General features: G+C 69.8%; 46 protein-coding genes, 8 tRNA genes, 1 other RNA gene and 1 pseudogene (1 of these 56 cut by a window edge). 28 read left to right on the forward strand and 28 right to left on the reverse strand.

All coding sequences use genetic code 11. The features are described 5' to 3' along the window. Positions 1 to 486 precede the first annotated feature (486 nt). Positions 487 to 2,631: an AIPR family protein gene (locus ACZ60Q_RS33675; protein ID WP_469641374.1), complete on the reverse strand. Its 2,145-nt coding sequence runs from the start codon at positions 2,629 to 2,631 to the stop codon at positions 487 to 489. A 299-nt stretch (positions 2,632 to 2,930) separates the two neighbouring features. On the opposite strand from ACZ60Q_RS33675, the gene ACZ60Q_RS33680 reads away from it, so the two are divergent. Continuing rightward, positions 2,931 to 3,482 (forward strand): HD domain-containing protein, encoded by a 552-nt coding sequence (locus tag ACZ60Q_RS33680; protein WP_469641432.1) that lies wholly within the window; start codon positions 2,931 to 2,933, stop codon positions 3,480 to 3,482. On the opposite strand, the gene ACZ60Q_RS33685 is transcribed toward ACZ60Q_RS33680, so the two are convergent. Both ACZ60Q_RS33685 and ACZ60Q_RS33690 read right to left on the reverse strand, forming a co-directional pair. Next, on the reverse strand, positions 3,470 to 3,937 hold the full coding sequence (locus tag ACZ60Q_RS33685; RefSeq protein ID WP_469641375.1) for an NUDIX hydrolase: 468 nt from the start codon (positions 3,935 to 3,937) through the stop codon (positions 3,470 to 3,472). The two genes, ACZ60Q_RS33680 and ACZ60Q_RS33685, sit on opposite strands and share 13 nt — an antisense overlap. Beyond that, positions 3,924 to 4,697, reverse strand: a complete 774-nt coding sequence (locus ACZ60Q_RS33690) for an XRE family transcriptional regulator (protein ID WP_469641376.1) — start codon at positions 4,695 to 4,697, stop codon at positions 3,924 to 3,926. The genes ACZ60Q_RS33685 and ACZ60Q_RS33690 overlap by 14 nt, the downstream gene beginning before the upstream one ends. A 98-nt stretch (positions 4,698 to 4,795) precedes the next feature. Between ACZ60Q_RS33690 and ACZ60Q_RS33695 the strand changes: the two genes are divergently transcribed. The 6 genes and pseudogenes from ACZ60Q_RS33695 to ACZ60Q_RS33720 all read left to right on the forward strand — a co-directional run. Then, positions 4,796 to 5,488, forward strand: coding sequence for an HAD family hydrolase (locus ACZ60Q_RS33695; RefSeq protein WP_469641377.1), 693 nt, complete (start codon positions 4,796 to 4,798; stop codon positions 5,486 to 5,488). Positions 5,489 to 5,596: 108 nt separating this feature from the next. Next, entirely contained in the window at positions 5,597 to 6,499 is a 903-nt protein-coding gene (locus ACZ60Q_RS33700; protein WP_469641378.1) for a radical SAM protein, read from the forward strand. After that, entirely contained in the window at positions 6,492 to 7,133 is a 642-nt protein-coding gene (locus tag ACZ60Q_RS33705) for a P-loop nucleotide/nucleoside kinase family protein (RefSeq protein WP_469641379.1), read from the forward strand. Before ACZ60Q_RS33700 ends, ACZ60Q_RS33705 begins: the two co-directional genes overlap by 8 nt. After that, the gene (locus tag ACZ60Q_RS33710) at positions 7,051 to 7,704 is read left to right on the forward strand and encodes an SAM-dependent methyltransferase (protein WP_469641380.1); all 654 of its coding nucleotides are present in this window, start codon (positions 7,051 to 7,053) and stop codon (positions 7,702 to 7,704) included. Before ACZ60Q_RS33705 ends, ACZ60Q_RS33710 begins: the two co-directional genes overlap by 83 nt. A gap of 20 nt (positions 7,705 to 7,724) precedes the next feature. Beyond that, positions 7,725 to 8,312 (forward strand): class IV adenylate cyclase, encoded by a 588-nt coding sequence (locus ACZ60Q_RS33715; protein WP_469641381.1) that lies wholly within the window; start codon positions 7,725 to 7,727, stop codon positions 8,310 to 8,312. A 30-nt stretch (positions 8,313 to 8,342) separates the two neighbouring features. Continuing rightward, positions 8,343 to 8,589, forward strand: a pseudogene (locus ACZ60Q_RS33720) (site-specific integrase); the annotation flags it as partial. A 70-nt stretch (positions 8,590 to 8,659) separates the two neighbouring features. Here the strand turns inward: ACZ60Q_RS33720 and ACZ60Q_RS33725 are convergent. Then, positions 8,660 to 8,747 (reverse strand) — tRNA-Ser (locus ACZ60Q_RS33725). Between the two features lie 145 nt (positions 8,748 to 8,892). Between ACZ60Q_RS33725 and ffs the strand changes: the two genes are divergently transcribed. The 6 genes from ffs (at position 8,893) to ACZ60Q_RS33755 (ending at position 17,744) form a co-directional block, all read left to right on the forward strand. Next, positions 8,893 to 8,989, forward strand: an RNA gene (gene ffs, locus ACZ60Q_RS33730) — signal recognition particle sRNA small type. A gap of 125 nt (positions 8,990 to 9,114) precedes the next feature. Then, on the forward strand, positions 9,115 to 11,358 hold the full coding sequence (locus tag ACZ60Q_RS33735; protein ID WP_469641382.1) for a DNA polymerase III subunit gamma and tau: 2,244 nt from the start codon (positions 9,115 to 9,117) through the stop codon (positions 11,356 to 11,358). A gap of 147 nt (positions 11,359 to 11,505) precedes the next feature. Next, positions 11,506 to 12,756 carry a phosphoribosylamine--glycine ligase gene (purD, locus tag ACZ60Q_RS33740; protein ID WP_469641383.1) on the forward strand — a complete coding sequence of 417 codons (1,251 nt, stop codon included), beginning with the start codon at positions 11,506 to 11,508 and terminating at the stop codon, positions 12,754 to 12,756. 368 nt (positions 12,757 to 13,124) lie between these two features. Then, a complete protein-coding gene (locus ACZ60Q_RS33745) occupies positions 13,125 to 14,816 on the forward strand; it encodes a M48 family metalloprotease (protein ID WP_469641384.1) in 1,692 nt (563 codons plus the stop codon). A gap of 437 nt (positions 14,817 to 15,253) precedes the next feature. Then, entirely contained in the window at positions 15,254 to 16,708 is a 1,455-nt protein-coding gene (locus tag ACZ60Q_RS33750; RefSeq protein WP_469641385.1) for a N,N-dimethylformamidase beta subunit family domain-containing protein, read from the forward strand. A gap of 121 nt (positions 16,709 to 16,829) precedes the next feature. Then, positions 16,830 to 17,744 (forward strand): phosphoribosylaminoimidazolesuccinocarboxamide synthase, encoded by a 915-nt coding sequence (locus ACZ60Q_RS33755; RefSeq protein WP_469641386.1) that lies wholly within the window; start codon positions 16,830 to 16,832, stop codon positions 17,742 to 17,744. A 73-nt stretch (positions 17,745 to 17,817) separates the two neighbouring features. On the opposite strand, the gene ACZ60Q_RS33760 is transcribed toward ACZ60Q_RS33755, so the two are convergent. From ACZ60Q_RS33760 to ACZ60Q_RS33795, 8 genes are all read right to left on the reverse strand, one after another. Further along, a tRNA-Gly gene (locus tag ACZ60Q_RS33760) sits at positions 17,818 to 17,890 on the reverse strand. A gap of 23 nt (positions 17,891 to 17,913) precedes the next feature. Continuing rightward, positions 17,914 to 18,534 carry a response regulator gene (locus tag ACZ60Q_RS33765; RefSeq protein WP_469641387.1) on the reverse strand — a complete coding sequence of 207 codons (621 nt, stop codon included), beginning with the start codon at positions 18,532 to 18,534 and terminating at the stop codon, positions 17,914 to 17,916. After that, a complete protein-coding gene (locus ACZ60Q_RS33770; RefSeq protein ID WP_469641388.1) occupies positions 18,531 to 19,877 on the reverse strand; it encodes a sensor histidine kinase in 1,347 nt (448 codons plus the stop codon). The genes ACZ60Q_RS33765 and ACZ60Q_RS33770 overlap by 4 nt, the downstream gene beginning before the upstream one ends. Position 19,878: 1 nt before the next feature. Continuing rightward, the gene (locus ACZ60Q_RS33775; RefSeq protein ID WP_469641389.1) at positions 19,879 to 20,697 is read right to left on the reverse strand and encodes an ABC transporter permease; all 819 of its coding nucleotides are present in this window, start codon (positions 20,695 to 20,697) and stop codon (positions 19,879 to 19,881) included. Further along, positions 20,694 to 21,719 (reverse strand): ABC transporter ATP-binding protein, encoded by a 1,026-nt coding sequence (locus ACZ60Q_RS33780; RefSeq protein ID WP_469641390.1) that lies wholly within the window; start codon positions 21,717 to 21,719, stop codon positions 20,694 to 20,696. The genes ACZ60Q_RS33775 and ACZ60Q_RS33780 overlap by 4 nt, the downstream gene beginning before the upstream one ends. 151 nt (positions 21,720 to 21,870) lie before the next feature. Continuing rightward, positions 21,871 to 21,943, reverse strand: a tRNA-Gly gene (locus ACZ60Q_RS33785). A 79-nt stretch (positions 21,944 to 22,022) separates the two neighbouring features. Continuing rightward, positions 22,023 to 22,094 (reverse strand) — tRNA-Gly (locus tag ACZ60Q_RS33790). Between the two features lie 315 nt (positions 22,095 to 22,409). Further along, complete coding sequence (locus ACZ60Q_RS33795; protein ID WP_469641391.1) at positions 22,410 to 22,745, reverse strand: histone-like nucleoid-structuring protein Lsr2; 336 nt, start codon at positions 22,743 to 22,745, stop codon at positions 22,410 to 22,412. 419 nt (positions 22,746 to 23,164) lie between these two features. Between ACZ60Q_RS33795 and purS the strand changes: the two genes are divergently transcribed. From purS to purM, 9 genes are all read left to right on the forward strand, one after another. Next, positions 23,165 to 23,416, forward strand: a complete 252-nt coding sequence (gene purS / locus ACZ60Q_RS33800) for a phosphoribosylformylglycinamidine synthase subunit PurS (RefSeq protein ID WP_469641392.1) — start codon at positions 23,165 to 23,167, stop codon at positions 23,414 to 23,416. Beyond that, a complete protein-coding gene (gene purQ, locus ACZ60Q_RS33805) occupies positions 23,413 to 24,093 on the forward strand; it encodes a phosphoribosylformylglycinamidine synthase subunit PurQ (protein ID WP_469641393.1) in 681 nt (226 codons plus the stop codon). Before purS ends, purQ begins: the two co-directional genes overlap by 4 nt. Further along, positions 24,090 to 26,339 (forward strand): phosphoribosylformylglycinamidine synthase subunit PurL, encoded by a 2,250-nt coding sequence (gene purL, locus ACZ60Q_RS33810; RefSeq protein WP_469641394.1) that lies wholly within the window; start codon positions 24,090 to 24,092, stop codon positions 26,337 to 26,339. Before purQ ends, purL begins: the two co-directional genes overlap by 4 nt. 112 nt (positions 26,340 to 26,451) lie before the next feature. Further along, entirely contained in the window at positions 26,452 to 26,958 is a 507-nt protein-coding gene (locus ACZ60Q_RS33815; RefSeq protein ID WP_469641395.1) for an ArsR/SmtB family transcription factor, read from the forward strand. Positions 26,959 to 26,994: 36 nt separating this feature from the next. Continuing rightward, on the forward strand, positions 26,995 to 27,921 hold the full coding sequence (locus ACZ60Q_RS33820; protein WP_469641396.1) for a M23 family metallopeptidase: 927 nt from the start codon (positions 26,995 to 26,997) through the stop codon (positions 27,919 to 27,921). 10 nt (positions 27,922 to 27,931) lie between these two features. Beyond that, positions 27,932 to 28,726, forward strand: a complete 795-nt coding sequence (locus tag ACZ60Q_RS33825) for a maleylpyruvate isomerase family mycothiol-dependent enzyme (protein ID WP_469641397.1) — start codon at positions 27,932 to 27,934, stop codon at positions 28,724 to 28,726. 61 nt (positions 28,727 to 28,787) lie between these two features. Continuing rightward, on the forward strand, positions 28,788 to 29,660 hold the full coding sequence (locus tag ACZ60Q_RS33830; RefSeq protein ID WP_469641398.1) for an META domain-containing protein: 873 nt from the start codon (positions 28,788 to 28,790) through the stop codon (positions 29,658 to 29,660). Positions 29,661 to 29,990: 330 nt separating this feature from the next. Further along, positions 29,991 to 31,517: an amidophosphoribosyltransferase gene (gene purF / locus ACZ60Q_RS33835; protein ID WP_469641399.1), complete on the forward strand. Its 1,527-nt coding sequence runs from the start codon at positions 29,991 to 29,993 to the stop codon at positions 31,515 to 31,517. A gap of 62 nt (positions 31,518 to 31,579) precedes the next feature. Then, positions 31,580 to 32,653 (forward strand): phosphoribosylformylglycinamidine cyclo-ligase, encoded by a 1,074-nt coding sequence (purM, locus tag ACZ60Q_RS33840; RefSeq protein WP_469641400.1) that lies wholly within the window; start codon positions 31,580 to 31,582, stop codon positions 32,651 to 32,653. Positions 32,654 to 32,790: 137 nt separating this feature from the next. On the opposite strand, the gene ACZ60Q_RS33845 is transcribed toward purM, so the two are convergent. Next, positions 32,791 to 33,048 carry a DUF3073 domain-containing protein gene (locus ACZ60Q_RS33845; RefSeq protein WP_103532022.1) on the reverse strand — a complete coding sequence of 86 codons (258 nt, stop codon included), beginning with the start codon at positions 33,046 to 33,048 and terminating at the stop codon, positions 32,791 to 32,793. A gap of 290 nt (positions 33,049 to 33,338) precedes the next feature. Beyond that, the gene (locus ACZ60Q_RS33850) at positions 33,339 to 34,439 is read right to left on the reverse strand and encodes a Leu/Phe/Val dehydrogenase (protein WP_469641401.1); all 1,101 of its coding nucleotides are present in this window, start codon (positions 34,437 to 34,439) and stop codon (positions 33,339 to 33,341) included. Positions 34,440 to 34,613: 174 nt separating this feature from the next. On the opposite strand from ACZ60Q_RS33850, the gene ACZ60Q_RS33855 reads away from it, so the two are divergent. Both ACZ60Q_RS33855 and bldC read left to right on the forward strand, forming a co-directional pair. After that, entirely contained in the window at positions 34,614 to 35,459 is an 846-nt protein-coding gene (locus ACZ60Q_RS33855; protein ID WP_469641402.1) for a DUF8083 family protein, read from the forward strand. A 698-nt stretch (positions 35,460 to 36,157) separates the two neighbouring features. Beyond that, the gene (gene bldC / locus ACZ60Q_RS33860; RefSeq protein WP_003949541.1) at positions 36,158 to 36,364 is read left to right on the forward strand and encodes a developmental transcriptional regulator BldC; all 207 of its coding nucleotides are present in this window, start codon (positions 36,158 to 36,160) and stop codon (positions 36,362 to 36,364) included. A 553-nt stretch (positions 36,365 to 36,917) separates the two neighbouring features. Here bldC and ACZ60Q_RS33865 read toward each other — a convergent pair. The 3 genes from ACZ60Q_RS33865 to hrpA all read right to left on the reverse strand — a co-directional run bounded on the left by ACZ60Q_RS33865 (position 36,918) and on the right by hrpA (position 41,513). Further along, positions 36,918 to 37,178, reverse strand: coding sequence for a DUF6274 family protein (locus ACZ60Q_RS33865; protein ID WP_469641403.1), 261 nt, complete (start codon positions 37,176 to 37,178; stop codon positions 36,918 to 36,920). A 153-nt stretch (positions 37,179 to 37,331) separates the two neighbouring features. Continuing rightward, positions 37,332 to 37,406 (reverse strand) — tRNA-Asp (locus ACZ60Q_RS33870). Positions 37,407 to 37,532: 126 nt separating this feature from the next. Next, entirely contained in the window at positions 37,533 to 41,513 is a 3,981-nt protein-coding gene (gene hrpA / locus ACZ60Q_RS33875; protein ID WP_469641404.1) for an ATP-dependent RNA helicase HrpA, read from the reverse strand. A 165-nt stretch (positions 41,514 to 41,678) separates the two neighbouring features. Between hrpA and ACZ60Q_RS33880 the strand changes: the two genes are divergently transcribed. The 3 genes from ACZ60Q_RS33880 (at position 41,679) to ACZ60Q_RS33890 (ending at position 43,906) form a co-directional block, all read left to right on the forward strand. After that, positions 41,679 to 42,146 carry a hypothetical protein gene (locus ACZ60Q_RS33880; protein WP_469641405.1) on the forward strand — a complete coding sequence of 156 codons (468 nt, stop codon included), beginning with the start codon at positions 41,679 to 41,681 and terminating at the stop codon, positions 42,144 to 42,146. 63 nt (positions 42,147 to 42,209) lie between these two features. Beyond that, positions 42,210 to 43,019: a DsbA family protein gene (locus tag ACZ60Q_RS33885; protein ID WP_469641406.1), complete on the forward strand. Its 810-nt coding sequence runs from the start codon at positions 42,210 to 42,212 to the stop codon at positions 43,017 to 43,019. After that, entirely contained in the window at positions 43,016 to 43,906 is an 891-nt protein-coding gene (locus ACZ60Q_RS33890) for a cytochrome c biogenesis CcdA family protein (RefSeq protein ID WP_469641407.1), read from the forward strand. Before ACZ60Q_RS33885 ends, ACZ60Q_RS33890 begins: the two co-directional genes overlap by 4 nt. A gap of 93 nt (positions 43,907 to 43,999) precedes the next feature. On the opposite strand, the gene ACZ60Q_RS33895 is transcribed toward ACZ60Q_RS33890, so the two are convergent. The 7 genes from ACZ60Q_RS33895 to ACZ60Q_RS33925 form a co-directional block, all read right to left on the reverse strand. After that, positions 44,000 to 44,146, reverse strand: a complete 147-nt coding sequence (locus ACZ60Q_RS33895) for a hypothetical protein (RefSeq protein ID WP_469641408.1) — start codon at positions 44,144 to 44,146, stop codon at positions 44,000 to 44,002. A 3-nt stretch (positions 44,147 to 44,149) separates the two neighbouring features. Further along, entirely contained in the window at positions 44,150 to 45,985 is a 1,836-nt protein-coding gene (locus ACZ60Q_RS33900; RefSeq protein ID WP_469641409.1) for an ABC transporter ATP-binding protein, read from the reverse strand. Beyond that, on the reverse strand, positions 45,985 to 47,880 hold the full coding sequence (locus tag ACZ60Q_RS33905) for an ABC transporter ATP-binding protein (protein ID WP_469641410.1): 1,896 nt from the start codon (positions 47,878 to 47,880) through the stop codon (positions 45,985 to 45,987). The genes ACZ60Q_RS33900 and ACZ60Q_RS33905 overlap by 1 nt, the downstream gene beginning before the upstream one ends. Before the next feature lie 879 nt (positions 47,881 to 48,759). Then, a tRNA-Phe gene (locus ACZ60Q_RS33910) sits at positions 48,760 to 48,833 on the reverse strand. Between the two features lie 21 nt (positions 48,834 to 48,854). Continuing rightward, positions 48,855 to 48,929, reverse strand: a tRNA-Asp gene (locus ACZ60Q_RS33915). Between the two features lie 38 nt (positions 48,930 to 48,967). Then, positions 48,968 to 49,040, reverse strand: a tRNA-Glu gene (locus tag ACZ60Q_RS33920). Positions 49,041 to 49,120: 80 nt separating this feature from the next. Beyond that, entirely contained in the window at positions 49,121 to 50,746 is a 1,626-nt protein-coding gene (locus ACZ60Q_RS33925) for a metallophosphoesterase family protein (RefSeq protein ID WP_469641411.1), read from the reverse strand. A gap of 112 nt (positions 50,747 to 50,858) precedes the next feature. Between ACZ60Q_RS33925 and ACZ60Q_RS33930 the strand changes: the two genes are divergently transcribed. Then, entirely contained in the window at positions 50,859 to 51,272 is a 414-nt protein-coding gene (locus ACZ60Q_RS33930) for a metallopeptidase family protein (RefSeq protein ID WP_469641433.1), read from the forward strand. Positions 51,273 to 51,818: 546 nt separating this feature from the next. Here the strand turns inward: ACZ60Q_RS33930 and ACZ60Q_RS33935 are convergent. The 4 genes from ACZ60Q_RS33935 to ACZ60Q_RS33950 all read right to left on the reverse strand — a co-directional run. Next, entirely contained in the window at positions 51,819 to 53,051 is a 1,233-nt protein-coding gene (locus ACZ60Q_RS33935) for a helix-turn-helix domain-containing protein (RefSeq protein WP_469641412.1), read from the reverse strand. Between the two features lie 397 nt (positions 53,052 to 53,448). Further along, positions 53,449 to 54,039 (reverse strand): recombinase family protein, encoded by a 591-nt coding sequence (locus ACZ60Q_RS33940; RefSeq protein ID WP_469641413.1) that lies wholly within the window; start codon positions 54,037 to 54,039, stop codon positions 53,449 to 53,451. A gap of 309 nt (positions 54,040 to 54,348) precedes the next feature. Further along, a complete protein-coding gene (locus ACZ60Q_RS33945) occupies positions 54,349 to 54,639 on the reverse strand; it encodes an HNH endonuclease (RefSeq protein WP_469641414.1) in 291 nt (96 codons plus the stop codon). Between the two features lie 776 nt (positions 54,640 to 55,415). Further along, positions 55,416 to 57,028, reverse strand: the 3' portion of a protein-coding gene (locus tag ACZ60Q_RS33950; RefSeq protein ID WP_469641415.1) for a recombinase family protein. The gene runs 73 nt beyond the window's last position; only the last 1,613 of its 1,686 coding nucleotides appear in the window; its start codon lies off the right edge, out of view; the stop codon is at positions 55,416 to 55,418.

Genomic DNA, 57,028 nt, shown 5'->3' on the forward strand with positions numbered 1-57,028 from the left:
CACCCGCCGAATACGAAACCAACTACTACCTCACAACCACGAAACCCCAGGTCACAACCACAATCTGAAGTCTCTACCGAACCCGGAACGGTTCACTGAGAGTTGTGAGGACCGTGTGGGCAAGAGGATCGAACCTGCGCTGGGGAAGCTATTCCTGGAGCGACTGGACGTCGTAGGAAGCGTGTTCGGGGGTGGGTGGGAACGCCCTGACTTGCGGAATATCCAGACCTGGGCTGGGGTGTGAACCCTGGTGGACGGCGGTGAATGAGACCAGAACTGAGACCGGGACGCGGGCCACGCCGCGCCATGCCCTGAAGACGGCATAGACATCGGGACGGACGGCCGTGATGAGGGCTCTCAACTCCTCCTCAAGCTGCCGACGCAGAGGGCGTAGACGTGCAAGGGAGATGGTTCCTACACCACGGGCAAGAGCATCTGGGGCGAGCGCTCTTGGCCCAGACGGTCTCGCCCCGGGGGCGCTCGAACTTAGGGCTGGTCGTGTTCTGTCGGCTCCTGCTCCGTGTCCAGCCGCCGCCACAACCGTTCCGCAATCTCCACCAGTGTCCCCTCTCCGGGAATTTTCCACTGCTTGGGTCCCTGGACAGCACTCCACTGTTCCCGCCATTCGGCTTGCTGCCAGATGCGATTCACCAGCCCACTCGGCGAGTAGCGTCGGCCATCAGCCTCCCAGAGGATCGGCGCTTTGCGGTCGTTGAGCCAGGTGCCCCGCCGTCGGCGCGGGTCCTGGTCGAGCCAGGCGCCGATGGCCCGCTCTTCGGTGTCACTGGGCGCGTAGGCCAGCGGCGTGCCATCGGGGATGAGGTCGTGGTCCACGAGGAGATGAATGGTCGGGGGCCGCTTCGCACGCTTCTTGCTGGCTGCCATCACAAACGCCGAGAGGTCAGGGGTATCGCTCCCTGCGTCGAGCGTCAGCAAGACCGCCTGGACAAGCTGTCTGGACTTCTCCTCGCTGGCAAAGGTACTCGTGATGTAGCTCTTGCTGGTGAAGAGTTTGTCAACCATGCCGATCAGGCCGGCCAGGACGCGTTGTACCTGGTCAGGCACGCCCTGCAGAATCGTGTCCCAATCGCTGTCGGGTTCTTCAATCACCTCGCTGCCGATTCGCTGGAACACCACATGGGCCGCCAGTAGCGCCCCACTGTCCGCGATGGACGCCGCCCTTCCTGATAGCGCCGACCGGAGTTTCGTGAGCTCGTTCCGAATTTCTCGCAGGACCTGTACGGAACGCCAGATCTGGTAGGCGCTTGCCTGTTGCCCGAATAGGCGGGTGTAGGCGCCGTCAGCGCCTTCCTTCCACAGAGCCTCGGTCGACCCTTTTACCCGTACCGCGAAGGTGGGGTCCCGATACGCACAGGCGAGAGCGGTGGCTGCCTCGGTAACCGAGCAGCCAGACTCGGGAGCCGGGTCCATTTCTCCACGCCGGAAGACGTACTCTTTGTCGAGTGAGAGCTTGAAGTCCTTCTGGATCTCGCTCTGCACCGGATCAATAGCGATAAAGTCCCGGCGCTCCATGTGGTTCTGGGTGTTGGTGGCTTTGGTGACACTTTGTGCGAACCCCTCAGGCGTCCCCTCTACGGAGACAATCCGCACGGAGACGTAGGCTTCTGTCACCGCGTCCGGGTCCTTCTCGAAGGCTCGGTTGGCTGAGGTGACGGTCTGTGCACCGTTCACGACGCTCGCGTTGCGGAGAGTCAGGGAGATGGGTGCTCCGGTCGCCCGCTTCGCAAAGAATTCCCGTTCGATGGTGTCGCACTGCACCGTGATGCCGTTGTGGCGGTAGAGGAAGCCGTCAGGGTCCTCCAACATGCTGTCGACCAAAGTCTTGTTGACTCCCGTGAGCCCGAGCGACTTGCGGACGTTACGGTCATAGAGGCGCTCGCCGTTGTCTGCGTACCACCGGGCGAGCTCTGCGGCGCTCACCTCACCAACGATGGCCTTGTAAGGGGTCTCGCGGTCGTGCCAGCCCTCGGTCATCTTCGCGGTCACACTGATGGGCTCTGGCTCCAGCTCTTCCCGAATAGCCCGGTGGAAGTCAGCCTGGTCCACCACTCGGTATTCGACAGTACGGCCGAGTCCCCCGAATTCACGGGCTGCCTCATCCAGGATGTTGCGTGTCTCCGGTGAAATCTGGCCGTCCCCCATCAATGCGACGACTAGGTGCACTTTACAGGTGGGCAGTTTGAGGACGCCGTGCACCCGGTCCCCGAGCAGTCGCAGGCGTTCATTGAAGTGGTCGAAGTCCCGGTTATCGAGCTTCTTAAGGCCGTGGATTAGCTTGAGTGCCGCCTCAGTGTCGAAGCCTGCTGTCCCCGAGTTCTTCCATTTAGCCTGGATTAGCCAGAGTTCCGTTCCGGAAGCGGAGAAGGCCACGGAGTCGATGCCGAAGTCGGCTCTGCCATCGATTACCCCAGCGGCTGCCTCGTCTGAGGTGCAGTCGGTCAGAATGCGAGCTGCCCTCGCCGAGACGGCCCGGGATAAGAGAGCGGTTTCCCGCTCCGTAGGATCCTTCTTCTCGAAGTCGTCCATGGAAATCCGGTCAGTGAACTCCCTCAGTAGGGCCTCACGAATCTGCCGAACCTCCAGCGGCATCGCCTGCGTGCTCTTCCTCATCCCCGCCCCACTACTCCCCTGGTCTCACTCTGACCACCCAGCGTACCCAGGTGATGCAGAGCATGGTGGTGAAGCCTGCAGTGCGTAGCAGTTCCGGGGCTGAGGGGCGGACTGCTGTACTTCACGGCCGCGCGTTCCACTACGACACGATCCTTGACAAGCTGATGGACGAACCGCTTGGCGAGTTCGCCCGCCCCTGCGCTGCTGCTGACAGCACCTAACCGATTGCGCACTGAGGGACGCCGGGCATGGAATGATTTTGGCCCCTTTTGGGCATCGAACGGGCCGTGGAAGAAGCGATGTTGGCATGGGCGAGGCGGGTAGCCGAGAACGAGCTCAGCGAGGTGCTTCCCCGACGGTGGGCGCATTCGCAGGGCGTGGCGGCGCGTGCCGCCGGGCTCGGCCCGGCCCTGGCAGGGAACGCTGAGCTGTTGTTTTCTGCAGCAGTGCTGCATGACGTGGGCTACGCGCCCCGGCTGGCGGAAACCGGCTTTCACCCGCTAGACGGGGCGCGGTTTCTCCGAGACGAGCATGGTGCTGATGAGCGATTGGTGCGCTTGGTGGCGAACCATTCGTTCGCGTTGCTGGAAGCCGAGGAGCGCGGGTTGATGGAGGTGCTGGAGCGCGAGTTCCCGTTGTTAGATGAGGCTCTGCTTGTGGATGCGCTTGTCTACTGCGACATGACAACCACACCGGATGGCACAGTCACTTCGACCGATGCTCGCCTGGCCGAGATCGCCAACCGGTACGAATCTGGCGGCCCGGTGGGGCGGTTCATCCGTCGCGCTTCGCCGGACATCCTCGCGGCTGTGAGTCGGGTGGAGGCGGCGCTGGCGGCTCAGCCCAGGTAGGGGTATGCGCCGGCCAGGTAGTCGCCGATCTGCTGGCGCATGCTGGGGTGGATGTCGTACTGGTCCAGGTGGCTGGGCTGGACGTAGCGGACGCCGTCGGCTTCGTCGTTGATCGTGGGCTCGCCGCCCACCGGTCGCCCGATGTAGGTGTTCTCGTACTGCTGGCGGATCTCGCCGTCGGTGTAGGCCACGATGTGGTTCGGGTTCGTGTAGACCCCCAGGAAGCCCGTGACCTCGGCGATGATGCCGGTCTCTTCCAGGCATTCCCGCACCGCGCACTGCGCCGCGGTCTCGCCGATGTCCTGTGCGCCGCCCGGCAGGGCCCATTGGCCGGTGTCCCTGCGGCGTTGGAGGAGTATGGCGCCGTTGTCGTCGACGACGAGCAGGTTGTTGGCGGGGATGAGGGTGTTCGCCTTGGGGGCCTTGGGGTCGTTGTAGTACTCAGTCCTGCCCATGTGGCGAGGGGCCCTCCTGGTCTGGTGTCCAGGGCCGTGCGGCGGCCCAGACAGCTTCGAAACTCTGAGCGTAGTTGTCGAACCAGCCTGCGGTGTCTGCTCTGCGGAGATGGAGGAGGGGGTTGGCGCTGGCGGGCTGGCCCCAGACGTGCGGGTTGATCAGAAGATCATCGTCGTACCGGAACATGGAGGTGTAGAGCGTGGTGTCGTGCAGCCTCACCTCGCAGCCGGCCTCGGACAACAGGGGCCGGTAGTAGGTGAGGGAGGCGCGGATTTTGGCGGCGAGTGTGTCGCCGATTCCTTCTTCGTGGCCCCGGATTGCTGCGGCCCGGCCCTTCGAGTCGCCGAAGCAGAGCCGCACTCGCACCCCGGTTGACGCGCGCTCGGCGAGCATCTTGGCGACGTGCGGGTTGGACTGGGCGAAGAAGGTGCCGGAGAAGACGAGGACGCTGATCTGCTCCTGGGCGCCGTTGAGCAGCGACAGCCATGTGTCTCGCGGGACGCTCGCCCGGTTCTGGTAGGTCCCGACCAGCTCCTGCCCTGCCCCTGCGAGTTGCTGCGGCGTGGTCGGCGCCGGTGCGGGCCAGAGAAACAGTTCTTCGACCCGTAAGTGCTTGGCGACGCGGAAGCGGTGGCGAGGATGGGGAACGCGCCCGCCAAGCCACCGGCCAACGGTCTTGGGGTCCACCTCGCAGACTTCGGCGAGTGATTCAGGTGGGATGCCGCGCTGGGCGAGCACGGAGTGCAATCGCTCGTTCACAGATGCCATACAAGCCGAGACAGGTCAGGAGCGGCAAGGACGTTTCGGGACGTTCCACAGAAGGAGGGGGCCATGTCCGCTGTATTTACGCTGGATGCATGGAGCTCATCGTCCTGTGGGACATCGACCACACCCTCATCGAGAACGCCGGGGTCAGCAAGGAGATCTACGCCGCCGCCTTCACGGCCCTGGCGGGAAGGGCGCCCGCGGGTCCGGCGCGGACGGAAGGGCGTACGGACCGGCTGATCATGCGCGACATGTTCGAGCGGAACGGCCTGGCCGAGCCGGACTGGACCGTTATCGAGGGGGCGCTGTCCGGCGCAGGTGAGGCGCGTCTCCAGGACCTGAGCCGCCGGGGGACAGCCCTGCCCGGCGTGCGGGAAGTCCTGAAGGAGGTCTCCGTGCGACGCAGTTGGGTGTCGTCGGTGCTCACCGGCAATATCGCGGACAACGCTCGCGTGAAGGTCGCGGCCTTCGGCCTTGATCCCCTCCTCGATCTGTCGGTGGGCGCTTACGGGGCCGACGCCCTTCAGCGCCCCGGCCTGGTCGCTGTGGCTCGGGAGCGTGCCCAGCGGCTGCGGGGCGCCCAGGATGGTGTGCCCGTCGTGCTGGTCGGAGACACCCCGAGGGACGTGGAGGCCGCACTCGCCACGGGCTCCGAGATCATCGCGGTCGCCTCCGGCGTCCACAGCACCGAAGAGCTGGCAGGCGCCGGTGCTCGGACGGTCCTGCCCGATCTGGCGGACACCGGCCGTGTTCTCGGGATTCTGGAGGCGCTCTCCGCACGCTGAAAACGTCCCAGGACGTCCTCGGAGCGTCCCGATACGCGGTGACGAGGTCCGTGCCTGTCCCGCCAATATCAGGTCTCCCACCAGGCAAGCGCCTCGAAGGAGACCCTCGTGATCAGCGAAGTCACCGGGATCCGCAGGATCCGGATGCTGTACCTGCAGTTGCTCTACCGTTGCAACTTCGAATGCCTGCACTGCTTCCACGGCAAGCGGCTCCAGCACGCCGACGCCTTCACCATGGACGAGGCGGTCAACCTCCTCACGCTGATGCGCGACGAGTACGGCACCGAGGCCGTCACCCTGCTGGGCGGCGAGCCGTTCGTCTACCGAGACCTCGCCCAGGTCGTCCGGTACGCCAAGCGGGACCTGGGCATGCAGGTCGAGATCTGCACCAACGGCTACCGGATCGAGCGCCGGCTGGCTGAGATCGCTCCCGACCTGGACCTGCTCCGGGTATCACTGGAGGGCATCGGCACAACCAACGACAAGATCCGCAAGTTCGGAAGCTACCGCAGTGCCCTGAGCGCCCTCGAAATCGCGCAGCAGCTCGACGTCCGCGCCGGCGCGACCATGACGGTCACCTCACGCAACATCGATGAGGTCCTGCCGCTCGCACGCACACTGCAGCACTACGGGGTGGAGCAGCTGAAACTCCACTGCCTCCGGCCGGTCGGCAACGCAGCGGATCACCCCGAGCTCCTCGTCAACGACGCCACGGCCTACAGCCGTCTGCGGGAGCGCCTGGCCTCGGCCGAGCTGGACATCGAGGTGATCCTCGACGAGGACCTGTCCGAGCTCGGTGCGCCGGTCGCCTGCCTCCCTGCGGGGGGCCCTGTGGAGATCGAGCGGATCGAGGCCGACCCGCGCGGCGCGCTCACCATGTCCTGCAAGGCTGTCGGCAAGGACTCGCACGCCTTCTGGTACGACAAGCTCGCCGGCCACATCGACCACCGGCCGTCCGCCACCGACGAGCTCACGCTCGCGGTGCCGGACGTGGTGTACGGACGTGTCTGACCCGGCGTCGTTCGAGAGCGTCGAAGGGCTCCGCGGCACCGGTAAATCCACCCTGGCCCCCATGCTCGCGGCAGCCCGTGGCGCGGTACTGGTCCCGACCGTGCCGCCCACCTACCAGGCACAGCGGCAAGAGGTCGACCGGCTGGGAAACACAGAGGCACGCATGTGCTTCTACCTCTCGGCCCTGTTCACCGCCACCGATCAGATCCAGCGGTACCTGTCCGCCGGCACCCCGGTCGTCGTCGAAAGCTACTTCGCACGCTGCCTGGCCAACCACCGCGCTTTCGGAGCCAACCTCTCCATATCCCTGCCGCCGGGCCTCCCTCGTCCCATCACCCACTACCTCGTCTGCGCGGAGGACGAGCGGCAGCGCCGACTCACCAGGCGCGACAAGCCCGTATCACGGTGGGACGCCCTCGCCGAGATCACCGCAGACAAGATCACCGACGCCTACGCCTCGTTCCCGATGCACCGCGTGAACACCACCGGTCTCACCCCTGACGAGGTACTCCAAGCCGTCCTGAGCACCCACCCGCAAGGAGAGCAAGCCAGTGCAGACACCCAGCATGTGGCGGCACACCCTCACCTTCTTCCCTCAGTTCCTCGCCGCGCTGAAGGAGCGTACGGAGCCTGACTCCACCGTGACGGTCATCGGCGCGAGCGACGGCAGACTCGTCGTGCCCCTGGCCGCGGCCGGCTACCGAGTCATCGCCATCGAGCGCGACCCACTCGCCCTCCACGGCGGCGAGGTCCAACTTCCGGGTGGCAGAACCGGTCACGCGACGGGCATGATCGAGCGGCTGAAGCAGGAAGGGCTTGACGACCGTGTCCAGGTCGTGGAGGAGGACTTCCTCGCCTCCGACCCCGTCACCGCCCCCCGTGATGCTGTCTGGACGAGCTGCTCGTGGCATTACAGTGCCAACCACCACCGGCCGTTGGGCGAGTTCGTCCACCGCATGCAGCGCGTGGTCCGGCCCGGCGGTCTGTTCGGCGCGGAGTTCATGATGCCCCTCACACAACGCCACCACGTGCTGGAGCACTACACATCCCCCGAGAAGCTCCGGCGTTACTTCATCGGCGACTGGGACGTCCTGCTCACCCTGCGGACCAACGAGTTCACCGAGCAGGCGCACGTCGGACAGCTGCAGGACCACACCCACCGCATGGGCCTCCTCCTCGCCGCCCGTGCGTCCACCCCCTCCTAGAGCTACGGGAAGAAGGACCTATGAAGCACGAGTACGAGGCGAAGTTCCTCGCTGTCGACGTCGACGGCCTCCAGGCCAAGCTGACAGCGCTCGGAGCCGTCCAGGCATTTCCGCGCACCCTCCTCACCCGGAAGATCTTCGAGAACGACGCCCTCGGAGGCGGCGCCTGGGTCCGTCTGAGGGACGAGGCCACCCGCTCCACGCTCACGCTGAAGCAGGTCACCGACTCCACGACGATCGACGGCACCACCGAGATCGAGACCGAGGTGTCCGACCTGCACGCCATGGCCGAGATCCTCCGCAACGTCGGCCTGCGCGAGGTGCGCTACCAGGAGAACTACCGCGAGGAGTGGCGCCTGGGCGAAGTCGCCTTCGACTTCGACACCTGGCCGGACCTCCCCACCTTCGTCGAGATCGAGGGACCCGACGAGGCATCGGTCCGCCAGGCAGCCGCCTTGCTCGACCTCGACTACACCGAGGCGCGATTCGGCAGCGTCGACGAGATCTACAAGAGCGAAGCCGGCAGGGACATCCTCGCCGAACCCACGCTCCTCTTCGCCGACGCCGACAAGCAGGAGCAGACCGGGGCGGTTGTACCGAGCGAGTGATCTTGAGGACCGAGCGTGTTCGTCGAACTGGCGGAGGTCCGGGACAGGCGCCTGCACGGTGCCCGGCGCGCTGCGGCAACGGTTCTGTTCATCCTCGGTGTACCCGAGTGGGTCGTGACGCAGATCATGGGCTGGTCGTCCACGGCGATGGCGGCCCGGTGCCAGCACGTGACGGGCGGCATCCTCACCGACGATACGCAGCGGCCGGGGACTCATCCGGGAAGTGGCCAACGACGATGACGACAGTGGTGCGGAGGGATCCGAAGAATCTTGTTGAGACTACGAATACGTCGAAGGCCCCCGCAGCAAGCTGCGGGGGCCTTCGACGTATTGCCCGGTGAGAGCAATGGCGGAGGATACGAGATTCGAACTCGTGAGGGGTTGCCCCCAACACGCTTTCCAAGCGTGCGCCCTAGGCCACTAGGCGAATCCTCCGCCGCAAACAATACAAGACGTTGGAGGGTGCTCGCGAACACGTTCGCCGAAGATCGTCCGGAGGCGGCCCGAGGCGTGGTTCGGCTGTCGTTCGGCGGGGGGAGGGTGGGTGGACCGGAGGGGGTGGGGATCCGCTAAGGTGGGCAGCAGCCCCTCACGTGGCGCTATCTGACTGAACTCCCCCAGGGCCGGAAGGCAGCAAGGGTAGGTCGGCTCTGGCGGGTGCGTGGGGGGTCCTTTGCGTTTCCGGGGGCGTTGTCGCCGGGAGCGGCCCCGGGCTGCCCCGGGCGCTGTGCGCAGGCCTGAGGGTGAGGTGGCTCGGGCGGTGTGGGGCCGGTTGTCGGTCGGCCCCGATAACCTCGTAGGTGTGTCGTCCCTTGCGCTGTACCGCCGCTACCGCCCCGAGTCGTTCGCCGAGGTCATCGGTCAGGAGCATGTCACTGACCCGCTCCAGCAGGCCCTGCGGAACAACCGGGTCAATCACGCGTACCTGTTCAGTGGGCCGCGCGGCTGTGGAAAGACGACCAGCGCGCGCATCCTCGCCCGCTGTCTGAACTGCGAGCAGGGGCCCACGCCGACCCCGTGCGGAGCGTGCCAGTCCTGCCAGGACCTCGCACGCAACGGGCCGGGGTCCATCGATGTGATCGAGATCGACGCCGCCTCGCACGGTGGTGTGGACGACGCCCGTGATCTGCGGGAGAAGGCGTTCTTCGGGCCCGCCTCCAGTCGTTACAAGATCTACATCATCGACGAGGCGCACATGGTCACCCCGGCGGGCTTCAACGCCCTGCTGAAGGTGGTCGAGGAGCCGCCGGAGCACCTCAAGTTCATCTTCGCGACGACCGAGCCCGAGAAGGTCATCGGGACGATCCGGTCACGTACACACCACTACCCGTTCCGGCTGGTGCCTCCGGGGACCCTGCGCAGCTATCTCGCCGATGTCTGCGAGCGGGAGAACAGCTTCGTCGAGGACGGCGTCCTCCCGCTCGTCGTGCGCGCCGGGGCCGGGTCCGTGCGTGACTCGATGTCCGTCATGGACCAGCTGCTGGCCGGTGCGGGCGACGACGGTGTGACCTATGCCATGGCCACCTCGCTCCTCGGGTACACCGACGGCTCGCTGCTCGACTCGATCGTCGACGCCTTCGCCGCCGGCGACGGGGCCGCCGCCTTCGAGGTCGTGGACCGGGTCATCGAGGGCGGCAACGATCCGCGTCGGTTCGTCGCGGACCTGCTGGAGCGGCTCCGCGACCTGGTGATCCTCGCCGCGGTGCCCGACGCCGGGGAGAAGGGCCTCATCGACGCACCCGCCGATGTGGTGGAGCACATGCAGGCCCAGGCCTCCGTCTTCGGCGCCGCCGAGCTGAGCCGCGCCGCCGACCTGGTCAACGACGGGCTCACGGAGATGCGTGGGGCCACCTCACCGCGGCTCCAGGTGGAGCTGATCTGCGCCCGGGTCCTGCTGCCCGCCGCCTACGACGACGAGCGGTCGCTGCAGGCCCGCCTCGACCGGCTGGAGCGCGGGGCCTCGGCCGCCGCTGCCGCCGGGTTCGCCGTCCCGCCCGCCGCCGCGGCGGCGATGGGGTACGCACCGGGCCCCGACGCTCACGCCCCCCAGGCCCACGCCCCCCAGGCCGCGGGTCCGGACGCGCCCCGTGCCGCCGCATGGGGCGAGGCGCCGCCCGCCGCTCCCGCACCCGCGATGCCCCCCGCCTACGCGCCGCCCGCCGCCGAGCCCGCCCCGCAGGCTCCCGCAGAGGCCCACCCGGCTGTCCCGCAGGCCCCCGAGCCCGCCCAGAGGTCCGGGTCCTGGCCCGTCTCGGCCGACGGGGACCAGGCCCGTCGCCCCGGCGGCTGGCCCACCGCGTCCGCCCCCGGCAGCGGCCCGGCCCCCGCCGTCACCCCGCCGCCCGCCGCCGCTCCGGCGGCCCCCGTCGCCCCGGCCGGGCCCGAGGGCGGTCAGAGCATGGCCCAGGGCGCCGCCCAGGTGCGGAACATGTGGCCGGACATCCTGGAGGCGGTCAAGAACCGCCGACGTTTCACCTGGATCCTGCTCAGCCAGAACGCCCAGGTCGCCGGGTTCGACGGGACGACGCTCCAGCTCGGCTTCCTCAACGCCGGCGCCCGCGACAACTTCGCCAGCAGCGGCAGCGAGGAGGTGCTGAAGCAGGCCCTCGCCGAACGGTTCAACGCCCAGTGGCGCATCGAAGCGGTCATCGACACCTCCGGTGGCGGCGGGACGCCCCCGGGGCTCGGCGCGGGCGCCGGGCGCCCCGCACCCCAGTACCAGCCCGCCCCGGCAGCCCCCGCCGCCCCGGTCGCGTACGAGCCCCGGCCCCAGCACTCCGCCCCGCGGCAGTCCGAGCCCCCGCCGCAGGGGCAGCAGCAGGCGCCGCAGCCTTCCTCCGCGCCGCCGCAGGGCCGGGAGGCCGCGCCCGCCCCCGAGACCTCCCACCGTTCGTACGGGGCGGAGCCGCCGCGATCCGTCGCCCCCGAGGACGACACCCCGGAGGCGGATGATCCGGATCTCGTCGACTCCGCCCTCTCCGGCCACGAGTTGATCGTCCGCGAGCTGGGCGCCACGGTCGTCGAGGAGTTCACCAACGAGCAGTGACGACGAGCGGTGACGACCGCGGTGACGACCAGCGGCGACGACCAGCGGTGACGAGCAGTGACGCGGTGACGGCGGGAACGTGAGGCCACCTGTCCACGGACCGGCGGCCGTCGGGGCTCCCCGCGCCCGGCGGCTAGGCTGCACCACGTGAAGGTCCTCGTCATCGGCGGCGGCGCCCGCGAACACGCCCTGTGCCGCTCTCTGTCCCTCGACCCCGATGTCACCGCTCTGTACTGCGCCCCCGGCAACGCCGGCATCGCAGAGGTGGCCGAACTGCACCCGGTCGACGCGCTCGACGGCGACGCCGTCGCACGCCTCGCGACCGGGCTGGGCGCCGGGCTGGTGGTCGTCGGCCCGGAGGCGCCGCTCGTCGCCGGGGTCGCCGACGCCGTGCGCGCGGCCGGCATCCCCTGTTTCGGCCCCTCCGGCGAAGCCGCGCAGCTGGAAGGCTCCAAGGCGTTCGCCAAGGACGTCATGGCCGGCGCCGGCGTTCCCACCGCCCGCAGCTACGTCTGCACCACCCCCGCGGAGATCGACAAGGCCCTCGACGCCTTCGGCGCCCCGTACGTCGTCAAGGACGACGGCCTCGCGGCCGGCAAGGGCGTCGTCGTCACCGAGGACCTGGTCGCGGCCCGCGCCCACGCGCTGTCCTGTGACCGCGTGGTCATCGAGGAGTTCCTCGACGGCCCCGAGGTCAGCCTTTTCGCGATCACCGACGGCACCACGGTCCTCCCGCTCCAGCCCGCCCAGGACTTCAAGCGGGCCCTCGACGGCGACGAGGGCCCGAACACCGGCGGCATGGGCGCCTACTCCCCGCTCCCGTGGGCGGACCCCAAGCTGGTCGACGAGGTCCTCCGGACCGTGCTCCAGCCGACCGTCGACGAGCTGCGCCGACGGGGCACGCCCTTCTCCGGGCTGCTCTACGCGGGCCTCGCGATCACCTCGCGCGGCGTGCGGGTCATCGAGTTCAACGCCCGCTTCGGCGACCCGGAGACCCAGGTCGTGCTGGCCCGGCTGAAGACCCCGCTGGCCGGTGTCCTGCTCGCCTCCGCCAACGGAACCCTCGACGCCCTCCCGCCGCTGAACTGGCGCGACGACGCCGCGGTCACCGTGGTCATCGCCTCGCACAACTACCCGGACACCCCGCGCACCGGCGACCCGATCGACGGGCTCGCGGACGTCGCGGCGCAGGATGCCCCCGACGCGTACGTCCTGCACGCCGGGACCCGCGCCGAGGGCGACGCGGTGCTCAGCGCGGGTGGCCGCGTCCTCTCGGTGACCGCGACCGGCAAGGACCTCACGGCGGCCCGGGAGCGTGCCTACACCGCGCTCGGCCGGATCCGCCTGGACGGCTCCCAGCACCGTACGGACATCGCCCTGAAGGCCTCGCAGGACTGAGGCCCGCAGAGCCGGGCCGCCAGACCGCCGGGCCCCGCAGACACGCAGGCCCCGCAGCCCCTCGCGCCCGCCCGCCCCCGTACGCCACCGGCGTACGCGGCAGGCGCGAGGGGCTGCCCCCTGCCCGCGCCCAGGAGAGCCGGCCGGCCGGGGCGCTTGCCCATGAAGGCGAACACGTCAGCAGCTTTACCCAAAGCCATTCCATCGGGTGACGACTGGGCCATCCGGATGACGGCTGCCGGAGCCCCAACTAGGGTGCGGCGCAAGCGTTCGGGCACTTGGCCCACCGGCATTGCGATGTCGGTGACGGGTGCCACAGTGGGGGAGTGAGCAACACCGTCGCGGGGCAGAGGGGGTGACGTCCGGCCGTGTCCGGTATCGATGTGGGTGAGGAGCTGGGTGCGCGGGCCGCACAGGCCCGAGCGCTCTCCCTGCTGCGGATCCGCAGCAGGGCACTGGCCGTGGCGATCCTGCCCGCGGCCGTCGCCGTCGTGCTGTTCGCGGCGGGCGCGCAGGGCCACCTGTCCGGTCCGGCCTGGGACGCCGTGCGCTGGACGGTCCTCGGCGTCGCGGTCGTCGTGCTGCTGGTGACCGTCCTGGTCGCCGTCTCGGTGGCCCGCGCGCGGCCCGCCACGAGTCCGACCGTCCCCGTGCCGGAGAAAGGGGCCCCCGACCTCTACCGCCTGGTCCGGGACCTGGCCGACCGGCTCGACGTGCCCGCGCCCTCGGCCATAGCGCTGACCCCGGACTGCGACAGCTGGCTGGAGGACCGGACGCACCGCGCGCTCCGGAAGGGCGCGGGGGCCGCGGCGGAGGCCGGGGACGCCGCACCCGTCCTGGTCATCGGCTCGCCGTTCCTGTGGTGGATGCGGGTTGCCGAGCTCCGCGCGGTCCTCGCCCCCGTGGTGGCGGGCACCGGCCCGTCCGTGCACCCCGACATAGCCGCCGCCCGCCGCTTCGTACGCGGCCTGGACGCCTCGATCGCCGATGCCGCCGCCCCCGGCCGGGGCGCGGTGCGCGGGGCGCCGCTCGCCTTCGTCGGCTGGGTCTCCCGGATGCTGCTGCGGGCCTGCCGGGACCATGCCGCCGAGATGGAGCGCTGTGTGGCGACGGCCGCGTCCATGCGCGCCCGGACGGTCGACCACGGGCTGCGGATCTCCGCCCAGGAACAGGTCGGCCTCGCCTATGCCGGCTGGGACCGGCTGCTGACCCGGGTGGCGCTGCCCGCCTGGCGGATGGGCCGCTGGCCCTCCCGGCTGGACGCCGGGGTCGTCTCCGCGCTCACCGAGCTGTCCCGCCGGGACCGGCTGGCCGAGGGCTTCGCCCTGCGCCTCGGCGAGCGGCCCGCCTGCGACCTGCTGGAGGAGCCCGGGGTGGCCGACGAGGCGGCGTCCCTGCTCGCGGCCCGGCTCTTCCACGGCGGCCCCGCCGAGAGCGGTCCGGGCTGGACGCCGGTGGACTGGCAGCAGTATCCCGACGAGGTCGTCGACCGCAAATGGCGTACGGAAGCGGCGCGGCTGCACCGGGTCCTGGACACCCTGGGCGTCCCCCGGGCCTCCGCCGCCGACCCGGCCGTCCCCACCCTGGCCCGGGTGATGGAGCATCTGTCCGGTTCCGGCGGACCCGGTGGTCCGGGCGAGGAGCTCGCCGCGGGCATCGGCGCGGCGGTCGCCCGTGAGGAGGCCGAGGCCCCAGGTCACGGCGGTCCGCAGCACGGCGGCCCGGGTCACGGCGGTCCGGGGGCCGGCGCGGCCGATGACCCCCTCGACCTCTGGGGGCCGGGACCGCTGCCCCTCTTCCCGCTCCAGCCGCCGCGTACGGGCACCGAGCTGCTCGCCGACCACGTCGCGGCCATGGTCTGCTGCGCGGCCGTGGACACGGCGGGCGCGGCCCCCGGCCTGGACTGGCTGGACGGCCCCGCCCTGCTCGTCGGCGGCGAGCGCCGGGCGGACTTCGCGACCCCGGTCCTCAGCCTCGTCGAGGACGGCGACCCGGACCCGCTGCTTTCCTGGCTCGCCGAGGTGGGAGTGCGCTCCGACAAGCCGGTCCGGCTGGTCTGAGCCACAGGGCCCGGCGCAGTCCGACCGGCCTGGCGACACGGTCCCACCGCCGGGCGACACGGTCCGACCGCCGGGCGACACGGTCCCACCGGCCGGGTGACACGGTCCCACCGGCCCGGCGACATGGTCCCACCGGCCGGGTGACACGTTCCCACCGGCTCGGCGACACGTTCCGACCGGCCCTGGCGACACGTTCCGACCGGCCCGAAGCCAGGGTCGCGCCGGTACCGCGCCGGTACCGCGCCGGTACGACGACGAGGTTCAGCTGGGCTCACCGACGGGGCCCAGTCCATCTCCGATGCCGCCAATTCGCGACGAAGGGTGACGAACCGCGTGCGTTATGTGATGTGCTGGGGATCAGCGCTGACATTCGGCGCACCAGAGTTGTCCGGGGGATCCTCCAGAGCTGTCCGGAGGATCCGAGGGAGGGGCGCGGCATGGGGGCGGAGCAGATTCGCCGGTGGGAGTCGGGCGCCCTCGCGCACGCGGTGAGCGATCCTTTCGGCCAGGGCCCGCTGCCCTGGCTGCGCGGCAGCGAGAACTACTTCGACGACACCGGCCACGTGGTTCCCTGGTACGCCGACCTCGCCCGCTCCAGCGGCGGCGGCACCCGTACCGCCGACGACGTGCACCGCCAGATCAAGGGCTTCGTCTCGCCCGGCGCGGCAGCTCCCGGCGAGGCCATCGACTTCCACATCACCGTGGACCCGCCCCAGCAGTTCTCCGTCGACGTCTACCGGATCGGTCATTACGGTGGCGACGGCGCGGCCAAGATCACCACGAGCCCGCGGCTCGCCGGCATCGTCCAGCCGCCGCCGCTCGCCGCCGACCGGACCGTCTCCTGCCACCACTGGTGGATGTCCTGGCGGCTCCAGATCCCGAGCTACTGGTCGGTCGGCGCGTACGTGGCCGTCCTGACCACCGCCGACGGCTACCGCTCGCACATCCCCTTCACCGTGCGCCACGACCACCCCGCCGACCTGTTGCTCCTGCTGCCCGACATCACCTGGCAGGCGTACAACCTCTACCCGGAGGACGGCCGCACCGGCGCCAGCCTCTACCACGCGTGGGACGAGCGGGGGCGGCTGCTCGGCGAGGAGGACGCCGCCGTCACGATCTCCTTCGACCGCCCGTACGCCGGGGCCGGCCTGCCACTGCACGTGGGACACGCGTACGACTTCATCCGCTGGGCCGAGCGGTACGGCTACGACCTCGCCTACGCCGACGCCCGCGATCTGCACGCGGGCCGCGTCGACCCCAGCCGCTACCGGGGCCTGGTCTTCCCCGGCCACGACGAGTACTGGACGCTGCCGATGCGCCGGGCCGCCGAGCGTGCCCGGGACTCCGGCACCTCGCTCGTCTTCCTCTCCGCCAACACCATGTACTGGCAGGTGGGCCTCGCCCCGTCGGCCTCCGGTGAGGCGGACCGGCTGCTGACCTGCCGCAAGCGCCGGGGACCCGGTAAGTCCTCCCTGTGGCGCGAGGTGGACCGGCCCGAGCAGCAGCTCCTCGGCATCCAGTACGCGGGCCGGGTGCCCGATCCACGCCCGCTCGTCGTGCGCAACGCCGAGCACTGGCTCTGGGACGCCACGGACGCGGTCGAGGGTGACGAGATCCCGGGCCTGGTCGCCGGTGAGGCCGACCGCTACTTCCCGCGCACCAGCCTGCCCGAGCACGACAACCGGATCCTGCTCGCCCACTCCCCGTACGAGGACTCCGAGGGCGCCACCCGGCACCAGGAGACCTCGCTCTACCAGGCCCCCTCCGGCGCGCTCGTCTTCGCCTCCGGCACCTTCGCCTGGTCCCCGGCCCTGGACCGCCCCGGGCACACCGACCCCCGGATCCAACGGGCCACGGCCAACCTCCTCGACCGGATCTGCAAACGGGACTGACCCGGGTCCTCGGAAACCCGCGACCGGGCCCAGGCCACCGGGCCCCGGGCCCCGGGCGAGAACCGGGCCGCGGATACGGGACAATCGGAACCGCTCCTGGATCAATCTACGCGGAGGCACCGTGTCCGGTTTTGTAGAAAAGCCCGAGCCCGTACAGGTTCCGGGCCTCACCCACCTGCACACCGGCAAGGTGCGTGACCTGTACCGGAACGAGGCGGGCGACCTCGTCATGGTCGCCAGCGACCGTGTCTCCGCGTACGACTGGGTCCTGCCCACCGAGATCCCCGACAAGGGCCGCGTCCTCACCCGGCTCTCGCTCTGGTGGTTCGACCAGCTCGCCGACCTGGTGCCCAACCACGTCATCTCCACCGAGCTGCCCCCGGGTGCCCCGGCCGACTGGGCGGGCCGCACCCTCATCTGCGAGTCGCTGCGGATGGTCGAGGTCGAGTGCGTGGCCCGCGGCTATCTGACCGGCTCCGGGCTCGTCGAGTACGACGCCACCCGTACGGTCTGCGGCATCGCCCTCCCCGAGGGCCTGGTCAACGGCTCCGAGCTGCCCGGCCCGATCTTCACCCCGGCCACCAAAGCGGCCGTCGGCGACCACGACGAGAACGTCAGCTACGAGGACATCGCCCGCGAGCTCGGCGCGGAGACGGCCGCCGAGCTGCGGCGCACGACGCTCGACGTCTACCGCCGGGCCCGGGACGTCGCCCACGGGCGCGGGATCATCCTGGCCGACACCAAGTTCGAGTTCGGCTTCGGGACCACCGAGGACGGGACCGAGCGGCTGATCATCGCCGACGAGGTGCTGACCCCGGACTCCTCGCGCTTCTGGCCCGCCGCCACCTGGGAGCCCGGCCGGGTGCAGCCCAGCTACGACAAGCAGTTCGTACGCGACTGGCTGACCTCGCCGGCCTCCGGCTGGGACCGGGCGAGCGAGCAGCCGCCCCCGGCGCTGCCGCAGGAGATCGTGGCGGCGACCCGCGCCAAGTACATCGAGGCGTACGAGGTGCTGACCGGCACCAACTGGGCGTAGCGGGAAACGGGTAAGCGGGAAGCGGATACGCGAAAGCCCCGGTCCGGGAGGACCGGGGCTTCCGCGTATCCGGAGCGGACGACCAGGTTCGAACTGGCGACCTCAACCTTGGCAAGGTTGCGCTCTACCAACTGAGCTACGTCCGCAGTGCGCCGAAGCGCGACGCCTACTATACCCAACCCCGCTCGCGTGCGAGACGCACCGCCGTATGCCGGTTCTCCGCACCGATCTTGGTGGCGGCCGACGACAGGTAGTTGCGTACGGTCCCCTGGGACAGGGAGGCCCGCTCCGCGATCTCCGTGACCGGAGCCCCGTCCGCCGCCAGTTCGAGCACCTCGGCCTCCCTGGCCGTCAGTGGGGAGTCCCCGGCGGAGATGGCGTCGGCCGCCAACTCGGGATCCACGTAACGGTTCCCGGCGTGGACGGTACGGATGATCTCCGCCAGCCGCCTGGCGCTGACCGTCTTCGGCACGAACCCCCGTACGCCGGCTGCCAGGGCCCGTTTGAGGTGCCCGGGGCGGCCGTGGCTGGTCACGATCATGGTGCGGCAGTGGGGCAGCTCGGCCCGCAGCGATGTGGCGACCTTCACACCGTCCGCGCCCGGCATCTGGAGGTCCAGGACGGCGACGTCGGGCCGGTGCGCCAAGGCCATCGCCAGGGCCTCGGGGCCGCTCGCCGCCTCCGCGACCACGACGAGGTCCTCCTCCAGGGCGAGCAGCGCGGCCAGCGCGCCCCGGATCAGGTGCTCGTCGTCGGCCAGCAGGACCCGCAGGGGCTGCGCGGTGGTCATCGTTCCTCCGGGAGGGCGGCAGGTGCGGCGGAAGGCTCGGGGGACGGTGCGAGGTGGCCGTTCGCATCCGGGCGGGGCGCCGTGAGCGGTACCGTCGCCGTCACCCGGAAGAGATCGTCGCCGGTGGCTCCGGCGGTGAGCGATCCGCCGAGCGCGCCGAGCCGTACCCGCAGCCCGGCCAGGCCCGAACCACCGCCGTCGTCGTCCGTGCCGCCGAGCGGTCGGGTGGCGCCGGCCCCGTCGTTCTCGACCTCCAGGACCACCGCGTCCCGCGTTCGTGCGAGCCGGATCCAGCAGTGGCGCGGGTCACCGTGGCGCAGGACGTTCGTCGCGGTCTCGCGCACCACCCAGCCGAGCGCGGCCTGGACGGCGGCGGGAGCTCCGATGCCGGCCGGTCCGTCCGCTCCCTCGACGGTGCAGGTGATTCCGGCGGCCTGCAACACGCCCTGAGCACCCATGAGTTCGGTGGGCAGGTCGGCCTCCCGGTAGCCGCGTACGACATCGCGGACCTCCTGCTGGGAGGCGCGGGCGATCCGCTGCACCTCGACCATCTGTTCCATCGCCGCAGGGTTCCCGCGCTGGGCCAGCTCCACGGCCAGCTCGCTCTTCAGGGCGATCACCGACAGGTTCCGGCCCAGCACGTCGTGCATGTCCCGGCCGAACCGCAGCCGCTCCTCCGCCACCGCCAGCCGGGCCTGCATGTCCCGCGCCTCCTCCGCCTGCCACATCACGGACAGGCTCCAGACGCTCGGCCGGGCCGAGAGGAGCACCAGCAGGATGACGACGACCAGCGAGACGACCGCCCCGAGCAGCAGCCCGCCCGGCACTCCCACGGCCGCCAGGAGCGCCACGACCGCCACCGAGAAGGCGGCGAAGTGGAGCAGGAACTTCCGGACCGGGACGAGCATGACGTACGGGATGGCGAAGGCCACGGGCAGGTCCAGCACCAGCAGCACGAGCCCTTGGCCCTTCACGCCTCCCACCGCGGCGAGTGCCACCAGAAGGCCGGTCATCACCACCTGGAGAGCGGCGGGCAGGCGCAACCGCCTGGGAGGGAACGGCTCCGTGCCCCGGTAGTCGTCGAAGGCCGGAGCCAGGTTGTGGCCGCTCAGCACGGACTGGGTGATGTTGGCGGCGAGGAACGCCGCTCCCAGGGCCATCGCCACCGGTCCCTCCTCCAGGGTCCCGCCGAGCGGCAGCAGCCCCCAGGAAACCGCGAAGAACCAGGTGATCGAGCAGAGCGTCACCCGCGTGTAGAGGTCGATGCGCTGAAGTTTGCTGCGCTCGTGCCAGCCGCGCCGCCAGCCCCGTACCCGACCGATCACGCCCCTCAGCCCCTTCATGTCAGCCGCGCGGGTCCCAGCGGAACCACCGTCGCACAGCAAACACGCCGAAAGCGGTCCAGGCCAGCGCGGTCACCCCGGCCGTGAACAGGTCACCGCCCCCGACCCCGCCGAGCCAGCCGTGCCGGATGAGGGTCATGACGCCCGTCATCGGCAGCAGCTCCAGTACGGAGGCCAGCTCGTCCGGGAACACCGCCAGCGGGATGAACAGCCCGGAGCCGAACATCGAGACGAAGAACAGCGGCAGGGTGGTGAGCTGCGAGGTCTGCACTGTCCGGGTGATCACGGCGGTCGCCGCCGCCAGGGCGGACATCAGCACGAAGGCCAGCAGCAGTCCGGCCAGCAGGAGGTCGGGGCGGTGCGGTGCGCTCAGGTCGAAGGCGATCGCGCCGGCCACCACCAGCAGCACGCACTGGGCGAGCGCCAGCGCGACGGACGGCAGTGCGGTGCCGATCAGGATCTCGCGGTCGGAGATCTCGCCGGTGCGCAGCCGCTTCAGGACGAGTTCCTCGCGCCGGGCGACGTACGCGGAGACGAGGTTCATGTAGACGACCTGGACGAGCACCATGCCGATGCCGCCGGTCAGGGTGGCGCCCGCGACGGTGAGCCCGGTGCCGCCGAGGTCGATCTGTTCGAGCGAGGACCGCATCGCGAAGATCATCACGAGGGGCAGCAGCAGGGCCACGACGATCGCGGTCCGGTTGCGCACCAGGAGGATCAGCTCGGCGCGGCCGAGGGCGGTCAGCCGCCGGGCCACGGCCGCCGCGCCCGTGGGGGAGGAGGCGGGCGTCCGGTCGCGGACGGGGGTCGTGGTCGTCATGCCGTCACCTTCTTCGTGCTCTTCGTGCTCTTCGTTCCGCCGGATCGGGTGGAGAGGTCGTGGAGCTGACGCGGGTCCTCGTCCCGGGGCGCGTGCTGGGTCTTCGCGATGTCGAGGAACGCCTCTTCCAGGGAGGCGGAGCGGGCGTCGAGGCCGTGCAGCCGTACGCCGGACTCCCGGGCCCACTGAAGGAGTTCGTGCAGCGACTCCTGGAGGGCGGGGGTGCGGATCTCGACCCGGGACCCCTCCGCCGCGGCCCGCAGCGAGAGCGGGAGGCGCGCCGCCGGCACAGCCTCGGGGAGCACGAACCGGATCCTGGCGGGCTGCTGAGCGGTCACCTCGGCGATGGTCCCGGTCGTCACGATCCTTCCCTGATGCATGATCGCCAGCCGGTCCGCGAGCGCCTCGGCCTCCTCCAGATAGTGGGTGGTCAGCAGCACGGTCGTGCCGTTGTCCCGCAGCGCCCGGACGAGCTCCCAGGTCTCCCGCCGGCCCTCGGCGTCCAGCCCGGTCGTCGGCTCGTCGAGGAAGAGCACCTCGGGCCGGGACGTCAGGGCGAGCGCCAGGTCCAGGCGGCGCTTCTCGCCGCCGGACAGCTGCTTGACCCGTACGTTCGCGCGGCCGGTCAGGCCGACCATCCCCAGGGCCTCGCCGGCCGGGCGTGCGCCGGTAGTGCAGGCCGACCACATGCGCACGGTCTCCATGACCGTCAGGTCGGAGGGGAAGCCGCCTTCCTGGAGCATCACTCCGGTACGGGGGCGGACGGCTGCGCGTTCGCGGTACGGGTCGTGGCCGAGGACCCGTACCGTCCCGTCGGTCGGCGGCGCCAGGCCCTCCAGAAGTTCCACGGTGGAGGTCTTGCCCGCGCCGTTCGTCCCGAGCAGGGCGAACAGTTCGCCGCGGGCCACGGAGAAGGAGATCCCGGACACGGCCTCGAAGCCGCCGACGTAACGTCGGCGGACCCCGTTCGCCTCGATCACGGGACCGTCCGCGTGGTCACTGAGCATGTCGTCGCTGGTCATGCTCCGAGCGTCTCCCCGGAAGCGGCCCGCGAGCAGTGCGCGCTGTCACCACTGTTCATGACAAACGTCATGAGGGCGGCAGAGGAGGAGAGGGGGCGGGGCGGGAGCACGACAAAGGCCCTGACCGAGGAGGTCAGGGCCTTTGATGCTGAGCGGACGACCAGGTTCGAACTGGCGACCTCAACCTTGGCAAGGTTGCGCTCTACCAACTGAGCTACGTCCGCAGTGCAGCCACTCGGCTTTCACCGGTGGAGCGAGCACCACTCTACCTGATCCAACGAAGTGGTCCGAAGAGTTGTGCAGAGCGGGTGACAGGAATTGCACACTGCGCCTTCCCCCTGGAAGGGGGATGTTCTACTACTGAACTACACCCGCACGCTGCGTGGGATTCGGCTTTGCGGCCTCGCCCCTCGGCGTGCTCCAGACTCTAGCCGACCTGCGGGGGTGTCGCGCAAGTCGGCTCCCCGGGGGCCTCGCGGAACGGGCCCCCGGTCCGGCCTGCTGGGCACCCGGGCCCGCCTGACGGAGCGTCCGGCCCCGGGCCCGCCGGCGCCCGGCGGATCGGCCCGACGGGCCGCCCGGGCGGCCCTGTCCGTCGGTCGGGCCGCCCGGCCCGGCGCCGCCGCGGTTCAACCGGCCGGCGCCGCCGGCCGACAGCTCGGCGACCCGGCCGGCCGGCACCGCCGCGGCTCAACTCGCCGCGTCGAACGCCTCGTAGACCTTCTTCGGGATGCGGCCCCGGGCCGGCACCTCCATCCGGTGCGAGCGGGCCCAGGCGCGGACGGCCGCCGGGGCCGGGGCGAGGGAGGTGTGGTGGTAGGTCGTGGGCGTCCTGCCATGCTTGCTGGCATTTGTCTGCTTTCGACCGGCGGCCAGGTAAGGAGCCAGGGTCTTCCGCAGTTTCTTCGCGTTGGCGGGATTGAGATCGATCTCGTACGTCTTCCCGTCCAGGGCGAAGGTCACCGTTTCCGCCGCTGCTCCCCCGTCGATGTCGTCGGAGAGCGTCACCACTACGCGCTGAGCCACGGATATCGGTCCTTTCCTACGGCATCGGCGCGTACTTCGTGCGCGGATGCCTGCCTTCCGGCTGCCAGACGGGCGGATGTGGATCGACGAGATGTCGACTGTTCCGTTGTCCCCGGGGCAATGTTGCTTTCCCCGGTAATCATTTGTACAGCGGTGGGTACCGCATTGTGAAGCCCAGCCAATTACATCCGCGTGTCCGTGTGCAATCCGTGTGCAATCCGGACGTGATTTTTCCAGACCTTTTCCCGGCGGTGTCGCGGCCGATATCCTGGTGTGATCCGCGCGGGGCCCCGCCCTGTCCGTCCCGCCCGATATCTACCCGCGTAGAAATTTTGGCCAGGTACGCTGAGTGGACCCGCGGGGGTCTGGGGAACCCCCCGGAGAGACAGCCGCACCACACCACCACACCGGGAGTGCCAGTGGCACGCGTCGTAGTCGACGTCATGCTCAAGCCCGAGATCCTCGACCCGCAGGGACAGGCGGTGCAGCGTGCACTGCCCCGTCTCGGCTTCGAGTCGATCGCGGACGTTCGTCAGGGAAAGCGTTTCGAACTGGAGGTCGAGGGGCCGGTCGACGACGCCGCCCTCGCCCGTATTAACGAGCTGGCCGAGACGTTCCTCGCCAACACCGTCATCGAGGACTTCGTCGTGAGGGTGGAGGAGGAGAAGTGACCACCCGTATCGGCGTCGTCACTTTTCCCGGCACCCTCGACGATCAGGACGCCCTGCGCGCCGTCCGGATCGCGGGCGCCGAGCCCGTATCCCTGTGGCACCGTGACAAGGACCTGCACCAGGTCGACGCGGTCGTCCTGGCGGGCGGTTTCTCCTACGGGGACTACCTCCGCGCCGGCGCGATCTCCCGCTTCTCGCCGGTCATGGAAACCCTCATCGAGCAGGCGAGGGCCGGTATGCCGGTCCTCGGCATCTGCAACGGCTTCCAGATCCTGACCGAGGCGCACCTGCTGCCCGGCGCGATGCTGCGCAACAACCACCTCCACTTCATCTGCCGTGACCAGAGCCTGCGGGTGGAGAACGCGGAGACCGCCTGGACCTCGGACTACAGCGCCGGCCAGGAGATCAGGGTCCCGCTCAAGAACATGGACGGCCGGTACACCGCCGACGAGCACACGCTCGACGAGCTGGAGGCCGAGGGCCGCGTCGCCTTCCGCTACCTGGACGGCAACCCCAACGGCTCGCTCCGCGACATCGCGGGCATCACCAACGCCGCGGGCAACATCGTCGGCCTGATGCCGCACCCGGAGCACGCCGTGGAGCCGCTCATCGGCACCGGCGGCACCGACGGCCTCGGGTTCTTCACCTCGATCATCAAGAAGCTGGTCAACGCATGAGCCTGGATACGGTCAAGCACGCGGCCGAGACCCCGGACACCGAGCAGCCCTGGAAGGACCTCGGCCTCAAGGAGGACGAGTACGCCCGGATCCGCGAGATCCTGGGCCGCCGTCCCACCGGCGCCGAGCTCGCCATGTACTCCGTGATGTGGTCGGAGCACTGCTCGTACAAGAGCAGCAAGGTCCACCTCAAGCAGTTCGGCGAGAAGGTCCCCGCCAACGACGCGATGCTCGTCGGCATCGGCGAGAACGCGGGCGTCGTCGACGTCGGCCAGGGGTACGCGGTCACCTTCAAGGTCGAGTCGCACAACCACCCCTCGTACATCGAGCCCTACCAGGGCGCGGCCACCGGTATCGGCGGCATCGTCCGCGACATCCTCGCCATGGGCGCGCGCCCGATCGCGGTCGTGGACCCGCTGCGCTTCGGTGCGGCCGACCACCCCGACACCAAGCGCGTCCTGCCGGGCGTCGTCGCGGGCATCGGCGGCTACGGCAACTGCCTGGGCCTGCCCAACATCGGCGGCGAGGTCGTCTTCGACGCCTGCTACCAGGGCAACCCGCTGGTCAACGCCGGCTGCATCGGCGTGATGAAGCACGAGGACATCCACCTCGCGCAGGCGTCGGGCCCCGGCAACAAGGTCATCCTGTACGGCGCCCGCACCGGCGGCGACGGCATCGGCGGCGTCTCCGTGCTGGCGAGCGAGACCTTCGAGTCCACCGGACCCGCCAAGCGCCCCGCCGTCCAGGTCGGCGACCCGTTCCAGGAGAAGCTCCTGATCGAGTGCACCCTGGAGATCTTCAAGGAGAAGCTCGTCGCGGGCATCCAGGACCTCGGTGGCGCCGGGCTCTCCTGCGCCACCAGCGAGCTGGCCTCCGCCGGTTCCGGCGGCATGCGCGTCGAGCTGGACACCGTGCCGCTGCGCGACTCCTCCCTCTCGCCCGAGGAAATCCTCATGAGCGAGTCCCAGGAGCGCATGTGCGCGATCGTCGAGCCCCAGCACGTGGACCGCTTCCTGGAGATCTGCGAGAAGTGGGACGTCATCGCCACCGTCATCGGTGAGGTGACCGAGGGCTCCCAGCTGGAGATCTTCTGGCACGGCGAGCAAATCGTGGACGTCCCGCCGCGCTCGGTCGCCCACGACGGCCCGGTCTACCACCGCCCGTTCGCCCGCCCGTCCTGGCAGGACGCGCTCCAGGCGGACGACGCCGGCAAGCTCGCCCGCCCGGCGAACCCGGCTGAGCTGCGCGAGCAGGTCCTGAAGCTGGTCTCCTCCCCGAACCAGGCCTCCAAGGCATGGATCACCGACCAGTACGACCGCTTCGTGCAGGGCAACACCGTCCTCGCGATGCCCGAGGACGCGGGCATGGTCCGCATCGACGCCGAGTCGAACCTGGGCGTGGCCATGTCGACCGACGGCAACGGCCGGTACGCCAAGCTCGACCCGTACGCCGGGGCGCAGCTCGCGCTGGCGGAGTCGTACCGCAACGTCGCCGCCTCCGGCGCCAAGCCGCTGGCCATCTCGGACTGTCTGAACTTCGGTTCGCCCGAGGACCCGGACGTCATGTGGCAGTTCGCCGAGGCCACCCGCGGTCTCGCGGACGGCTGCCTGGAGCTGGGCACCCCGGTCACCGGCGGCAACGTCTCGCTCTACAACCAGACCGGTGAGACGGCGATCCACCCGACGCCGGTCGTGGCCGTGCTCGGCGTGATCGACGACGTCAACCGGCGGACGCCCCTCGCCTTCGCGGAAGAGGGCCAGCTCCTCTACCTGCTGGGCGACACGACCGAGGAGTTCGGCGGCTCGGCCTGGTCCGAGGTCGTCCACCAGCACTTGGGCGGTCTGCCGCCGAAGGTGGACCTCGGCCGCGAGAAGCTGCTCGCCGAGATCCTCATCTCGGCCTCCCGCGACGGCATGATCGACGCCGCGCACGACCTGAGCGACGGCGGTCTGATCCAGGCCGTCACCGAGTCCTGCCTGCGCGGCGGCAAGGGCGCACGGCTGGTCGTGCCGGACGGCCTGGACGCGTTCACGTTCCTCTTCTCCGAGTCGGCGGGACGCGCGGTCGTCTCGATTCCGCGCAGCGAGGAGCTCCGCTTCAACGACATGTGCGGCGCGCGCGGTCTGCCCGTCACCCGCATCGGTGTCGTGGACGGCGAGGAGATCGAGATCCAGGGCGAGTTCAGTATCCCGCTGAGCGAGCTCCGTACGGCGCACGAGGCGACGATCCCCGCGCTGCTCGCCTGAGCCACGCGCCGACCGGCACTTCTGAAGCCCCTGCCCGGGTCCTCCGGGCGGGGGCTTCGGTCTTTCCCCCTTCCCCTTGTCAGAGATTACGTAATTACGTAAGGTTGGTGTCATGGAGCTGGAGCAGCGGGTCGCCGAGCTGGAGAGGCGGCTCACGGCGCTGGAGCGGGGGGCCTCCGAGTCCCCCCGCCTGGGCAACGGCGACTTCTGGGCGTTGGACGGGCTGAAACAGCAGCTCGCCGAGGTCGGGGAGGCCGCGGCCGACGGGGGAGTGCTCTACACCGGCTCGGTACGGCTGCCCACCGGCGAGAGTTACGAGTGGCAGTACGGCGCCCTCACCGAGGCCCTGGTCGACGGGGACTGGGCGGACGCCGCCGAGTCGTTCGCCGCGCTGGGCCACCCGGTCCGGCTGCGCCTGCTCCGCGAGATCCTCGGCGGCCTGAGGACGACCGCCGAACTGGCCGGGCTCGACGAGCTCGGCACCACCGGCCAGATCTACCACCACCTGCGCCAGCTGACCGGCGCGGGCTGGCTGCACGCGGTGGGCCGCGGCCGGTACGAGGTCCCGCCGGTCCGGGTGGTGCCGCTGCTGGTGGTGCTGACGGCGGCGCGGCCCTGACCTGACGACGAGAAGACACGAAGCCATGGGGGAAACATGTCTGTCCGCACCATCGTTACGATCGCCATGCGGCTGTCCTGGCTGGTCCTGTTCGCGCTGGTGATCGGTGAGTTCGTCACGGATCTGCCCGGACCGGGCTGGGCGACCACCTTGCTGCCCGCGACGGTCGTCTTCGCCCTCATGGTGGTGACGACGGTCCTCCAGGTCGGGGCCGCCGCACCGCGGGGGGAGCCGAGGCACCCGGTGGAGGTCGACCCGCCGGTCACCGGACGCTGGACGGCCCTGAACAGCCCGGCGGACAAGGTGCCGAGCCATGGGACGCACGTCTACGGGCAGACGTACGCGATCGACATCGTTGCCGACCCGGAGACGGAGGAGGGCGAGCCTTCGGCCCGTCCGGCGTTCCGTTGGATCTGGCCGTTCTTCCGCCGTAACCGCGCCTTCCCGGCCTTCGGCGCCCCGCTGCTCGCGGTGGCCGACGCCACGGTCGTCCGGGCGAGTGACGGCCAGCGCGACCACCTGAGCCGCAACTCGCTGCCCGCTCTCGCCTATCTGATGCTCATCGAGGGCAACGTCCGGTCTTTCGTCGGCGTGCGGCGGATCATCGGCAATCACGTGATCCTCGACCTGGGCGACAGCACGTATGCCGCGTACGCCCACGTCCAGCGCGGCTCGCTCCGGGTGAAGGCCGGGGACACCGTCAGGGCCGGGCAGCAGCTCGGCCGCGTGGGGAACTCCGGCAACACCACCGAACCGCACCTCCACTTCCACCTGATGGACGGCCCGGACCTCGACAACGCCCGGGGTGTCCCGTTCACCTGGCGGGGCGTCGGGGTGCCCGCCAACAGGGAGACGTTCACGGTCGAGGAGCGGGTCGAGGAGCGGGTCGCAGTACAGGCCGCAGTACAGGCCGACGGGCAGGCCGCACCGGCCCGACCAGGCGATGTCGGTGGGGCCCGCTAGTCTCGGCCCCATGCCCCCGGCCAAGAAGCGCCCGCGCGCCTACGACCACCTCAGGACCCGGACGGCGGTCCTCGCCCAGTTCGCCCATGTCCGCGACGCCGTCGCCGTGTTGACGCCCGGCCAGCTCGCCCGGCCGACCCGGCTCGGCGACCGGACGGTGCGCGAGCTCGTCGCGCACGTCGCGATGGGCCTGAGCGGTGTCACCCGGTCCCTGGCCCTGCCGGAGCCGCCCGGGTCCAAGCCGCAAGTGGCCCTGCTGGAGTGGCCGTCGGCCACCGCCGTGCACGCCGCCCGGATCGTCGAGGACCCGGCGGCCGGCCACCCCGGCCTCACCACGCTGTTCGAGGAGGCGGAAGCGGGGTTCACCGGCGCCGTCCCGGCCACCGGCACGGGGGAGCGGCTGTTGGTCACCCGGGTCGGCTCGATGCGGCTGACCGACGTCCTGGTCACCCGGACCGTCGAACTGATCGTCGGGACCGACGACCTGAACGAGGCGCTCGGGCTGGAGATCCCCTACGACCGGCAGGCCCTGGCAGCCTGCACCCGGCTGCTGGCGGACGCCCTCGCGGACCGGGCGCCCGGCGGGTCGGTCGAGGTGCGGGTTCCGCCGTTCGCGGTGGTGCAGTGCATCGGCGGGCCCAAGCACACCCGGGGCACCCCGCCCCATGTCGTGGAGACCGGCCCGCTGACCTGGATCCGGCTCGCCACCGGGCGTAAGGAGTGGGCGCGGGCCCTTCAGGACGCCGAGGTCAGCGCCAGTGGGGAGCGTGCCGACCTGGCCGCGCTGCTGCCGCTGATGGGCTGAGGCGGCCACCGGGAAGCGGAGCGGGCGGAACCGGATCGGCCTCCCGTTCCGTCACATCGCCATGCACACACAACGTATGGCTCTCAGCGTCGGTGTCAGTGTCCTGGCCGTCCTCACCCTCGCCGCCTGCGGTACGGAGTCGGGTTCCGGCTCCGGCTCCGGTTCCGGCAAGGGATCGGGCGACGGCGGCGGCAGCGTACAGAGCGACGTCCCCGTCATCGGGGTGGCCTGGCGCGTCGACTCCGTGACCGTCGGCGGGAAACGGACCGAGGCCCCGGAGGGAGCCCGGCTGGAGATCGACCCGAAGGGCCGGGCCAAGGCCGACTTCGGCTGCAACCGCATCAGCGCGGACGCCCGGGTGAAGGGCGACCGGGTCACCCTGGGCAAGCCCGTGACCACGCAGATGGCGTGCGAGGAGAGCATCGAGAAGTTCGAGAAGGCCGCCATCGACGCGATGGGCGGCGAGCACACCGCGAAGCTCTCCGGCGACGAACTGATCCTCACCACCGAAAGCGGCGCCTCGATGGCACTCAGCGAGGAGAAGCCCGCCGACCTGGTCGGCACCCGGTGGGCCGTGACCACGCTGCTCAGCGGGGAGAGCGCCACGACCGTACCGGCGGACCTGCCCAAGGAGAAGGCACCCCATCTGACCCTCTCCGAGGACGGCACCGTGCAGGGCGACTCCGGCTGCAACTCCTTCCGCGGCCAGGCGACGGTCAAGGGTTCCACGATCACGTTCGGACCGGTGGCCGGCACCCGCAGGATGTGCCCGGAGGCCGAGATGGGCGTGGAGCGCGCCGTGCTCGCCGCCCTGGACGGCAAGGTCACGTACACGATCAAGGGCAAGACCCTCACGCTCACCGCGGACGACGGCAAGGGGATCGGCGCCACGGCCACACCTGCCGGGGCCGAGAACAGCTCCCAGCACGGCTGAATCCGGCTCCCCGGTGTGAGGCTCACCACGAAACGACGTTCGGGCAGCGGCCGGGGCGGTGATCGGGCAGGTTCACCGAGCGCCACGGCCGCCCGTCCGCCCCGGTCGGCCGCTACCTGCCGGTAACCGTTCTCCCGGCCCGGAAGCGAGCGCCGTGTTCGCCTCGCGGCGCCCGGCCCGCCCGCACGGCGGTCGCACAGCGTCACCGGCCGAAGTCCCGCGAATCGCCCGCCCCGGGCGGCGGGCGGGCCCGTTCCCCATGGACCGCCGCCGGTTTGCCCACCGGTCCCCAATTCGGACCGGTGGTCGATCTCGCCTACACTCGGTGCCGTGCCCCGTGGTGATGGACGACTCAACCACGACCTGCTCCCCGGAGAGAAAGGCCCCCAGGACGCTTGTGGCGTCTTCGGTGTCTGGGCTCCGGGTGAAGAGGTCGCCAAGCTCACCTATTTCGGACTGTATGCCCTGCAGCACCGCGGACAGGAATCCGCGGGCATCGCAGTGAGCAACGGGTCCCAGATCCTGGTCTTCAAGGACATGGGACTGGTCTCGCAGGTCTTCGACGAAACGTCTCTGGGTTCCCTCCAGGGCCATATCGCGGTCGGTCATGCCCGCTACTCCACCACCGGCGCCTCGGTGTGGGAGAACGCGCAGCCGACGTTCCGTGCCACCGCGCACGGCTCGATCGCCCTCGGTCACAACGGGAACCTGGTCAACACCGCCCAGCTCGCGGAGATGGTCGCCGACCTCCCGCGCAAGGACGGTCGTGCCACCCAGGTCGCCGCGACCAACGACACCGACCTGGTGACCGCACTGCTCGCCGGGCAGCGCGACGAGAACGACAAGCCGCTCACCATCGAGGAAGCCGCCGCCAAGGTGCTCCCCGATGTCAAGGGCGCGTTCTCCCTCGTCTTCATGGACGAGCACACGCTCTACGCCGCCCGCGACCCGCAGGGCATCCGCCCGCTGGTGCTCGGCCGGCTGGAGCGCGGCTGGGTGGTCGCCTCCGAGTCCGCGGCCCTCGACATCTGCGGTGCCAGCTACGTACGCGAGATCGAGCCGGGCGAGCTCGTCGCCATCGACGAGAACGGTCTGCGCACCTCGCGCTTCGCGGAAGCGAAGCCCAAGGGCTGTGTCTTCGAGTACGTCTACCTGGCCCGTCCCGACACCGATATCGCCGGGCGCAACGTCTACCTCTCCCGGGTGGAGATGGGCCGCAGGCTGGCCGCCGAGGCTCCCGCCGAGGCGGATCTGGTCATAGCGACCCCGGAATCCGGCACCCCCGCCGCGATCGGGTACGCGGAGGCCAGCGGCATCCCGTTCGGCGCCGGACTCGTGAAGAACGCCTATGTCGGCCGGACCTTCATCCAGCCCTCGCAGACCATCCGCCAGCTCGGCATCCGGCTCAAGCTGAATCCGCTGAAGGAAGTCATCAAGGGCAAGCGCCTGGTGGTCGTCGACGACTCGATCGTCCGTGGCAACACCCAGCGCGCCCTGGTCCGGATGCTCCGCGAGGCGGGCGCCGCCGAGATCCACATCCGGATCTCCTCGCCGCCGGTGAAGTGGCCCTGCTTCTTCGGGATCGACTTCGCGACCCGCGCCGAACTGATCGCCAACGGCATGACCGTCGACGAGATCCGCACCTCGATGGGGGCCGACTCCCTCTCGTACATCTCGATCGACGCGATGATCGAGGCGACGACGATCGCCAAGCCGAACCTCTGCCGCGCCTGCTTCGACGGCGAGTACCCGATGGAGCTCCCGGACCCGGAGCTGCTCGGCAAGCAGCTGCTGGAGACCGAGCTGGCGGCGGGCCCGGCGGCTACCGCCGCGGCCGACGCGCTGCGTCGTCCGTGACCGGACACGCCGCCGCCGCATCCCCCACCAGCCCCGTATCTCCACACGAAAGATCCCAGGCCATGTCTGAGACAACAGGTGCTTCCTACGCGGCGGCCGGCGTCGACATCGAAGCCGGCGACCGTGCCGTCGAGCTGATGAAGGAGTGGGTGAAGAAGACGCAGCGCCCCGAGGTCGCGGGTCTCGGAGGTCTCGGCGGCTTCGCCGGCCTCTTCGACGCCTCGGCGCTGAAGCGCTACGAGCGTCCGCTCCTCGCCTCCGCCACGGACGGCGTCGGCACCAAGGTGGACCTGGCACGCCGGATGGGCGTGTACGACACCATCGGCCACGACCTCGTCGGCATGGTCGTGGACGACCTCGTCGTCTGCGGCGCCGAGCCGCTCTTCATGACCGACTACATCTGCGTCGGCAAGGTGCACCCCGAGCGTGTCGCGGCCATCGTGAAGGGCATCGCCGAAGGCTGTGTCCTGGCGGGCTGCTCCCTGGTCGGCGGCGAGACGGCCGAGCACCCGGGCCTGCTCGGCCCGGACGACTTCGACGTCGCCGGAGCCGGTACGGGCGTGGTCGAGGCCGACCGCCTGCTCGGCCCGGACCGTATCCGCAAGGGTGACGCGGTCATCGCCATGGCGTCCTCCGGTCTTCACTCCAACGGGTACTCGCTCGTCCGCCACGTGGTCTTCGACCGGGCCGGCTGGTCCCTGGACCGCGAGGTCGAGGAGTTCGGCCGCACGCTCGGCGAGGAGCTTTTGGAGCCCACCCGGATCTACTCCCTGGACTGCCTGGCCCTCACCCGGACGACCGAGGTGCACGGCTTCAGCCATGTCACCGGCGGCGGCCTGGCGAACAACCTGGCCCGGGTGATCCCGGACGGCCTGCACGCCACCGTGGACCGCTCCACGTGGACGCCCGGCGCGGTCTTCGACCTGGTCGGCAAGGCCGGTCAGGTCGAGCGGCTGGAGCTGGAGAAGACGCTCAACATGGGCGTCGGCATGATCGCGATCGTCCCGGCCGACTCGGTGGACGCCGCGCTGACGACGCTGGCCGACCGCGGGGTCGACTCCTGGGTCGCCGGTGAGATCACCGACCGCGGAGACCGCACCACGGGCGCCGAGCTGACCGGCGACTACGCCCGATAGACAGCGTCACGCCGTGGTGCGCCGGTACAGCCCGCGCGGCGTACCACGGCGCGACAGCCCCACGGGAAAGCCTGCACCGGGACACACAGAACCCGGCCCGGGGCAGGCCCGGACCGGGTTGATGTGTCAGCGCGAGGTCAAGCGCCGCGGCGCTGTGACGACGGACCGGACTGATCGTCCTGATCCTCGTCATCGTTCTGGTTGTAGCGATCCGCGTACTGTGCGTACGGGTCATCTTCCTCGTCGTCGTCCTCGAACGGCTCTGCGTTCGGTGGCTGACTCGAAGGCGATGCGCCCAGCTCATTGGCCAGACGTGACAGGTCTGTCCCGCCGCTGCTGTACTTCAGCTGGCGGGCGACCTTGGTCTGCTTGGCCTTTGCCCGGCCGCGCCCCATGGCTCGACCCCCTCGGTGACGGGGCTCGACGGCCCCAGAGTCTTGACACGCGTTCACGTTTCAGGACGGACTCTCGGCAGAGAGACCGTGCCCGTAGAGCTTTAACGGTACCTGCTTCCGTGGCCATACGGTACGCCGCCCGCATTCCGGTCCCGGTACAGGGCCAGCGAGAAGCCCCGTCCTCCCTGGTCAACTGCGATTTTAACCTCTTGTGGAGGTACGACCCGCCGACCGGCGTGAGTCTTGTCTCGCCGGCCTGCGGGTCGTAGGGGTGGTTGAGGTGTGCCCGGTCAGTGGGCGCGCGCCTCCGCCATCCGCTGCTCGGCGAGCCGATCGGCCGCCGCGGCCGGCGGAATCCCATCCGCCTTCGCACGTGCGAATATTTCCAGCGTGGTGTCGAAGATCTTCGCCGCCTTCGCCCTGCACCGGTCGAAGTCGAACCCGTGCAGTTCGTCGGCCACCTGGATCACGCCACCGGCGTTGACCACGTAGTCGGGTGCGTAGAGAACCGACCGGTCGGCCAGGTCCTTCTCGACGCCCGGGTGCGCCAGCTGGTTGTTGGCCGCGCCGCACACCACCTTCGCGGTGAGCACGGAGACGGTGTCGTCGTTCAGCGCGCCGCCGAGCGCGCACGGCGCGTAGATGTCCAGGCCCTCGGTGCGGATCAGCGCGTCGGTGTCCGCCACCACGGTCACCTCGGGGTGCGGGTCGGTGATCCGGCGCAGCGACTCCTCGCGGACGTCGGTGATCACGACCTCGGCCCCGTCGGAGAGCAGGTGCTCGACGAGGTGGTGGCCCACCTTGCCGACCCCGGCGACGCCGACCTTGCGGCCGCGCAGCGTCGGGTCGCCCCACAGGTGCTGGGCCGAGGCCCGCATGCCCTGGAAGACGCCGAACGCGGTGAGCACCGAGGAGTCGCCCGCGCCGCCGTTCTCGGGGGAGCGGCCGGTGGTCCAGCGGCACTCCCGGGCGACGACGTCCATGTCGGCGACATAGGTGCCGACATCGCAGGCGGTCACGTAACGGCCGCCGAGCGAGGCGACGAACCGGCCATAGGCGAGGAGGAGTTCCGTCCTCTGCGAGGCCTGGATCTTCTCCGGGTCGCCGATGATGACGGCCTTGCCGCCACCGTGGTCGAGACCCGCGAGGGCGTTCTTGTACGACATCCCGCGCGACAGGTTCAGCGCGTCGGCGACGGCGTCCGCCTCGGAGGCGTACGGGTAGAAGCGGGTGCCGCCCAGGGCCGGGCCCAGGGCGGTGGAGTGGAGGGCGATGACGGCCTTGAGGCCGCTGGCACGGTCCTGACAGATCACTACTTGCTCGTGACCTCCCTGATCCGAGTGGAACAGGGTGTGCAGTACGTCAACGTGCGCGCCAGTCACATCGGTCACTGTGGTGACTCCCAAGTACGAAGCGGCGGAGGCCCTCCTGGGGGTGGGGAGGGCCCCGGACCGACCGGCACGGCCGGTCCGATGGGCAAGAGCGTAAGTCCTTCGGCGGCTCGGATCCGCCTCCGCGCGGAGGATCACCCGCTCGGGGTGTACCGCCGTGACACGATGCGCTGCATGTCGGTGGTGTCTTCGGTGCTCGTCCCTTACACGTCCTATCTCCGGGTCTACGAGCCGCTCGCCGCGTTCGCCGAGCCCGAGCGGAGTCACTGGGCTCGCTACGCGCGGCGTGGGGACCTTCCCACAGCCCAGGACGAACTGCGCCGCTCGCTGGCCGACTTGGCGTCGACGCCGCCGGTCGGGGTGCCCGTGCGGGAGAGCGGTGACGCGTTCGTGGCGGAGCTTGACGGGGTGGTGTGCGTCTGTCCGTGGCGGACCAGGCTGCGGGGCTGGCTGGCCCTGGAGGAACTGGGGGGTCTGTTTCCGGCCAACGTGCTCGACGTCGTGATGCCCGCGGCGGTGCGCGGCCGGGCGGCGGCGGACCACGAGCGCTGGCAGCGGCTCCACCCGGACGCGAGGCCCTGGATCCGCACCACGGTGTGGCAGGTCCCGGTGCGCTGGTTCGTCCTCTTCCGCGACGAGGAGCGGGAGTACGCGGCGGCGGACGGCGAGGCGGCGGGACCCGTTCTGCGCTACCGCACCCCGATGGTGGAGGCCAGGCGGCGGCTGGCCCGGGCGCTGCGGACGCTGCGCGAGAACGTTCCCGAGGGTCCGCTGACCGAGGGGCTGGTGGACGTGGGGCGGTGGCTGGAGGAGTTCCATCCGCGCTCCCTGGTCGAGCTCGACTACGGGGGGCTCGTGCACGCGCTGCCGGCGGACCGGCTCGCCGGGGACCGGTCGGCGGCGGATGTGGCGGAGGGGCTCGCCGCGCTGCGGGACGGCGACAGCGAGGGCGCGGGGGAGGCGTACGCGCGGCTCGCGGAGCGCTGGCGGGCGGTCCGGGACCTTCAGTTCACCAATTGACGTGAAAAGGCCCACAGTGGCATCAAGGTGATGGAACCGGGGCATCCTTCATCCAGGACGGTCGAGAGGCCGGTGGACGGGCCGCGAGGCCGGAGCGTACGGGAGGAGGAGGGAGCCGGGTCGCCTCGACGGAGGGCGACGAAGAGGCGCTCGACAGGCGGAAGAGGCGCTCGACAAACAGTTGACGGGCCGTGAACCTGCGTCCTGTGTGGCGCGTGTGATGTGTGAGGCGGAAGCGTACTTCGCTGGGCCTAGGACCTACGTCCTGAACCGGGCCTTTGCCTCAAGCGTGATGGACAGCACTAACGGGGCCCTTGCGTCTATCCCTACCCCTCATGCCAAAATAGGACAAGGAGTCTGGGGAAGGTCCCCTCTGTCCAAGTAAGGGCAGAATGCTCGACATTGCACGCTATGGGGGGTCTGGATGACCCCCGATCGCCCTGTGACTGATCGTCACCGGGGTGTGACTGTCCGCTATGGCATGGTCCATCGGCTTCCGTCGCTGATGAACACCTGGGAGGGCAATTCCATCGGTTTGGCCGACGTGGCTGGACGGATGGTGTAGTTGTAGTGCCGAGGACAAGCCGTTCGTCCTATAACCGACTCGGCCCGCGTCCGCCATTTCGGGCAACGCGGGTCAAGGTGCAGAATTTAGAGGAAAGAACCGAGAAGGTTCGGTTCTCCCGAGGAGGCCGCTCATGACCGCTCGCACCCCTGATGCCGAGCCGCTGCTGACCCCGGCTGAGGTTGCCACGATGTTCCGCGTGGACCCGAAGACGGTCACCCGTTGGGCCAAGGCTGGCAAGCTCACGTCCATCCGCACGCTCGGTGGGCATCGCCGGTACCGCGAGGCTGAGGTCCGCGCACTGCTTGCGGGTATTCCGCAGCAGCGCAGCGAGGCCTGACACACCCCTGTCTCGCAGCAATACGGGAATACAGCAATACAGCAGCACAGCATCACCATCCGGGCAGCTGCAAGGTCCCCCAACCCCAGCCGCCCACCCATAGCTCCACTCGACGGGCGCCTGCCCCAACGGGCGTCATACCTGTGTCCTACAGGTGCCGTCGTATCGATCGCGCTGGACTCCGCCGGGTCCAGCGCGATCTTTTTTGTGCCCTGGGCGGGCCTCCTCGCCCCTCTCCCGGCCCTCGGCGTCGGCCGGTCCAGAACCGGGCGGTCGGTCGGCTTCAGGGGGCGACGGGGGCGTTCGTGGGTCTGTGGGCGGGTCTGTGCGGGAGTGTGGGTGAGCGTCCCGGACGCGGTGGGGCAGCCCCGGACGGAACGGTCCTCGCGAGTCCGTCACCCCCCGTGCAATTGCACATATTAAATTCACCAGTTGTAGGGGAGGTGTAAAATCCCCCGGTCTGAAAACTCCTTCGGTGACTACCGTCACACTGCCCGATGCTTGCCAACTCCGAGCCTGCCACTGGCCGGACGCGTAAGCATCCGGCCGATGGTCACGTCGCGGAGGGTCTTTCGGCCCCGGCCCCGGCCTCGTCGGGCCGTCCGGCTGAGCCCTGGTGCCCGGCGGCCTCCTCCGGGGCGCCCGAGGGGCCCCCGGGCGCCTGCCGCTCCCCGTCGCCCCCGGGCTCCATGGCGAGGCGCAGGAGGCGATGACAGACCGCGCAGTGCCGGGTGAGGTGGCGATAGGCGGAAGCGGCCGCCAGATGGGCGCGCAGCAGCGCGCGGGTCTCATGTCGTGCTGTGGGCGCGGACATACGAGCCACCTCCCGGTGAGCCCGGCCGTCCCCCGCCGTGAGCAGCGCCGAGGGAACAGGGACGGCCGCTGCTTCTACGAGGTACCCGCGGCAGGCGGAGTCGTCAAGACGCGAGAAAGCCCGGATCGTTTCGATCCGGGCTTTCTTCTACTGCGGTCCTGACGGGATTTGAACCCGCGGCCTCCACCTTGACAGGGTGGCGAGCACTCCAAGCTGCTCCACAGGACCAGGTTTTCGCCGCTTGCCTTGCGGCCTGCTGCGAAACCAGACTGTACAGGAGGGGGGAGGCCCAGGTCGACTTCACTCCTGGTGGTGACTCCGTCACCACCCCGCCACCCCTCACGAGCCCCGGTGTCAGGGCGCCAGGGCGTCGATCGCCTTCACGATCCGCTTGTCCGAGACGGGGAACGCGGTGCCCAGCGCGTGGGCGAAATAGCTGACCCGCAGCTCCTCGATCATCCAGCGGACGTCCAGCACCTCCTGCGGCACCGGTCGGCCCTGTGGGAGCTGTTCGAGCAGCCAGGCGTACTCGTCCCGCATCTCGTGGACCTTCGCCATCCGCGTGGTGTCCCGCTGGACGCCCGTCGGCATCTGCTGAAGCCGCCGGTCGGCCGCCACGAGGTAGCGCATCAGGTCCGGCAGCCGGCGCAGTCCGGTGGCCGTAACGAAACCGCTCGGTACGAGACGGGCCAGCTGTTCCCGCACGTCCGTGACGTTGGCCACCAGTGTCAGGCTGTTCGTCGACTTCAGCCGGCGCTCGCACGCCTGCCACGCGGCCAGGATCTGCTGCACCTGGTCGATCGTGCGGACGGTCAGGTCCACCAGATCGGCGCGCACCTTGTCGTACAGCGTCCGGAACGCCTTCTCGTCCCAGGCCGGTCCGCCGTGCGCGGCGATCAGCCGGTCGGCCGCGGCGGTGGCGCAGTCCTCGAAGAGGGCCTGGACCGAACCGTGCGGATTACGGGACAGGGCCAGCTTCTGCTGGTTGGAGAGCCGGTCCGAGGCGAACTTCGCCGGGTGCACCGGGATGTTCAGCATGATCAGCCGGCGGGTGCCGCGCCACATGGCCTGCTGCTGCTCGGCCTCGGTGTCGAAGAGGCGCACGGCCACGGTGCCCGCCGCGGCTCCCTCCTGGTCGACCAGCGCCGGATACGCCTTGACCGGCTGACCGGCCCGCCGGGTCTCGAAGACCTTGTCCAGTGTGCCGATCGTCCAGTCGGTGAGCCCGGAGCGCTCGATGGACTCGCCGGACGGCCCCGCGGTCGCCGCGGCCGCCTGGGAGAGCGCCTGGCGGGCCTTCGGCCGCAGTTGGAGCTTGAGCGCCTCCAGATCCTTGTCCTCGGCGACCTTGCGCCGCCGCTCGTCGACGATCCGGAACGTGATCTTGAGGTGGTCCGGGACGCGGGAGAGATCGAAGTCGTCGGCCGTCACCGGCACGCCCACCATCCGCTGGAGCTCCCGCGCCAGGGTGAACGGCAGCGGCTCCTGGAGCGGGACCGCCCGGTCCAGGAACTTGTCCGCGTAGTTCGGCGCGGGGACGTAGTGCCGGCGGATCGGCTTCGGCAGCGAGCGGATCAGCTCGGTGACGACCTCCTCGCGCAGCCCCGGGATCTGCCAGTCGAAGCCCTCGGACGTGACCTGGTTGAGCACCTGGAGCGGGACGTGGACGGTCACGCCGTCCGCGTCCGCACTGGGCTCGAACTGGTACGTCACCTTGAACGTGAGCGTCCCCTGCCGCCAGGAGTCCGGGTAGTCGTCCTTGGTGACGGCCCCGGCCTTCTCGTTGATGAGCATGGAGCGCTCGAAGTCGAGCGCGTCCGGCTCCTCGCGCTTCTTGCTCTTCCACCAGGAGTCGAAGTGCGCCCCGGACACGACGTGCTCGGGAATCCGCTGGTCGTAGAAGTCGAACAGCGTCTCGTCGTCCACGAGGATGTCGCGGCGGCGGGCGCGGTGCTCCAGCTCCTCGACCTCGCCGAGCAGTTTGCGATTGTCATGGAAGAACTGGTGGTGGGTGCGCCAGTCGCCCTCGACCAGGGCGTTGCGGATGAACAGATCCCGCGAGGCCTCCTGGTCGATACGGCCGAAATTGACCTTGCGCTGAGCGACGATCGGCACCCCGTAAAGGGTGACCCGCTCGAACGCCATCACCGCGGCCTGGTCCTTCTCCCAGTGCGGCTCGCTGTAGGTGCGCTTCAGCAGATGCCCGGCCAGCGGCTCGATCCATTCGGGCTCGACCTTGGCGTTGACCCGCGCCCACAGCCGGGAGGTCTCCACCAGCTCCGCCGACATCACGAACCGGGGCTGCTTCTTGAACAGCGCCGACCCGGGGAAGATCGCGAACTTGGCGCTGCGCGCGCCCAGGTACTCGTTCTTCTCGGTGTCCTTCAGCCCGATGTGCGACAGCAGCCCGGCCAGCAGCGAGGTGTGCACCGCCTGCTCGGGGATGGACGCCTCCGCCTTGGGCTCCTCGACGGTGATGCCCATCTGCTTGGCGACCGTACGCAGCTGCGCGTAGATGTCCTGCCATTCGCGGATGCGCAGGAAGTTCAGGTACTCCTGCTTGCACATCCGGCGGAACGAGGACGAGCCACGCTCCTTCTGCTGCTCACGGACATAGGCCCAGAGGTTCAGATAGGCCAGGAAGTCGGACGTCTCGTCCTTGAACCGGGCGTGGTTCTGGTCGGCCTGGGTCTGCTTCTCCGCGGGCCGTTCACGCGGGTCCTGGATGGAGAGCGCCGCGGCGATGACCATGACCTCGCGGGCGCAGCCGTTCTTGTCGGCCTCGATGACCATGCGGGCCAGGCGCGGGTCGACGGGCAGCTGGGAGAGCTTGCGGCCGAGGGGCGTCAGGCGCTGCCCCCTCTTCCCCTCCTGCTTCCCCTCCTGGGCGGACTTCTCGCCCTGTTCGAGCGCCCCCAGCTCCTGGAGGAGCTGCACGCCGTCGCGGATGTTGCGGTGGTCCGGCGGGTCGATGAAGGGGAACTTCTCGATGTCGCCGAGCCCGGCGGCGGTCATCTGGAGGATGACGGAGGCCAGGTTGGTCCGCAGGATCTCCGGGTCGGTGAACTCCGGCCGGGTGACGAAGTCGTCCTCGGAGAACAGCCGGATGCAGATGCCGTCCGACGTACGGCCGCAGCGGCCCTTGCGCTGGTTGGCGCTGGCCTGGGAGATCCGCTCGATCGGCAGCCGCTGGACCTTGGTGCGGTGGCTGTAGCGGGAGATACGGGCGTTGCCCGGGTCGATCACGTACTTGATGCCGGGGACCGTCAGCGAGGTCTCGGCGACGTTGGTCGCCAGCACGATGCGGCGTCCCGTGTGGCGCTGGAACACGCGGTGCTGCTCGGCGTGGGAGAGGCGCGCGTAGAGGGGGAGCACCTCGGTGTGTCTGAGGTTGCGCTTGTTCAGCGCGTCGGCGGTGTCCCGGATCTCGCGTTCACCGGAGAGGAAGACGAGGACGTCGCCGGGGGCCTCGTGGCCCAGCTCGTCGACGGCGTCGCAGATCGCGGTGATCTGGTCGCGGTCGGAGTCCGCCGTGTCCTCGTCGGCCCCCTCCAGCAGGGGGCGGTACCGCACCTCCACCGGATACGTCCGCCCGCTGACCTCCACGATCGGCGCCTCGCCGAAGTGGCGGGCGAACCGTTCCGGGTCGATGGTCGCCGAGGTGATGACGACCTTCAGATCCGGGCGCCTGGGCAGCAGCCGGGCCAGATAGCCGAGCAGGAAGTCGATGTTCAGGGACCGCTCGTGGGCCTCGTCGATGATGATCGTGTCGTACGCCAGCAGCTCGCGGTCCGTCTGGATCTCGGCGAGCAGGATGCCGTCCGTCATCAGCTTCAGATACGTCGACTCCGGGTTCACCTGGTCGGTGAAGCGGACCTTCCAGCCGACCGTCTCGCCCAGCGGCGTCCTCAGCTCGTCCGCGACCCGCTCCGCGACCGTGCGGGCGGCGATCCGCCGGGGCTGGGTGTGCCCGATCATGCCCCGGACGCCGCGCCCCAGCTCCATACAGATCTTGGGAATCTGCGTGGTCTTGCCGGACCCGGTCTCCCCGGCGACGATCACGACCTGGTGGTCGCGTATCGCCTCCAGGATCTCGTCCTTCTTCTGGCTGACGGGCAGCTCTTGCGGGTACGACAGGGCCGGCAGCCGGGCCGCGCGCGCCGCGAGCCGTTCGGCCGCCTTGCCCACATCGGCCGCGATCTCGTCCAGTACGGACTGGCGGGCCTCGGGCTTGCGGATGCGGCGCGCTCCTTCGAGGCGCCGGCCGAGCCGGTTCGCGTCACGGAGCGAGAGCTGTCCGAGCTGGGACTGGAGATCGGCGAAGGAAGTAGACATACGGCTTTCAGGATCTCACCCGGGCGCACGGAGTGGCGACCTCATTTCGCGCGGGCTGCGTCACGCGGCACGTACCATTTCGGGCAGTCGAACGCTCCGTCACCGTCGCCAGGGGGTGTCTTGCCGATCATGGCCGGGCCCCCAGCGCGAGAAAGGCCCGGTCCCGTGTCCCGTACGCAGTGGTGGAGCCTGACGGCGCTGCTCGCGGTCGTCGTGGGACTGCTGTGCGGACCGGCGGCGACGGCGGTGCCACCGGCAGCCGCTTCCGGGGTTTCCGGGGCTTCCGGGGCTTTCGCACCGACGGTTTCCGCGTCGTTCGCCTCAGTGTCTTTCGCCTCCGCGCCGGCGGTCTCCGCCGCCCGGGCCCAGGCGCCCCGGACTCCGGCCCCGGTGGCCGAAGCCGCCGGCGCGGAGGCCCCCGTCCCCGGCTGCGGGAAGCTCCGCGACCACGACGGCGAGCCCGCCGTCCCCTCCCGCGCCCGCTCCGCGCACGACCAGGCGCCCGGCCTCGCCCCGTGGGGGCTGCCCGCCGCGACGGGCGCGCTGCCGGCCGATCCGCCGCCGGGGACGCGGGCCCGCGCCCCGGCCCCGTACACCCCGACCCCCGTAGAACTCTCCGTGCTGCGGGTGTAGGCGGGCACCCGCCCGACCCGCGCCCATTCCCTCTCCTCCCGCATCACCAGCCCGGAGTGCCGCATGCCCATGTCCAAGAAGCCCGTCTCCACGGGTCAGAAGTCCTCCTCCCGCAAGCCCCTGGTCTACGGCGCCGTGATCGTCGTGGCCGCCGGTCTCCTCGGCTTCGCGTCGTACCGGGCCACCGCCCCCGACGACACCGCCCCGGACACCTCCTCCGCCCCGGCCGCCGAGGTCTCCGCCGACCCGAACGAGGGCGTCTACCCGGAGCTGGCGAAGCTCGCCCGCCGGGACGCGGACGACAAGCTGGCCGTCGGCCGCGTGGACGCCCCGGTGGTCCTGATCGAGTACGCCGACTTCAAGTGCGGCTACTGCGGCAAGTTCGCCCGGGACACCGAGCCGAAGCTGATCGAGAAGTACGTGAAGGACGGCACGCTGCGCATCGAGTGGCGCAACTTCCCGATCTTCGGCGAGGAGTCCGAGAACGCCGCGCGCGGTGCCTGGGCCGCCGGGCAGCAGAACCGCTTCTGGGAGTTCCACGGCGCCGCCTACGCCGAAGGGGCGAAGGAGAAGGGCTTCGGCAAGGACCGGGTCAAGGCGCTCGCGGAAGAGGCCGGGGTGAAGGACCTGGACCGGTTCATGAAGGACCTCGACGGCAAGCCCGCCCGGGACGCCGTCACGAAGGACCAGGAGCAGGCCTACGGGATCGGCGCGACGTCCACCCCGTCGTTCCTGGTCAACGGCCGTCCGATCGCGGGAGCGCAGCCGGACGAGACGTTCACGCAGGCCATCGAGGCCGCCGCCGAGCAGGCGAAGGCCGCCGGCAAGGACACCGGCAACGCGGGCGACGACGCAGGGGAATCGGCCAGGTGACCGCGGACATCGGCTACTTCGCGGCCTTCCTCGGCGGGCTGCTCGCGCTGGTCAGCCCGTGCAGCGCGCTGCTGCTGCCGGCCTTCTTCGCGTACTCCATCGACTCCACCTCCCGGCTGCTGGCCCGCACCGGCATCTTCTACGCCGGTCTCGCCACGACCCTCGTCCCGCTCGGCGCTGCGGGCAGCTACGCGGGACGGCTGTTCTACGGCCACCGGGACGCCCTTGTCACGGGCGCGGGCTGGCTGATCATCGTGCTCGGCGTCGCGCAGATCGTCGGTCTCGGCTTCGCGTCCCGGCGGATCGCGGCCCTCAGCGGCCGGATCCGCCCCACCACGGCGTTCTCCGTCTACGCGCTGGGCGCGGTCTACGGCCTGGCCGGATTCTGCGCGGGCCCGATCCTCGGCAGCGTCCTGACCGTCGCGGCGGTCAGCGGCAGCCCGGTCTACGGCGGGCTGCTGCTGGCGGTCTACGCGCTCGGGATGGCCGTACCGCTCTTCGTGCTCGCCCTGCTCTGGGAGCGCTTCGACCTCGGCCGCCGGGCCTGGCTGCGCGGCCGTGCCGTCCGGCTCGGCCGGTTCGAGCTGCACACCACGTCGCTGCTGTCGGGGTTGTTCTTCATCGGGCTCGGTGTGCTGTTCCTCGTGTACGACGGGACGACCGCGCTGCCCGGTCTCCTGGGGGTCGACGCATCGTTCGCGGTCGAGCAGTGGGCGCGGAACCTGGGCGAACAGGTGCCGGACGGGGTGCTGCTGGGAGCGGTGGTGCTCGTGGCGCTGCTGGTCCTGGGCGCCCGGGCACTGCGCAGGCGCGACACGGACGTACCGGCGGAGGACACCGAGGACACCGGGAAGACCGGGAAGACCGGGAAGACCGAGAAGGTGTGACATGGCGAAGGCCCCGTCCGCCGGACGGGGCCTTCGAGAAGTGGCCGGGGCCGGGATCGAACCGCCGGCCCCGGAGGCGGGGCTTCGGTGGACCTAGGCGCGGTTGCCGTCGGCGGCCGGGGGGTGGGTGTCGCCACAGCGCACCGCGACGGCTTCCGGCCGGGCACGGGAGGCGCGTTCGAGCAGGTCGTCGAGGGTCGCGGGAAAGGGCTCCGTACCCGTGCCGTACGTGAGGGACATCGCTCACCGGCTCCTCTCGGCGGCGGACAACGGCCGGGGGTCGTCGGCGGGGTCGTCGTCGGGCCGCTGGTGGCGGAAGTACCGGTCGTACAGGCGGCGATAGGCGCCGTCGCGGGCCAGCAGGGTCGCGTGGTCTCCTTCCTCGACGATCCGTCCGTCGTCGAGGACGACGATCGTGTCGGCCCTGCGGACCGTGGGCAGCCGGTGGGCGACGACGATGGTGGTGCGTTCCCTGGACAGTGCGTCCAGGCCCTCCTGGACCTGTGCCTCCGTCAGGGGGTCGATGCTGGCCGTGGCCTCGTCGAGGATCAGCAGCGGCGCGTTCTGGAGGAAGACCCGGGCGAGGGCGACGATCTGCCGCTGACCGGTGGACAGATTGCGTCCGCTCTCGTTGGCGGGGGTGTCCAGGCCCTGCGGGAGCTGGGCCAGCCAGTCGCCGTCCGCCACCGCGCGTGCGGCGGCCTCGACCTCCTCGCGGGTGGCGCCCGGACGCCCGCGGGCGATGTTGTCGGCGACCGTCCCGGAGAAGAGGAACGGGGTCTGGGTCACCACGCCGAGGCAGCGCCGGTACTCCTCCAGGTCCAGGGTGCGTACGTCCCGCCCGTCGATCTCGATGCTGCCCTGCTGGAACTCGTACGCACGCGTGATGAGCCGCACCAGGCTGGACTTGCCGGCCCCGGTGTGTCCGACGAGCGCCACGGTGCGGCCCGCCGGGATGGTCAGGCTCACGCCCTGGAGGACGGGGTGCTGGGCGTCGTAGCCGAAGTGGACGTCGCGCAGCGTGATCTCGCCGCGCGGGCGTGGGAGGGGGAGGCTGTCGCGCTGACGCACCGCGGGCTCGCGGTCGATGAGCGCGAAGACCCGCTCCCCGGCGGCCAGGCCCTGTTGGAGCTGGCTCCAGAAGGAGGCGATGCTGGTGAGCGGCGACCAGAACAGGGCCAGCGCCTCCAGGAACAGCACCCACTCGCCCGCCGACACACTGCCGGAGTCCACGCCGTGACCGCCCACCAGGACCACGGCGACCGTGCCCAGCCCGGTCAGCGAGATCAGCAGCGGGAAGACCCCGCTGAACAGGCGGTTCAGCCGCACGCTCGCCCTGAACCAGTGGTGGTTGACCTCGTCGAGCCCGGCCTGCGCGGCCTGCTGGTGGCTGTGGTTGCGCGCCACGGCGATACCGCGCAGGGTCTCCTGCACATAGCCGTTGACCGTGGCCAGTGCTTCCTGCTGCCGTAGCGAGGCGCTGCGCGCGGCGCGCCGGAAGGCGAGGCTGACGCAGACGATGACCACGGCGACGAAGGACGTCAGCAGGGCCAGCGGCACATTGATCAGGAACAGCGCGGTCAGCAGGATGAAGATCATCAGCAGTTGGCCGAGCAGACTGAGCACCAGGCTGACCAGCGTGGCGAACGCTTGTGTGTCGTTGGTGATCCGGCTGACCACCACACCGGTGGCGTGGGTGTCGTGGAAGGTCATGTCCTGTCGCACGGCCGCCTCGAACAGACGCCGGCGCAGGCGCAGGACGACCTCGCCCACCAGGGCTCCGGCCATCCGCTCCTGGAGATAGGTGAACAGCCAGGCGATCGTGCCCGAGACGAGGACGGCGGTCACCAGCCGGACCAGCCGGCCGTCACCGTCCTCGCTCAGGGCGAAGTCGACGGTTCTGGCCAGCAGCAGGGGTACGGCGCTGCCCGCCGTCGCGGCGGCGACCACGGCGACGGCCACGAACGCCACCGTGCCGCCCCTGCCGCGGAAGTAGGGGGCGATCCGGCGGACCAGCTCGCGGTCGCGGTAGCGGCGGTCGTAACCGTCCGTCCCGATACCCTCCAGTAAGTTCGCCATCAGTGGCTCTCCTCCTCGGTGTTCCAGGTGCGCCGGTCGGCGGGCGGCTCGTCCGGATAGGGCGCGAAGACGCGGCGGTAGAGGGGGCAGTCCCGCAGGAGCTGTTCGTGGCCGCCCTGGCCGACGACCCGGCCGGCGTCCAGGACGAGGATGTGGTCCGCGGCACGGATACGGGACAGCCTGGGGGTGACGAGGAACGTGGTGCGTCCGGCGGAGGCGTGCCGCAGGGCACGTTGCAGAGCGTGCTCGGTGACGGCGTCGACGGCGCTGGTCGCGTCGTCCACGGAGAGGACGCGGGGATCGGCCACCAGCGCGCGGGCGATGGCCAGGCGCTGGCGCTGCCCCCCGGACAGGTTGATCCCGCGTTCGCCGAGGACGGTGTCGTAGCCCTGCTCGGTCGCCTCGATGAAGTCGTGGGCCTGGGCGGTACGGGCCGCTGCCTCCAGCCTGGCGCGGTCGACGCCGCCTACCGTGTCGCTCCCCGTGTCGCTCCCCGCGCCGCTTTCTGCGCCGAGCGCGAGGTTCTCGGCGATGGTGCGGGAGAAGAGCACCACGTCCTGTTCGACGACGGCGATCTGTGAGCGCAGCGAGCCGGTGTCCCATGCGGTGGTGGCGACCCCGTCGATCAACACGCGCCCCGAGTCGGGGACGTACGTGCGGTTCAGCAGGTGCAGCAGCGTGGACTTGCCGCTGCCGGTGGCACCGACGATGGCCACAGTGCTGCCGGGTGGCACGCGGAACGACACGTCGGACAGCACCGGCCTGCCGGGTTCGTAGCCGAAGGTGACGTGCTCCATGGTGACTTCGCCGATCAGCGGCCCGGTGTGCCGGCCGCCCCGCTCGTCCTCGTCGGCCGGGTCGTCGACGACTTCCTTGATGCGCTGGGCCCCGGCCATGCCGAGGTGGATGAGCCCGATGCTGAAGGAGGCGAGTTGGGTGGGGGCCCGCAGGGTGCCCATCAGCCCCAGCACGGCGACGAGTTCGCCGATGCGCAGGGAGCCTTGGCGCAGCAGGACGACGGAGTGCACCAGGGCGCCCGCGGTGGCCAGGGTCAGCAGGAGCGGGGGCAGGGAGAGCGCCTGGGTGCGGATCTGGCGTACGGAGGCGTCACGGTAGGCCGTCGCCAGTTCGACGAATCGGCCGTGCTCCTGCTCGACGCCGCCGGTGGACTCGACCACCTCGGCCCCGGCGATGCTCTCGGTCGCCTGGGCCGTCATGTCGCCGAAGCGTTGCCGGGCCAGGTCCGACACGGGCTCCAGGCGCCGCCCGTGCTCGGCGAGGGCCACCGCGAACAGCAGGGCGAAGACGACCGGGGACAGCAGCAGCTGCGGATCCACCAGGGCGATGAAGATGATGGGCATCAGTACGTTGAGGCCCAGGTCGACCGCCAGGTCGAAGCCGGGCGACACCATCAGGTTCAGGGATTCGGCGTCACTGGTGGCTCGGGCGGACAGGTCGCCGACCCGTCGCCGGTTGAAGTAGCCCTGGCTCTTGCGGAGCAGACTGGCGAAGACCTCGGCGCGTGAGTTGCGCTCCAGTCCGCTGGCGAAGGTCTCCAGGCAGTAGGTGGACACGATGCCCCCCACCGCCCGGATGACCACGAGCGCCAGCAGGCCGGCCACGAGGGCGTGGAAGGTGTCGAAGTCGGGTGCGACGCCGCCGTGGTCGAGGATCGCGTCGAAGGCCAGGCCGATGACCAGGGGGATGGCCGCGTTCAGCGACTGCCAGACGAGACTGCCCAGCAGATGGAGGGTGATGTAGGGCCGGAACGGCCGCATCCGGGTCAGCAGCCAGCGGGGCACGCTGTCGCGCGCGTCGGCACGGGGAGCGGCGTCGCTCCCCGGGTCCGCCGGGCCGACCGGATCCTTCCTCACGGGGATGGTCTCGGCGGTCATCGGCACTCCTTCTCCGGGGGGGTGGCCGGGCCACCTACGAACCGGTGCGGTCGGAAAATGCGATCGGCCCATGGCTTTCGGCCATCATGTACTCGTGTTTTTGGATCTCGGTGCACAGGGTTTTCCGAACCGTCCGAACCGTCCGGAAAAACCACCGGGCCGTCTGCGGGCGCTAACGGAAGCGTTAGCTGCTTTTTTGATGCGTTCGGTGGGAATTTCGCGCGCGGGAGGTCCGAGTAAACCGCCGCCCTGCGGGCGAGTTCCGGGTGCGCGGCTGTCCGGCGCGCGGCGAGGTGGCAGCCTCGAGGGCGTCCGGGCGTCGGTGCGGACGGGTTTCGTTCCTGGTCAGGGGATGTGCTGGTGGTGTGGTGGGTCTGGGGCCTGACTGCGTTGTCGGGCTTTCCCGCGGCAGTGCGAGGGGGTGCGGGCTCGCCGTGGCATGGAAGCTACTGGTTTTCCGAGGGAAAAGGAAGTCCCCCTCGGGGCTGCGAAAAAAGGCGAGTAGGTGAAAATTGAATTGTGTGTGGATCGCGCCTGTCTGAAATCGTCGACACGAGTCGCGTTCCTCGAGGGAGCCGGACGGAATGGTTGAAACAAAACGATTGATCTGAGTACCGTGGGCGTTGTTGAGCACGAGTCGCTATGGGGTGTCGACGGCAACTTGGCCCTGCCGGTATGCCGGTAGGGGAGCAGCGCGTTCTCCCGGGTGCAGAGGTGCACGGCGGCATTTGAGGAGGAGTGCGAGTCAGCCGGACGGTGTGCCACCTGAGCGTGTGGCCGGTCGATGTCCTGTTACCGCACAGGAGATCCTCGGCCTCGACGGCGAATGGCCGGTATCACGTCGAAGGCCCCGATCCGTGGATCGGGGCCTTCGAGAAGTGGCTGGGGCCGGGATCGAACCGGCGACCTATCGCTTTTCAGGCGATCGCTCGTACCAACTGAGCTACCCAGCCACGCAGCCGCTGGGGCTGCAGCGGTCCTGACGGGATTTGAACCCGCGGCCTCCACCTTGACAGGGTGGCGAGCACTCCAAGCTGCTCCACAGGACCAAGCAGTGTGCGAAACAAGTCTCGCACACGGTAAAACGTGCCCCCAACGGGATTCGAACCCGTGCTACCGCCTTGAAAGGGCGGCGTCCTGGGCCACTAGACGATGAGGGCTATTGGCCCGCCTGTTCGCTTCGCAGCGCGTCGGGGACGTGAGAAGCATATGGGATGGGCGGAGCTATCGCCAAAACGGTTTACGGCGAGGGGGCGGGGCGCGCCGGGGAGCGGGTGGCGGAGGGCGAGGAGGACGGCGGCGGGGCCGGGGAGACAGGGGCGTCCTTCTTCAGGTTCTCCTCCGGAAGATGGCGGCTGACCTCGGCGGTCGTCAGACCGAGACCGCCCAGCGTGATCTCGTCCCAGGCTTGGAGCCGACGGGTGGAGCGGTCCATGTAGAGCACCGAGGCGCGCACCTTCTCGGGCTTGTCGTTCTGCACGGCCCGCAGTCCGCCGCCGCCCGTGGAGCCCTCGACCTTCAGCCGTGTGCCGAGCTTCAGCTGTTCGTTGATCCGGCGGTGGAGGTGGCCGGACAGCACCAGCGGGACCGTGCCGTCGGTGGCCCGGGCGGTGTTCGGGTCGTGGGCGACGGCGATGTCGACCGGGGTGCCCGCGCGTTCCTGGTCGCGCAGCGCGGAGGCCAGGCGCGCACCCTCCAGTTGGGCGGCCGCCCTGCCGCCCACCGGGGCGGTCCGGTCCGGGGTGAAGGAGGCGTCGCCGGTGCCCGCGATCCGCAGTCCGCCGACGTTCACCGCGCTGCCGTCGTCGAGGACGCGCACGTTCTTGAACTTCTTCAGATAGGCCTGGGTGATGGGCGAGTCGTGGTTGCCGCGCACCCAGACATAGGGCGCTCCGAGGTCGCGGACCGGGTCGAGGAAGCCGTTCTCGGGGGCGGAGCCGTGGTCCATCGTGTCGCCGGAGTCGACGATGACGTCGATCTCGTACTGCTCCACGAGCGAGGCGATGATGTGCCAGGCCGCCGGGTTGAGGTGGATGTCGGAGACGTGCAGCACCCGGATCGTGCCCGGGTCGGGCTGGTAGACGGGGAGCGTGGAGGTCGCGTCGTACAGCTTGGTGACGTTGGTGACCAGGCGGGCCAGTTCCTGCTGGTAGATGTCGAACTCGGTGACGATGGAGCGGGCGTCGCCGACCAGGGACGGGGCGCTGGAGAGCAGCCCGGAGAACTTCGGCTCCAGGACGGACTTCGGGTTCCAGGTGGCGTACGCGCTGACCCCGGACGCGGCCAGCAGGGTGAGGGCCAGCCCACCGGCGGCCAGGGCACGGCGGGGGCGCCGGTAGACGACGAGGCCGAGCGCGGTCGCACCGGAGACGACGGCGACACAGGAGCGCACCGCCAGCTCCCGGGTGCCGGCGGCGACGTCCCGGGTGACCTCGTCCTGGAGGCTGGAGAACCGTTCCGGTCGGTCGACCAGGGCCTGGGAGCGTTCGGGGTCGAGGCGGTCCACGTCCACGTCGAGCCGGAGCGGCGCGCTGTGGGAGTCCAGCTCCAGAGCGCCGAGCGGGGACACGTTGATCTTGCTGCCGCCGGTCAGGGAGGGGCGCAGCGTCATGTTGGTGTCCATGGGGCCGACCGGAGTACGGATGCTGCCCACGGCGAGCAGCCCCAGCCAGGCCCCCAGCACGACGACGGCGAGCATGCCGAGGGCGCGGAGGTACGGGTGGCGGACGGGGCACGTCAGGTCGCCGGGGGCCGCCGCGCCGGGGCGGTTCCCGGCCGGGGTGCGCCCCCGGGGTTTCGGGCGGACGAGCCGGCTGAGGCGGTGCCGGACGCGGTCGGTGGCGGCACGGAACGGGACGCGGACCATTGGGCCCGTATGCCCCGGTACGGCCTCCGCCATGCCGGACGGCGGGCGCGGTCATGAGTCCGGGGCGGTCGCCACCTGCCCGCACCCGCCCGTCGTACGGGACAATGGCCGGGTGCTGGAGATGACGCGCGAACAGTTCGAGGAGCTGGTGAGCCAGGCTCTGGACCGGATTCCGCCGGAGCTGACACGGTTGATGGACAACGTGGCGGTGTTCGTCGAGGACGAACCGGAGCCGGGCGACCCCGACCTGCTCGGGCTCTACGAGGGCACCCCGCTCACCGACCGGGGCGAGTGGTACGCCGGGGTGCTGCCCGACCGGATCACCATCTACCGGGGGCCGACGCTGCGGATGTGCGAGTCGCACGAGGACGTCGTCGCGGAGACCGAGATCACCGTCGTGCAGGATATCCCGCCGGACACCTTTAGGGAGATGGTTCGTGACGAAGTTGCCGTGACCGTGGTCCATGAGATCGCCCACCACTTCGGCATCCCGGACGACAGGCTGCACGAGCTGGGATGGGGGTAGGCCACGTCAGAAGCCCCGCCCATGTGCCATGGGGACAGCACACGGACGGGGCCGGGACCGACGCGCTGAGCTGCCTTGCTCGCCTTCGCTCAGCGGGCCGGGGCCCTAGCGTCTGCGCCCAGCGCCGCAACGGGCGCACTCGCACGGAGGCCACTCGGAAGACACCAGCGGAGCAAGGTCGTCCGAGCCGCGTACGGCTTGCTGCGGGCCGAACGTGTGCCCACTGTCCCGAGAGACCCGAACAGTCATCAACGGACGCTCAGCCGCTCTCTGCGCGGTCACCGCGTCACCTTGAGGCAAGCCACGTGCCGGTAGATCACCACGGACGCAGCGGACGGACGCTCCAAGGTGCCGCGCCGGACAAGCTCAAGAGTCTTGATCGGCTTCATGCACATCGGGCACGTCTCGCCCGAAGGCGCGTACGTCGTGTACTCGTCCCTACTCGCGTCCGTCTCAACTTTTACCGTCATCGCCTTGCCGTCCCCTCGCTCAGTGGCGAGGAACGCTAAAGCGCACGGGAGATGAGCATGGGGACAGACTGTCCCCCTACGCGGCCAGTACCCCCACTTCCTCTGCCAGGTGCAGCGCGTCGGTCTTCAGCGGCCCCCGTGTCTCCTTGGCCAGATCGGCGACCAGGCCACGCGCGGACGGCGTATAGCGAACGGTCTCCGGAGAAGCCTTGTACGCACGCCCCATCCAATGCAGCGCGCCCGCAGGGTCCTTGCGCTGACGCTGGGCACGGGCCAGTTCCACCAGCACGCGCGAACGGCGTTCCACGCTGGGCATGGCGTCAAGGTCGATGGCCTCAGCACGACTCAGCGCTGTTCCCGGAGTACGGAGATCCACACCGACGCTGACCGCATGGAAGTCCGTATTGGCGCGCCCGAACACTGTCCATGTGTTGACATAGTCGCTGGGCAGCCGTTCGGCCGTGCGGTCGGCTTCGTCCCAGTGCCGCCATGCGTCCCCGTCGTGCCCTTCGCGGGCGCATGTAATGGCGGCATGGAGGTGCAGCGCCCCGTACATGCCCCGCAGGTCGTTGGAAGCGTCCTCAAGGCGGGGGCGGATCGCTTCAGCCGCTTCGTCAACTACTCGGACGGCTTCCTCGGCGTAGCCGGTTTCCCGCAGGCCGTTCCCGAAAGCCCATGCCGCGCCAGCGAGGCACAGCGGATCGTCGGCATCCTGAGCCGCCGACCGCCCACGGTCCGCGATGATCCAGTACAGCTCGGCTTCGACGCCGTACGCGGTCACCTGTTGGGCCAGGTGATACACGTCAGCCAGCACGGCGTACGCCCGCCGCCGCTCCGCCCCTTCAAGCTGCCGCGTGAGTGACTGGGAGTCCCGGATCAGGTCGGGCAGGAGCGCGGAAACCTCTGACCTCTGGAAGCGGGAGGTGTGCCAGAGCAGCCAGGCAGCTCGTACGCGCCCCCGGAGCACGTCCACGCTCGGCGGTTCGTCCGTGGACGGTGGCGGGAACAGAGGTCCACGCACAGCGTCCCGGATGCCGTGCGCCGCAGGAAGCATGAGCCGGCTGGCCGGTTGTACGGGAGCGGACGGGCCACCGGTCAGAGCAGACAGGTCCGAGACCTTGAGTGCGGATGCCAGCCGGACAAGCAGCCCATGATCGCGGAGCGGGCGCTTGCCCTTCTCAATGTTCTTGAGCCAGTCCGGGCCACGCCCGCAAAGGCCCGCAAGTACGGGACGCGACATGCCGCGCCGCTCGCGGAGCAACTGGATACGTTCACCGGTCGTCAGGTCGGCCGGAAGTGACTCGGACACAAGCACCCCCACGGGAGGAACGGCGGTCGCCTCAACTCAGCGTACGCGTGGGTTCGTTCCTGGTCATGGGAGATGGCCTCGCCATGCGGTGCTGGATGGCCCGGAAACCCGTACCCGGGCCGTGCTGCTATTACGTTCCGGTCCCCGAACGGTGTCTTAAGGAGGCGCTCCCCACCCCTTAACGGTGCCTTCCTCGCCCCCATCTGGCAGCGTTCCCTCAGGTCAGCGGCAAATGGGGGCTGGAAACAGAGTCACACCTAGCGTGTGCAAAACGAGCTAGGGCCGGGATCGCCAGACGAGTTTTCGTCCGAACTTTGATCACGGCTACCCCAGGGGTCCAGAACACGAGAAAGACCGTCCACCGCAACGGGCAGACGGCCTCTCAGGTCGGATCGGGTCACTCCGTGTCGGCAAGCGCCCGGTACAACGTGGCGCGACTCACGCCAACCGCCTTGGCAACCGCCGTGACGCTCTCACCATTCGCACGGCGCGCCTTGGCCGCAGCGAGCTTGTCGGCATCCATCACGACGGGACGGCCACCGGTACGCCCCTGAGCCTTGGCAGCGTCCAGGCCCGCCCGCGTGCGCTCCACGATCATGTCTCGCTCAAGCTCAGCGAAGGCAACCATCATCGTGAAGAAGAATTTGCCCTCACCCTTCGGGGAGTAGCTACCGGCCAGCGTCCCCGTCAGAATGCGGAGGCTGATCCCTCGCGCGTGAAGATCCTCAGCGATAGTGAGCACGTCCTTAGTGGAGCGCCCCAACCGGTCCAGCTTCCACACGCAGAGCGTGTCACCCTCGCGCATATAGTCGAGAGCAGCGAGCAGCCCCGCGCGGTCGGCGTTCTTGCCCGATGCCTTGTCCTCAAAGACGCGGGCGCACCCTGCCTCGCTCAGCGCGTCCTCCTGAAGCTGCGCATCCTGTGCGGTGGTGCTGACCCGCTTGTAACCGATCATCGTTCCGGCGCTCGTGTTCGTGTTCGTCGTCATGCATGGACCGTCTCACAACGCGTCTCAGAACATCAAGGGTTCACGGCATGTTTTGAGACGGGTTTTGAACACCCTTCCGAGCCGATTCGGGCGGTCGGCGCAGGCGTCTCATAAACCATCGTTTGATGGACACCCCGCCGACCATTACTCGGTGCAACAGACGCGCATTCAGTGGCAGTTGCGGCGCAAGGGGTGCCCCCCTCAAGGTGCTCACGTGCCCCGCAGAAACGCTCAGATGAGCCACGCGAGAAAGTTTCCTCCCACACGCTCAGGATTCGGGCGCTCGGGGGGTGCCCGCCTGGGGTGGGGTCACTCGGGGAGCAGCACCATCGGCTTCCACTCGTCCATCAACCGATCCTTCTTCGACGAGTTGCACACCACGCAGACCATCCGCAGGTTCGCCACCGTCGACAGCCCACCCCGCGATATCGGCTTCAGATGATCAATCACCCCGCCCTCCGGCAACGGAGCCGAACAGTGGAAACACCCCGCATCCCCGTGAGCCGCACGCACCTTGCGTTGAATCGTCACCCGGCGCGCTGCCGTCCGCTGCTTCTGCTGGCATGAACGGCACACCCCATCACGGAACTTGAGGATCACGGGCGCACCACAACGCCGACACGGCACCGGATCGGGCTTGGTCCGGGTGCGCTTACGGACGTACTCAGCGGCACGGCTGCACCTGTCCGAGCAGTACCGGCGGGCAGGCCCCCGAGACACCCCCACCAGATTCAAGCAATTCGGACCCTGACACGGCCTGCGGCCCTCCGCCTCCCTCCGCTGCTCCGCCAACCTCCGACGGTCAGCCTGCCGGGACTCATCCACCTCACCGGCGCACGGCACGCAGTACCTTGCCCACGCCTCGCGGCCATGCGGCCTGTCGCAGCGATGGCAACGCGCAGGACCCACGGCAGCACGCACCGCCTCACGCGCCTCACGGGCAAGCCCCTGCAACCGGGCCGACTCCAGACACAACGGCGCGCCACACGTCCCACGGTCGGCACGCGGACGCTCCCGCAGGCACTCCGAACACGTCGCGCGCGCCTCTTCCAGCGCTGACACAACCCCACCCCTCACCATTTTTGTTGATCATGAAACCCTCCCGCGACCCCCTTGCGGGCCAGTAACCGCAAGGGTCAGCGCCCATCGCAGAACGGGGAGTAAAGAAGCAAAGGAGGCGCAAGCAGACCACACCCCCGTCACCTCACTCCGTCATCCCCCCGACAGAATCGTGACCGCTCCCCGGCATTCCCCCGACTGTAAGCATCCGCGCTGACATGCCCTCGGGACTTCCGAAGCCACACACGCCCCCAGCAACGCCGAACGGCCCGCCACCGGGGAATCCCAGCAACGGGCCGCAAACGGGATTCAGATGGCTAGCTATGAGGTTCGGGTGATACGTCTGCCTCAGTGAGGGTGGTGGGGAAGAGCATGTCCTCCGGGCATTCCTCCCCGACCCACCAGAAGCGGAAGCGGTCGATGGTCGGGCGGACGCCGGTCTTGCGGGCCTTGATCACCCAAGCTCGTTCGAGGGCGAGACCGATGATCTCCCGCCGTTCCGCGAGCGGCCAGACCTCCCACGCTTCTTTGAAGAGTTCCATGTCCCGCAGGAACGTGATGTCGAGTGCCTGTCCTTCGGGAAGTTCGCCCAACTCCTTCTCGTAGCCGTCCAGCCGTCCATTGCTCGCGTCGTACCGGCGCTGGAAGCGGGCTTCACCCCGCGCCCCCTGGAAGAGCCCGTTCAGCTTCTCTTCCTCCAGGCGGTCAAGGAACTGTTCCTCTTCGCGGATCAGTGCTTCGAGCTGGGAGCGGCGCGCCTTGCGGTCCGGGTGTCTCAGGTCCGCCCAGCGCTGAGCAATAGCCAGGATGGCGTCGTCGTCATCTTCGAGCGCCCCGAGTCGGCTGATCATGGCGTCGGTCACGATCGCGTCAGCGTGAGTTCCCTTGATCAGCACGCCGGGGCAACGTCCGCTGAAGTGTCGCCGGATGCAGCGGTACCGGGGCCAGACCTCCCCATTCCGTACGAACGCGGTGTCGTACGACATGCGCGAGCCGCAACCGGCGCAGTACAGGAAGTCGGTCAGGAGGCCGGCGACCGCTCGCCCCGTCTCCTTGGACTTGCTGCCAGGGGTGGCGTCCCTGGTCCAGTGCACCGGGATGCGCTCCCCGAACGTCGCACGGAGTCGTGTGTGATCCGCGAAGCTGACGATCTCCTTGGCGCTGACCCGGACCATTTCGCCGGTGACGCTGTGTCGGTAGACCTCCCCCTTGTGCGGCAGGAATCCGGCCAGCGTGGGGCTGACGACGAGTTGCCGGACGACCGGCCACGACCACGAGTTCGGCGACTTGATCGGCTTCTCGCGGAGCTTCTGAGCCTTCAGGGGTTCTCCCTTCGCTTCGAGCTGGGCGACGCGCAGCTTCCGGCTTGCCCAGCGCGGCGAGTCGTGGCCCTGGTCGTTCAGCCACTTCGCGACGGAGCGCAGAGACTCACCGTCCAAGAGCTTCTTGGCCACGGCGCGAATGATCTTCGCTTCCTGCGGGTGCGGCTTGAGCTTGCGCTCCGGCGTGACGATGAAGCCGTACGGGCGGTTGCCCATCCAGCGGCCCGCGTCCCGTTCGTCCGCCCGTAGGTCCGTGACCCGGATGGACGTGTTCTTGGATTCTTTGTGGGCCTGGTGGGCGGCCAATGTGAGCTGGATCTCCCAGCCCTCATTGTTCGAGTCGATGCTGTCCGCGATGGAGATGAAGCGGCATCCGGTCTCGTAGACGAGCCGGATGATCTCGGACGCCTGCGGGATGCCCTGTCGGGTCGCCCGGTCGACCTTGAAGACGATCAGCACGTCCGCCATGCGCTCGCGCAGCATGTTCAGCGCGGCTTCCCAGTCCGGCCGGTTCACGTACGTGTGGAACCCGGACTTGTCTTCGTCCTTGAAGACCTTGATCACTTCCGCGCTCAGGTCGTCGGCCCGTCCCCGCCCTGCCTTCTCCT

It is taken from the genome of Streptomyces sp. NPDC104313 (assembly GCF_055583985.1).

What these genes read in the sequence shown, in the direction of transcription:
- ACZ60Q_RS33675 (WP_469641374.1), bottom strand. Translation starts at nt 2,631, where the DNA reads ATGAGGAAGAGCACGCAGGCGATGCCGCTGGAGGTTCGGCAGATTCGT.
- ACZ60Q_RS33680 (WP_469641432.1), top strand. Translation starts at nt 2,931, where the DNA reads ATGTTGGCATGGGCGAGGCGGGTAGCCGAGAACGAGCTCAGCGAGGTG.
- ACZ60Q_RS33685 (WP_469641375.1), bottom strand. Translation starts at nt 3,937, where the DNA reads ATGGGCAGGACTGAGTACTACAACGACCCCAAGGCCCCCAAGGCGAAC.
- ACZ60Q_RS33695 (WP_469641377.1), top strand. Translation starts at nt 4,796, where the DNA reads ATGGAGCTCATCGTCCTGTGGGACATCGACCACACCCTCATCGAGAAC.
- ACZ60Q_RS33715 (WP_469641381.1), top strand. Translation starts at nt 7,725, where the DNA reads ATGAAGCACGAGTACGAGGCGAAGTTCCTCGCTGTCGACGTCGACGGC.
- ACZ60Q_RS33750 (WP_469641385.1), top strand. Translation starts at nt 15,254, where the DNA reads ATGGGGGCGGAGCAGATTCGCCGGTGGGAGTCGGGCGCCCTCGCGCAC.
- ACZ60Q_RS33765 (WP_469641387.1), bottom strand. Translation starts at nt 18,534, where the DNA reads ATGACCACCGCGCAGCCCCTGCGGGTCCTGCTGGCCGACGACGAGCAC.
- ACZ60Q_RS33770 (WP_469641388.1), bottom strand. Translation starts at nt 19,877, where the DNA reads ATGAAGGGGCTGAGGGGCGTGATCGGTCGGGTACGGGGCTGGCGGCGC.
- ACZ60Q_RS33775 (WP_469641389.1), bottom strand. Translation starts at nt 20,697, where the DNA reads ATGACGACCACGACCCCCGTCCGCGACCGGACGCCCGCCTCCTCCCCC.
- ACZ60Q_RS33780 (WP_469641390.1), bottom strand. Translation starts at nt 21,719, where the DNA reads ATGACCAGCGACGACATGCTCAGTGACCACGCGGACGGTCCCGTGATC.
- purL (WP_469641394.1), top strand. Translation starts at nt 24,090, where the DNA reads ATGAGCCTGGATACGGTCAAGCACGCGGCCGAGACCCCGGACACCGAG.
- ACZ60Q_RS33815 (WP_469641395.1), top strand. Translation starts at nt 26,452, where the DNA reads ATGGAGCTGGAGCAGCGGGTCGCCGAGCTGGAGAGGCGGCTCACGGCG.
- ACZ60Q_RS33820 (WP_469641396.1), top strand. Translation starts at nt 26,995, where the DNA reads ATGTCTGTCCGCACCATCGTTACGATCGCCATGCGGCTGTCCTGGCTG.
- ACZ60Q_RS33825 (WP_469641397.1), top strand. Translation starts at nt 27,932, where the DNA reads ATGCCCCCGGCCAAGAAGCGCCCGCGCGCCTACGACCACCTCAGGACC.
- ACZ60Q_RS33830 (WP_469641398.1), top strand. Translation starts at nt 28,788, where the DNA reads ATGCACACACAACGTATGGCTCTCAGCGTCGGTGTCAGTGTCCTGGCC.
- purM (WP_469641400.1), top strand. Translation starts at nt 31,580, where the DNA reads ATGTCTGAGACAACAGGTGCTTCCTACGCGGCGGCCGGCGTCGACATC.
- ACZ60Q_RS33845 (WP_103532022.1), bottom strand. Translation starts at nt 33,048, where the DNA reads ATGGGGCGCGGCCGGGCAAAGGCCAAGCAGACCAAGGTCGCCCGCCAG.
- ACZ60Q_RS33855 (WP_469641402.1), top strand. Translation starts at nt 34,614, where the DNA reads ATGTCGGTGGTGTCTTCGGTGCTCGTCCCTTACACGTCCTATCTCCGG.
- bldC (WP_003949541.1), top strand. Translation starts at nt 36,158, where the DNA reads ATGACCGCTCGCACCCCTGATGCCGAGCCGCTGCTGACCCCGGCTGAG.
- ACZ60Q_RS33865 (WP_469641403.1), bottom strand. Translation starts at nt 37,178, where the DNA reads ATGTCCGCGCCCACAGCACGACATGAGACCCGCGCGCTGCTGCGCGCC.
- hrpA (WP_469641404.1), bottom strand. Translation starts at nt 41,513, where the DNA reads ATGTCTACTTCCTTCGCCGATCTCCAGTCCCAGCTCGGACAGCTCTCG.
- ACZ60Q_RS33885 (WP_469641406.1), top strand. Translation starts at nt 42,210, where the DNA reads ATGCCCATGTCCAAGAAGCCCGTCTCCACGGGTCAGAAGTCCTCCTCC.
- ACZ60Q_RS33895 (WP_469641408.1), bottom strand. Translation starts at nt 44,146, where the DNA reads ATGTCCCTCACGTACGGCACGGGTACGGAGCCCTTTCCCGCGACCCTC.
- ACZ60Q_RS33900 (WP_469641409.1), bottom strand. Translation starts at nt 45,985, where the DNA reads ATGGCGAACTTACTGGAGGGTATCGGGACGGACGGTTACGACCGCCGC.
- ACZ60Q_RS33905 (WP_469641410.1), bottom strand. Translation starts at nt 47,880, where the DNA reads ATGACCGCCGAGACCATCCCCGTGAGGAAGGATCCGGTCGGCCCGGCG.
- ACZ60Q_RS33925 (WP_469641411.1), bottom strand. Translation starts at nt 50,746, where the DNA reads ATGGTCCGCGTCCCGTTCCGTGCCGCCACCGACCGCGTCCGGCACCGC.
- ACZ60Q_RS33940 (WP_469641413.1), bottom strand. Translation starts at nt 54,039, where the DNA reads ATGACGACGAACACGAACACGAGCGCCGGAACGATGATCGGTTACAAG.